The organism is uncultured Mediterranea sp., from assembly GCF_902493215.1.
In the GTDB taxonomy this organism is placed as follows: domain Bacteria; phylum Bacteroidota; class Bacteroidia; order Bacteroidales; family Bacteroidaceae; genus Bacteroides.
In genome coordinates this window covers 1-57671 of record NZ_CABUOL010000002.1, presented here as the reverse complement: position 1 = coordinate 57671, position 57671 = coordinate 1, and the positions used below count along the sequence as shown (strand labels likewise).

The window sequence follows — 57671 nt, the reverse complement described above, 5'->3', positions numbered from 1 at the left end:
TTCCGCTTGAAGGGGTAAATGTTACTCAGCGAAATGGTCAGGTCGGGCAAGGTAACCGAGATGGAGGAGTCCTTCATGGTCTGCGCAATGTTCGACGTAGCCGAAATGGTCAGCTTCTGGTCGGGGAAGCTACGGGTATAGCTGACACTCGAAGTCTTGGTGTTCTGCGTCATGGCCTGCGAGTTGTAGAGGTTACCGATGTTGGACATCTCATAGCTGCTGGTCGAGAAGTTCACGCTGGCCGAGAAAGTAGAATTTGGATTGGCTTTGGCGTCCTGACGGTGGTTCCACACAATCTTGAAGTCCTTGGACACAGAATAGTCGGGCAATCCCTTGTCGCCCGTCTTCGTCACCTGATAGCTGGCCTGCAAAAGTCCGGAGTAACGGTAACGCTTCACGTAATTGGTCTCGGCATTCAGCGCCCACGAACCTTTTGTAAAGATGTCGCCGCGCACTTTCAGGTCCATCTGGTCACTGATGGCAAAATAATAACCACCATCGGTCAGACCGAATCCTCGGCTGGAGTCGTCCATATAGGTAGGCATCAGGAATCCCGACGAATAGCTGCTGGAGAACGGGAAGAAAAAGAAAGGCACCGCCAGCGGCAGAGGTACATCCTCGACCACCAGATAGGCCGGACCGGTCACCACATTTTTCTTGGGGCGCACCTTGGCATAGGTCATCTGCATGTAGAAGTGGGGATGCTCGTGATTGTCGCAGGTGGTATATTTGCCGTCCTTCAGGTACATCTCATCGCCTGCACCCTTTTTGGCATTGTTTCCCGTCACATATCCTTCACCCTGCTGGCTCACCACGTTGCTGATGATACCCCGCTTGCTCTTGAAGTTGTAGCGGATGGAATTGGTCTCATAGGGAGTTTCGCCGTCCTTGAAGACAGGCGTACCCGTCATCACGCCCAGTGAATCCTCCACACCATGGGCATAGACCGTACTGCTATCCATATTCATGGTGATGACCGCAGCCGTCAACTCGGCCTGCGGATAGGTCACCTTGCCGTTTCCATACAGATGGGCATACCCGTTCTGCGTGAACACAATGGAGTCCGTCGCCTCATACACAACAGGGGCGTCGAGCGCGCTCTTCTTCTGAGCCGGTACAGAATCGGCAGCGATGGAGTCGTTCGGCAACGTGTCTCCCGCCTGCAACGAATCCCGCTGGGCTCTGGGGAACGTCACTCTCCTCCCTCGACGCTGAGATTCGGCTTCAGCAGAAATGATCAGCAAGAGAAACAGCAATAGGAATGATATGATGTTTTTTGGTTTCAATGGTCAAATCAACAAACAAAAATTCGCTTGGTGCGGCAAAAGTACGTAAAATACACGGATTAGCACGTGCTTTTTAAAGAAAATTAGATTGCTACAAGAAGAGTTCGCACCAATGGTCGAACCGCTTCAGCCCCGCTTCGCCGTAACGTTCAAGGCTTTTACGGGCTTTCTCCACGCTTTTTTCCTTGTCGAGCTTGGTCTTGGAAAAGAACTTGTCGGCAAAGCAGACAATCTGCTCCTCGATACTGACGGGAAGCATTTCGCGATGAGGTACCGGCAAGCCTTGCGCCACAATCTGCTCCAGCGAAAGTCCGGCCCCTGTATGACGCTCGCATACCAGAGCATGACGCGGATAGCCTTCGGCCCGCATCAGATCGGCCCCCAGATACCCATGACAGATGTAGGGCTTGTCGCCAAAACAAAAGATACCGTCGGCATCGGTCAGAAAAATACCGATGTCGTGAAGCATGGCTGCCTCGTACAGAAAGGTGCGGTCGGCCTGCAACTCGGGATGACGGTCGGCTATCTGCACGGCCTTGTCGGCCACCGAACGGCTGTGGGTAAGCAGGATGTGACGCAGTTCGGTACCCTCCTGATAATATTTGTCGATGATTTCAATCGGATTCATAATAACTATTTCTTACTGAAATGATAAAGAATGACCTTCGTACGGGTGTCACAACTCCGTTTGTCGGTATAGAAGACTTCTTCCGCCCGATACTGGTTTTCTTCCAGCAAGTCGAGAGCTTCTTCCTTCTTGGACTCCGACACAAGCAGGTATCCTTCGGGCACCTCAGGTATAGCCCGTACAAGATGACGCATACGGTCGCCCAAATAATAGTTTACCCCATAAAAGTTGATATGCGTATGCGAATAGATATATCCTTGGGGCACTATTGTCTCCAACCTTTCAGCCAGCTGTTTGTCCGACTTCACGGCCAGCACGGTAGGCTGGTAGACCCCATCGAGCGACACGAACAGACAAAGCATACAACCGGCCACGGCATAAAGCAGTGCATAAGCACCGGCACGCTTTGCAACCAGCCGTAAGGCACACAATGCCGCAATCACAGGCAAGGCTACCAACAACCATTGGGGAATAGACAAAGACACATCGCGCAAGGCATGCATGAAAGCAATGTTCTCGGCAGCATGCCGCCCTGTCCCCCATACACTTTCGGGGATCAAGTCGGCGCGTACAGCAGCAAAAACGACCGTAAGCAGCAAACCCAAGGAAGCAAAGATGACAGCACACACCTTGAAGACCTGCGCCCCACGACGTACTTGAGCCAACAGATATTCTGCAATGAGCAATGCCATGAACGGATAGATGGGCAACAGGTATACACTGCGCTTGCTCTTGGGAATGCAATAAAATATAAAGATAATCAGAATTGTCAGCCACGTGAAAAGTTGCAACGGAGACTGACTACGGAATGTCTGCCAGGCCTTTTTGAGACGCATGCCCAATGTGTTTCCCGCAGGCAAAATCCGCATGCCCTTCCACTTCAAGCCGAAAAGTGAAACCAACAGCACCAATGTCCAGGGTATCCAGCCCCAGATAATGGTCAGGAAATTATACCAGATAGGATTCTCATGCGATTCATAAGACATCTTATGGAAAAAACGACCGGTATTCTCTTCCAACATCAGATCAACAAAAGGCTGTCCGCCCTGTTTCCAGGCCGCCCAGAACCATACGGCAAGCGGAACCAACGAGAGAAGTCCGATACCTGCCAACGAGAAAAAAGCCTTGCCGAACGAACGTCCCCGCACCAGCTGATAGACTCCCGTAACCAAACAAGGGAAAATGGTACCTACCGGCCCCTTGGTCAACGATGCACAAGCCATCAGCACGACTGCAACCCATGGCACCCTGCGGCATCCCTGCTCGTCCCAACGGAAGAGCAGACACAATGACATTACAATGAACGAAACCTGTACCATATCCAAACGACAGGCCACAGCTGCCCGATGAACCTCGAAAGAAGTCAAAAGCAAAACAGAAGCCAGAAAAGCTGTCTTCACATCCTTCCTACGGCCTACAAAAGCAAAGAAGACCAGCTGCAAGGCCAGAAACATGACCGCAGACGGAAGACGGGAAGTAAACTCACTGACTCCACCTGCGATAGCCGAGAAGGCAGCTATCATCCAATAAAGGAAAGGCGGTTTATAGGCTATGTCAACACCATAATTTACGGGCAATATCCAATTGCCACTCTCCAATATAGCATATCCGACAATGGCCTCACGAGGCTCACCCTTGGAATAGAAAATGCTTTCCCCCAAAAAAGGAACAATGACCAGCACACTCAGCAATGCGATGAACCAGAACGCTTTCTTCGTATTATTGTCCGACATATCCGAATCTTTTTTAATTAGTTTCGGCGCAAAAGTACAAATTATTCTCCAACAATGCCTAACTTTGCCACACAAATCAAAAAAAGATGAAACAAATCAACCAACAGCCTGCATTCATCCGTTTCGTCATCGTAGGCATCGTGGCCACGGCTATACACTACGGACTCTATTATCTGTTGCAATTCCTCATTGAAGTAAACATAGCCTATACAACCGGCTACCTCATCAGTTTCATCGCCAACTTTTACCTCACGGCCTATTTTACCTTCCACACCCGTCCCTCATGGGGGAAAGCATTCGGATTCGGTGGAGCTCATCTGTGCAACTACCTGCTTCACATGGGATTACTGAACTTGTTCCTTTATGTGGGAGTGTCCAAGCCATTGGCTCCTATACCGGTCTTTGCCATCGCCATTCCCATAAACTTCCTGATGGTAAAATTCGTATTCAAAAGGAAAAAAGCGCCAAGTAACCCCTGATATCCGAAAAAGAACTATATTTGTTCTGGATTTTACTGAAAGCCCATGAAAAAAGTAACTTTATTGATTCCTGTATATAACGAAGAAGAAAATCTTCCGACTCTTTACCAACGCCTCACCGAACTAATCGGACGAAACGGAAACTATGAATGGGAGATTCTGTTTGTCAACGACGGAAGCAGTGACCACACATTGGATGCTATCCGTTCTTTAAGGCAAAAGAATCCCCAAGTCAACTATGTCAATCTTTCGCGTAACTTCGGTAAAGAGATAGCTATGCTGGCCGGATTCGATTTTACCACGGGGGACTGTTGCGTCATCATGGACGCCGACCTGCAAGATCCGCCCGAACTGGTAGACCAAATGCTGGCCTACTGGGAAGAAGGTTACGATGACATCTATGCCAAACGACGCAGCCGCGGAGAAGAAAGCTGGATGAGAAGCAAATTGTCGCTTACTTTCTATAAACTGCTGCAAAAGATGAGCCGCATCGACATTCTGCCCAATGTAGGTGATTTCCGTCTGCTGGACAGGCGGTGCGTACTGACCCTCCGCCGCCTGCGCGAACACGAACGCTATACAAAAGGCCTCTTCTGCTGGATAGGCTATCGAAAGAAAGGCATCGAATTTGACAGGGGCGACCGCGTGGCCGGCCAATCTTCATGGAGTTTCCTGAAATTGCTGAATCTGGCAATCGAAGGAATCACCTCCTCTTCGACAGCCCCGCTGCGCATAGCTACCGTATGCGGCATCTTGTGCTCTATCTCCAGTTTTATCTATGCCATCTATTTTCTGATAAAGACATTAATCTTCGGAGACCAGACAACAGGCTTCCCCACCCTAATCGTCACCATCCTGTTTCTGGGCGGCATCCAACTGTTCTCTTTGGGAGTAATCGGCGAATACATCGGACGCATCTTCAAGGAGACCAAGGGACGACCAACCTATATCGCCTCGGAATATAATGAAAAGAAACTGGGATACAGCGAAGAAACTTTTCCTTCCCTGCACTAACGGTCGAGCAACCGCTTCCACTGCAACCGAAAAGTGTAGCCAATCATCAGCCACGGATGGAAGAAGGCTTCACGCGGAGCTATATAACCCCACCTGACACAACGACCGACGGAACCGGTAAACGTATACCACTTTCCCCTCCAATACCCCTGGGGACGTTCCCGGCGTTCCGGAGCATGCCTTCCGAAGTTCCCGCCTGACCAGACGGCATCAAAGACGCGTTCCGCTCCTTTCCGGTCACTTTCACGGGGAGGGATGGGAAGGCAGTCGGGAGGAAGTCCCAACTGCTCCACCAGTATAAGGCCGAACAGCCGGGCCGTTTTTTCCAGACCAAACGCCTTCAGCAGGCGGGCGGCTTCGGCACGCTCTTCCGGCCCGGACAGGGAGCGAAGTTGGCAGGCCCAGTCACACACATGCCGCAAGCCGATACCCGCATCCAGAAAATGAATGAGTAGATGGGCCAGCAGATAGGCCGCGTTGAAAGCAGAAGGCAACACGCTAACCAGTGCCTCTCCAATCGGCAAGGTCGGATAAGGAAGGGGTTCCATACAAGCCACCTCGCACTTCAACGCCAAAACAGATCGCGGATCGGCAAAACTGACCAGCATTCGGTGATTCTCCACTTCCATCCCCTTCCACCAGAAGGAAGCATGCTTGTAGTTTTCCTCCATTTCCGTCACCCTCTCTTTCCGCAAGATGCGGTTGGCAGTCTCATAAAAAGCTGGTCCTACATACAAGTCGATGTCGCCACACTGACGACGCAAAGGGTTTCGGTAACATTGAGCAATGCCCTGTCCCTTCAGCAGAACCGGCTCTACACCATAGGAACGGTACATCGCATAGATTTCTCCCAATGCCATATTCAATTTCCGGTTGGCTTCTTCAATACGGTCCAATGCGCCGCACCACTTCAGATAGAGCATACGCGGAGGCCGTTTATCCTTGGGCAGGGTCTGCATCCCATCGAATACGAGACCCGTAACCGCCTGCTGCACGGCCTGCCTATATATGGTTTCCCAATCGGTTTGCCCGTCAAAAAGGGCGAGGTTACATGGAGTTCCCCACAAACCGCTTTTCAAGAGTTCAAAAAACTGTTCTTTCATTTGGTTCATACTTCAATATTCAATACATTTGTACCTCATTCATTAATCTAAAAAAACAATACATTATGAAAATCAAGGATGCATACAAACTGAGACAGATTGCCGGCGAGCATCTGATTGTCAAACAAGGAAAAACCCACGACGACATGACCCAGGTCATCTCCCTGAACGACACGGCTGTTCTCCTCTGGAACGAGCTAAAAGGGAAAGACTTCACATTGGAACAGGCCTCCAGCATACTGACCGACCGCTTCGGAATTACCCAAGAACAAGCTGAAGCGGATACTCGGAAGTGGATGGAAGCTCTTTCCGGATGCGGCATCATCGACTGAGCGCCCCCTTTGCCTTCAGCCAAATCCAGCCCAAGCCCGCTACGACAAACAGCAGGAAGCCGCCCACCATCCACTTCATCTTCGAAGGCGAAACGGGATGTAGCGGCACTGTGGCGGGCTGGATGACCGCAAATACTGGACGTACTTTCTGTACCCGCGTCCTGGCGGCCTGCACCTGTAACGCCATATCCGCATACTCCTTATAGGCCTGCGCTTTCTTAATTTGCAAGTTAATCAGATTCCGTTGGTTCATCTTCCTCACCATATCCTGATTGCGGTCAGCCTCACAAGCATATTCCTCTTGAGCATGATAATAATTTTCCCTCGCCCGATCATACAACTTTTCTGCCTGTAACAGATTATCCATTTCTTTCCGGATACGGTAATCAGTTACAAAAGCCTGTAAGCGACTCCGCACACTATCGGCTACGACACAGGCCACAACGGGATCTTGCATGCGAACCACGACAGCCACCGTGCGCCGCTCCTTATCCACCTCCAAACGTATACGTCCACTGATAGCACCTGCCACGGCCGCCTCCCTTTTGGTCAGTCGGTAGACATAACGAAAGTCTCGGCCTCCAAGCGAATCCGAAGCAAGCCGAACCACCTCTTCTGACTCCTCCTCTCCGCCCACCAGAGCAGACAAAAAACCTATGCCGCTCCCCAAAGCGCTACTGACTGCACTCCACCAAGGGATACGCTGATGATTGGCCAGATAATCAGACAACGACAACGTACTGTCCGGAGAACAAAATGAAGGACTGACCGGAACATCGAAAAGCCCAAGCAAGAATCCTGGCGACCGGACGATATCGGGATACAGGCTGGGATAAATGGCATCCTGAATCTTGCTGCCTCCAACCAGTGCCCCTGCAGCTTCATCTATCGCCCCTTCATCCAATGAAAGAGACGTGCTCTCTGGGGCCGTAAAAACGCGAGACTCGTATTCCTTAGGCAGACTGAAAGCAATTACTGCACCAACTAGCAGCCCCACACCACCTGCCTTCAACAGAAAACGGCGGCGAGACCACGCCAAACAGAGCATTTCATTCCATCCACCTTCAGAAGAAGACCCACTACCACGCAAACAACCATCCATATTCAAATTAGTCAAGTAATATAAACAAATAAAGGAGGACGTATCAGGAAGTATATTTACTTTCGACACGCCCTCCACGAATTCAAAGCCGGGTATGAGATAAACTCAATTACTTACACTTGATACTATAATTTGTCCTATTTAAACTGGACTGCCTTGAATTCGATACCACCGTTGACACCCTTCAAGAACAGATGAGAGTCATCGTAATTACTAACTGGTTGAGAAGGATTAATGAATAATGTAACAGAAGTTGTATTTGAGCCGAATGTAGTGGCGCCATAAGTAGTGTAATTCACATCAAACACTTCGTCAAACTGAACTTGAATCAGAGTAGCGCCGGTGTTGGCCAAAATATCCTTACCAAACGTAGTAGCCTGCAAGAATTCGATATGCTGCAGTGACGTACAACCATCAAAAGCACCTTCACCGATATGCTTACCGCCTACGTAGAGTACCTTCTTCGTTCCGTCTACCACTTCACCATACAGAGCTGTACAACCCTTGAAAGCCTGTTGGCCGAGATCGCCTGTCACATTACGCAGATCCAATTCTTCCAATGCAGTACAACCTGCAAAAGCCTTGGTTTCTACCGTAGTAGGAGCTACCTGAGCACCGTCGAACAGAATTTCCTCCAACGAAGTACAATTTTCGAATGCGCTTGCCTTCATGTCTGTATTGACAACGTTGATCGTAACCAAATTGGAACATCCTTTGAATACGGCAGCACCACCAATTTCAACCTTACCATTTACGGTAGCCAGATCAGTACATCCGTTGAACGAGTTAGCACCCAGCTTCACACCATCCTGAACGGTTACTTCAGCCAGTTTAGTATAATTTGTCAAAGTGAAACCGGTAGAGGGGAATCCTACGTTCATGGCTGATACACCGCTCATGTCCAACGTCTTCAGTGAAGAATCTTTCAGAATCTCCTTAGCAATCACTTCATCTTCAAATCCGTAAGCGGGCAGCTTCACATTTTCCAATTCTACACTTGCGCCGAATGCACCCTTAGCAATAACGGTTACTTTCGGGAAGTCGATATCCTTCAGTATAGTCTGAGTGAAGGTTCCGGCAGGAATTTCAGTATTCTCGGCCAGCTTGATGGACTTCAGGGCAGTGAACTTCTTCAACAGAGCCAGTTCAGCCTTACTCAATTCCACACCTTCGTTCACGATAATGGTGTTGAATGCTGTAACAGCAGGATTCGATCCTTCATTCCATTCAATCTGACCATTGTTAGAACCTTCCAAGAAGATATCATTAAACTTACCACTGTTTACAATCAGCACGCGTTCGTTTGTTCCTCTGTCTTTGGTTACCAAATACGGATAGTCGGCAATCTTCAAGACAGGAGCACCTACGAAGTTGTTGTTACCCTTTACAGAAGGCCAGTTGGCAGCTGTAGCAATAGGATTAGCGTTCGGTAAAGTAATGTATTCGAAATCATAGGTGATTTCTACACTCTCTTTGGCACCAGCCTCTACAAAGGCTTCACGATCTACATTGTTCATAGCCATGTAAGCGGCATCGGCATCTGTCCAATCCAAACCGGTAGTTCCACCGTTAATATTCAGTGTAATAGTGCTTCCAGCACCCGTTACGTCACTAGCCCAATTTGTGATGTCACCACCATCACTCTTCACCAATTTAGATTTTTCCGGATTCTTTGTATCTACCAAGTAAGAAACGCCGCTCTGACCATAGTCAATGATAGAAGGTTTGATATCACCTTCATCATTTGTATCGCCATCCGCATTCTTATCGAAGCCTTTCATTTCCATCTTGATAGTCTTCAATTTGCCGAAGTATTCCTTATAAGCATCCACACCTTCGCTCTTGAATACCATAGCTGTAAACGGACGAACAAATTTCAAGTCGATTTTTTCACCTACTGCATCATAGCTGTTTTCAGCCACAGCCTCAGTCAACGAATACATCATCAGTTTGGAAGTAACGTCACTACCGTTCTTTGCCGTCTGGTCCTGAGCATTCAATGCAGGCAGCGTACCGATACGGAACTTACCGTCTGTAATATCCTCCACAGTCGACGTGGTAGGATATACTGCGAAGAACTGAGACTTCTTAGCTTCTACATCATCCGGATCCGTCATATCAATATCATCTGGACCGTACTGGAAATCCAAAATATTATCATCCTGATAACCGGTAAACACACCACGGGCAGCTGATTGGGTAGCCTTGTACTGCGCCTTGTTATCCTTACTCCAAGAAGTTCCACTCGTTGCCACATTGCTTCCTGTGGCAGTCGTATTGGTACTCCAGATGTTAATTTTATCCTTCTCCGCATACCAGAAGAAGTCATACGCTTTGGTATCCTCATTGTAAGCCAAGTCACCACGTGTAGCGGGAGCTTGAGCCAATTCAGCCCCGAAGGAAATACCCTTCAATTGATTTTGGGGAACTTGTACCGACTCAAACTGGTCTTCAGCACAGCTGGCTGCCAGAGCCAAAATCCCCGCACAGAATAAAACTCTTTTCATCGCAAAATGTTTTGATTAAACACAAATAAATTAATACATTAATACTATTAACAAAGCAATCCATTCGTTAGAACGGATCTACGCCACCACCGGGAACATCAGTACCTGATGCAGCAAAACCCTTTTCCACTTCTACTTCTACAATCTCCACCTCGGGAGCTACGTAATTCATTTTTTCTTCCATTTTCTTTCGATTTTAATTGTTAGTACACTGTTAATTTATAAATATTTTCTATCTTTGCACAGTTCAATTCACATACCTTTTCTCATGCTTCAATGAAAATCTGGTGCAAATATGATTAATTTAATTTGAACCACAAAGAAAAAAATACTTTTTTTTTGCCTTTATATCCATAAATCCCTTTTCCAGGTACCATAAACCCCTCCTAACATTACCTATCTGTTTCAGAGAGTAAACGTCTGCAGGGTTTCAAGACTTGGTATGATATACTTATATTACATATGAGAAAAAACTTTTATCATCACATCCGGCAACTGTTGCCACCCAAATTGCGTAAACGGATGCATCGCGTTTTATTAGCTTCCATCCTACGAGCGTTGTTGGACTTTATGGGCATAGCTGTTTTATTTCCTGCGCTATGGGTCATTTTGAAGCCCGGAGAGCATTCACCCTCACCATTGCTGCTATGTGGTGTCGCTTTCCTATTCGTTTCTTTAAAGAACTTGTTGGCAATGTGGTTGATCCGCATACAAATTCGTTTCCAATTGGACTCGTACCGTGCAGTAAGCCTCCAACTGTTTGTCAACCATTTCCGCCGAGGAATTCTCCACTTGAAAAACCAAGGAAGCAACCGGTTGACCCACGAAGTAAATTATACCTGTTATCTGTTTGGCCAAGGCATTCTGGCATCTTTCTTCCGATTCTGTAGCGAAGGTATCCTATCCCTGTTGTTATTAACCGTACTGCTAGTCCAGGAGCCAATAGCAGGCTTACTGTTAGCTACCCTATTCGCCAGTCTGTCTGTAGCCTATAGCCACCTATCCCGCAAGCACTTACACAAATATGGGAGAGAAGAACTGGAGGCACGCCGCAAGCAGACACGAATTGTATCCGAAACTTTCCGCGGATATCCCGAAATAGAAATTTCACAAACGTTCGCTCAATCCCTCCACTCTTTTGAACAAGGGGCTGAGACCATCGCATACAATCGGTTACGCGCCGACATGTACCAGCAATTTCCCCTATTCATTTCTGAAACAGCCCTCATCTTAGGTATGGCCACATTGACCTTAGCCGGACGGGGAGACTTAAGCCTCTCCGGCGGTATATTTGCCTTAGTCTCTTTCCGACTGATTCCCGCCATCCGAATGTTACTGGGAGCCTACGCCACTCTGCAAAATACCGCACATATACTAGACACGATCCACAAAGGCTTGACCTTCCAATCACCCGATCCAACCACCCCCGCTCCGCTCGACTTCCGACAGCAGATAAAGATACGCAACCTATCCTACGCCTTCCCCGACGGGCATTTACTATTCCGGCGAATCAACTGGACCATTACCCCCGGAGAACGAGTCGGCATACGCGGAACAAACGGCTCGGGCAAAACGACGCTATTCAACCTACTACTAGGTTTTTTGGAGCCCACCGAAGGTGAAATCCGCATCGACGGCCAAAAACTGACTTTGAGTAACCGTGCTGACTGGCACCGGATAGTGGGTTACGTACCGCAGGAAATTTTTATAGCCGACGAAACGCTACTTTACAACATCGCCTTCGGTCTCCCTAACCCCGACCGGGAAAAGGCACGAAATGTCCTGAAAGAGGTAGACTTGGCCGACTGGCTGGACGCATTACCCGCCGGATTAGACACTCCGATGCTGGAAACCGGAAACCGCCTGTCTGGAGGACAGAAGCAACGTATAGGCATTGCCCGCGCACTGTATAAAGAACCCCGAGTGTTACTACTGGACGAAGCCAGTTCAGCTCTCGACCCGCATACTGAACAAGAAATAAACCGCAGTCTTCTCCATCTGTGCGAACAGCACAGGGAACTGACACTGCTGATCATTTCACATCACGAGGCTCCGTTTGCCCTCTGTAATCGGATTCTAGACCTGGATAATTACCGCCCTTGACAGAAAATCATTCATAACATTATATTTTTATGGAAAAAACTTATTCAATAGCCGGACATATCGTCCGTTTTCATGGAAAAGAACTGACTGAAGCCTTGGCCTCACTAAATGGCTTCACACCCTTCTTGTACGTAAACCAAAGCAAGATTACAGGAGAGTTTCACCTGACAGCAGAAGAAGCCCCGCAAATCAAAACACCGTTTTACGAAGCAGACATAGAAGGCGTACACCAAAGCCTTAGCCGATATGAGAAGGGATTCGTGCTCCATATAGCCTCCTCTCAGGACAAACAGCTGGCACTTTGGACGGACAAAGACCAAGTATACCTGCACGGCTCCCTGGACGGACAACTACTCCGCTTCGCCTGCTGGATTGGATTCGGTCTCATTGCTCTCCCCTATCAAACAGTAGCCATACATACCAGTGCCATCATCTACCACGATACAGCTGTCCTCTTCTTAGGAGAAAGCGGTACCGGAAAAAGCACACATACCCGCCTATGGTGCGAACACATACCGGGTTCAGCGCTGCTGAACGACGACAGTCCTATCTTGCGTATCACCCATGGGAAACCCTACCTGTATGGCAGTCCTTGGAGTGGAAAGACACCCTGCTATAAAAACGAATGCTATCCAGTGGCCGCCTGCGTCCGCCTCTCCCAGGCTCCGCACAACCGTATAACTCGGTTGCCCGCCCTGCAAGCCTACGCATCCCTGCACCCTTCTTGCCCACCAGCCTTCGCTTACGACGAGAACCTGTATGAAGGAATCTGTAGCATTTTGGACCCTCTTCTGTTGCAAGTACCTTCCTTCCATCTGGAATGCCTGCCCGACGCCGCAGCTGCCCGGCTTTCCTGTAAAACAATCTTCGGCCTATGAAAAAGATAACCTTGTCAAACAGTTTCCTGGCCGAAGCGGAAACAATCCTGAAAGAAGGACGGAACGTTACCCTGCACATCGGAGGAAATAGCATGTATCCCTTCATCATCGGAGGTAAGGATAACGTAGTGATAGCTCCTTGCCCCTTAGGCCAAGAACTTCGCCTGTGGACTTGCCTGTTCTATCGCTGGAAGGGACAGTACATGATACACCGCTATGTAGGACGTGAGGGTAACCACCTGCTGATGATGGGCGACGGTAATCTGGGACGCATCGAACGAATTCGTCGGGAAGACGTTTTGGGAATCCTGCTCTCTATCCGCCATCCGGATGGCAGCCTCCAAGATTGCCTGGATGAAAAATGGCTGCGGCGCGGCAAACAATGGTTCAAGCTCCGCCTGCTACGACGATGGCTCATCCCCTTATACAGGCTTTTGATTACGCCAACCTCCTAGTTTCCCCATCTTTTTCATTCAGAGTGAAACCCTTTCCCTTTAAAGGAGAAAGGTCTTCCCTTTTAAAGGGAAAGGGTTTCCCCTCCTGAGGGAAAGGCTTTCCCCGTTTTCCAGAAAGGGGTAGAAAGTCTTTTCACTGAAAATCAGCCACTTTTACTTTCCCTGCAATATGTTTTTATTTCAATTACCTATATGAGTAGATATTTTGATAATACCCTGCCGTACCGGATCTTCTTTACTCCCGTTTACGCTTCTTCCACAACTGCCAGGAGTTTATGATATTCTGCCACAGGACATAAGAGCCGGGACCAACTGATGACAAAGGGTTCAAATAGGTATAAGCCATCCAAATGGCCAATACCGTATTTTTCTGGCCGAGAGCCTGACCTCCACTGATACGTTCCTTGTAATGCCCGCCAATGCGTTTTCCCAAGTAGAACTGCAGGCAGCAAGTAACCAGACCGGCCAAAGCAATCAGCACCTCTACATAGCCGGGCGCCGTACTGTTGACCAACGAACGGACCGTCTGCCCTGAAACTATAGCCAAAGCCACTCCCCATAAATAGAACGCGGCATCATGACGCTCCAGTAACCAGCGGTGCACACCAGGCATCCAAACACGCAACAACCATGCCAGAAAGAAGGGACACAACAACAACGGGAACACTTTGCTGAGAATTTTCAAAAAGGCCAGCCAGAAAGTTACATCGGCATGAGGTTCTACCAAAGGAAATACCAGCGGAACCGCAACGGCTGCCAACAGATTGGAAGCCAACGTATAGGTAGTCAGACTGGCAGCGCTGCCTCCAAGCTTGCCCGTAATGACCGCAGCAGCGGTAGCCGTAGGACAAATCAGGCAAACCATAGCCCCCTCGAATACCTCCCGATACAGCTCGTTCATCGGACAAAACACAAGCAAGCCAGCCAGCACCAGGCAGGATACCGTCTGAAACAACAACAACCAGCCGTGCCATGCCTTAGGCTTCAAGTCACAGACCTCGACCTTGCAGAAAGTAAGCAGGAGCTGGGCAAAAATCAGTAAAGGGGTCAGTACAGCCACCAGCCCGTTGACCAAAGGCTTGGCCAGTGCAAGAAACTCCACTTTGGCAAACAGGAAATAAGCCAACGTACCGGCAATCATCGCAACCGGCAAAGTCCAGTTCTTCAAAAAACGTATCAATGAATCAAACCACATATTCTTTTTTGACAAGAAATTCATTATCAGTGGAAGTCCTGTGCCTTACAGGACTCCCTAATAAAAAACGGCTGCAAAATTAATTCCTATTGACGAAAGATGTTCTCCACAAGCCAAAAAACTGCCTCAAAAAAAGTGGAAAAAGAATAAAACCTAAAGCAATCCGCCAGTTTTCGGCAAAATTACACTACATTTGCACACACATTTATATATATGCGATTAAACAGACTTCACATACTATCATGGACCATCAGCCTTTTGGTGCTGATCCTTCCTTTCTGTTCCGCCGAAGCCCAATCCCACAAATTCGTGGTGGTCATCGACGCCGGACATGGAGGACATGATCCCGGAGCCATCGGAAAAATATCCAAAGAAAAGAACATCAATCTGGGAGTAGCTCTCCAACTGGGCAACCTGATCAAAGAAAACTGTCCGGATACCAAAGTCGTTTATACACGCGACAGAGATGTCTTTATTCCACTGGCGCGCAGAGCTGAAATAGCCAACAATGTCAAGGCCGACCTGTTCATCTCCATCCACACCAATTCTGTAGGAGGAAGCAAAAGCGTACAGGGTGCCTCTACGTGGACACTCGGTCTTGCCAAGTCGGACGCCAACCTGGAAGTAGCCAAACGCGAGAATGCGGTTATCCTGTATGAGGACGATTACAAAACCCGCTATGCGGGCTTCAACCCCAATTCATCCGAATCGTACATCATATTCGAATTCATGCAAGACAAATACATGTCCCAAAGTGTCCATTTGGCTTCTCTGGTACAGAAAGAATTCAAGCAGACAGGAAAAAGAATCGACCGCGGTGTACATCAGGCCGGTTTCCTTGTATTGAAGGCCAGTGCCATGCCCAGTATCCTGGTTGAATTGGGATTCATCTCCAATCCGCAGGAAGAACGCTACCTCAACAGCGACAACGGAAGAAAGACATTGGCCAACAGTATCTTCCGCGCTTTTCTCACCTATAAGAAGGAGCAGGAAATACGTCTGAAAGGCCAGGCAGCCACCGACTTGCCGGCACCTGAAGCAGCACCAACTGCAGATGCACCTGTACAGGAAAAAGTCCCCGCTCCGAAACCTACGGTACCGAAAGCAAAGCCGGCAACTTCTCCGACACCTCAAGTGCCTGTATTCAAGATACAAATCCTGACATCTACCAAACCTCTTTCCGCAAACGACAGACAGTTCAAAGGCCTGAAGGGTGTGAAGCATTATAAGGAAAACGGTATGTATAAATACACCTATGGAGAATCAACCGACTACAATGAGATACTCCGGCTCAAGAAAACGGTTTCATCCAAAATAAAGGATGCGTTCATCATCGCGTTCAAAAACGGGAAGAAGATGGACACCGCAACAGCCATTCGCGAATTTAAAAAGAACAAAAAATAAAAACCCTATAAAAAAGACAAATCATCATGAAGTATATTACGAAAGAAGTTAAAATAGGTATTGCAGGTATCATAGCACTGTGTCTATTGGTTTATGGCATCAATTACCTGAAAGGAATCCACATGTTCAAGCCAGCCAGCTACTTCTACGTCAAGTTCAACAATGTAAACGGACTGACCAAATCGAGTCCCGTGTATGCTGACGGCTTTCGTGTAGGCATTGTCCGAGAATTATACTACGACTACGACAATCCGGGAAATGTATTGGCTGAAATCGATGTGGAACCCGATTTACGGATTCCCAAAGGCAGCAGCGCCGAACTGGCAGCCGAAATGCTGGGAGGAGTGCGCATGAACCTGCTGCTGGCCAACAATCCACGGGAACGCTATGAAATAGGTGACACCATTCCTGGCAATCTGAACAATGGCATGATGGAGAAAGTGGCCAATATGGTTCCACAAATAGAAAAAATGATGCCCAAGCTGGATTCTATCCTGACTTCACTCAACGCGGTACTTGCCAGCCCTGCCATTCCGGCTACCTTGCAGAATGTACAGAACCTGACGGCCAGTCTGGCTTCTACCAGTAAACAACTGCAAACGCTTATGAGCAACGACATACCACAACTGACAGGTAAATTGAACACCTTAGGAGACAACTTCATCGTTATGTCCAATAATCTGAAACAGATTGATTATGCTGCTGCCATGGAGAAAGTCGACTCCACACTGGCCAATGTAAGAAGTATTACAGAAAAATTGACAAGTAAAGACAATACCATAGGCCTGCTGTTGAACGATCCGGGACTTTATAACAACCTGAATGCAACCACAGCCAATGCGGCAAGTCTGCTTCAGGACTTACAGGCACATCCCAAGCGATACGTTCATTTCTCCCTCTTTGGCAAAAAGGACAAATAATCGACTATATAGAAATTGTCTAAATAACAAAGCTTGTTCTTTATCAGCCAAAGATGCCCGAAAAGATAGGTATTCAAAGCATTAAAAGACATTTCCCATGAGCTGGAATAAAAACAGAATACCTATCCAAGAGCTAGCATAATACACTAGTAATCAAGAGCTTCAAGAAATCCAAATTGCTTTCTCCAGGTATCATTTACCTGCATATATATAAAGAGCTGAAAGTAAAGGGATTATTCACACATTGAAAAAAGCAAGAAAAAACGCATTTGTTTTTTCCAAATAAGATTGCCAATTTTGCAAGCGTAGAAGTTTTGCTTAATTAATAAATGTATTAGTAACCGTTATGAGTAACAACAATCATGTCGGAAAATGGAACGCGTGCCTCGACATCATCCGGGACAACGTTCCTGAACAGACATACAAGACTTGGTTCTGCCCGATTGTCCCCTTAAAATTTGAGGACAATACGTTGTACCTTCAGGTGCCGAGCCAGTTCTTCTATGAGTTTCTGGAAGAGAAATTCCTGGATCTGTTACGACAAACAATTCATAAAGTGTTTGGTGAAGGTGCCAAACTGATGTATAGTGTGATGGTTGTAAAGAACCCTCCCACAGCTGTACCTTTGCCCACTCATGCCGGTGCAACCTCTTCAGCTCTTCCTACACGAAAAGTTGTTACGAAGAATATACCTCAAACTCCTCAAATAGCAGAACTTGACCCTCATTTGAACAGGGACTACAACTTTGATACATTTATAGAAGGAGAAAGCAACAAATTATCACGCAGTGTAGCCGAAGCTGTAGCACTCAATCCGGCAAAAACAATCTTTAATCCATTGTTCTTTTACGGAGCTTCAGGCGTAGGCAAAACCCACTTGGCCAATGCCATCGGTACCAAAATCAAGGAACTATACCCGGAAAAGAGAGTGTTGTATGTTTCAGCCCATCTCTTTCAGGTGCAATATACTGACTCGGTACGCAACAATACGACCAACGACTTCATCAACTTCTACCAAACCATTGATGTACTTATCATTGATGACATTCAGGAATTTGCAGGAGTCACCAAGACACAGAACACCTTTTTCCATATCTTCAACCACCTGCATCAGAACGGCAAGCAGCTCATCCTGACTTCCGATCGTGCCCCTGTGCTCCTGCAAGGTATGGAAGAGCGACTCATTACCCGTTTCAAATGGGGTATGGTAGCCGAATTGGAAAAACCGACCATCGAGCTGCGCAAAGACATCCTGCGCAACAAGATACGCCGTGACGGTCTGCAGTTCCCTCCCGAGGTAATCAACTACATTGCTGAAAATGTAAGCGACAGCGTCCGCGATCTGGAAGGCATCATTATTTCCATTATGGCCCATTCGACCATATACAACAGAGAAGTGGATTTGGAGTTGGCCCAAAGAATCGTACGCAAAGTTTCGCATACGGAAAACAAGGCCATAACGGTAGACAACATTATCCAGGCAGTGTGCAGCCATTTCGGACTCGACACCAATGCCATTCATTCCAAGTCGAGAAAGAGAGATGTGGTACAGGCCCGCCAGATAGCCATGTATCTGGCAAAAAACTATACAGACTTTTCAACGTCCAAGATAGGTTCTCTGATTGGCGGTAAGGACCATGCCACCGTACTTCATGCTTGCAAGACAATCAGCGAGCTAAGAGAAGTCAACAAGCCCTTCTCTGCAGAACTTGAAGAAATTCAGAAATCTCTGAAACAATAGTTTTCATAAAAAAGCAGGGCTCAAAAACCCTGCTTTTTCATTGTCTGCCAAAGCAATTCGGACATTGCTTCTGCATCTTTTTTCGTATACCGCACATCGGTAAAGACTTGTGCCAATGTTTCTTTATGGTTCTCCTCCACAAATTTACGGTTTTCAGGCAAAGATTCTTTGTAAGCATACAGCTTGTCAATATCTTCGGCCGAATAGTCGTGGTACACTTCCTCGTGCACAATAGCTTCCAGCGGCAACCGGTCCACTTGGTTCGGATTTTCAGCCGGCCACCCCACGGTAACAGTCGTTATAGGAAAAACCAGTTCCGGCAACTCCAATATTTCAATAATCTGATGCGGGTTATAGGTTGTCGTACCAAGGTAACAGATTCCCAGTCCCTTTTCCTCGGCTGCCACACAAAAGGTCTGTGCCGCCAAAAGAGCGTCTACCGCTCCGGTTACAAACCATTCGAAATTATCATACCCAGGCTCGGCAGCCCTCTGCCGGCACCATTTGCTGAAACGGTTCAAGTCTATACAAAAAGTCAGCACTACAGGAGCTTCCGTCACCATTGGCTGATTAAAATGAGCCGGTGCCAACTTAGCCTTACGCCCGGCATCACGTGTCACAACCACACTGTAGGTCTGCATGTTCCCAACGGTTGAAGCCCGGAAGGCCGTTTCCAACAAATCATTTAACAAATCGGCAGGAATATCTTTCTGCTGATACTTTCGGATTGTTCTTCTCTGTTTCAAGGTTTCCATACTATCTTTTTTCTGGCAAATATATAAAAGATTCATCAAAAACGCACTCTTTAGAGCTGCAAACCTTCAGTTCGATCTTCTCCAAACAGACATTCCGCAATATTTGAAAATCAACAAGAATTTTCCTTTTAGACAAACTTAAAGCAAATACATTTTTAATAAAACACTATAAAACAGACAGATACTCATATCAAATCAGAAACTTCACTTCCTGTAAAAAAAAGGCCTCCATTTATTTTGCCGAATAAAAAAACATTCATAGATTTGCAAAATCATTTGTTATCCTTAAGCAAAACCTCTACTCCATTTACTAATAAGAACAATTAATACTAATAAGGACATAATATCGTGGAAAGAAGAACTTACACTTACCAAGAAGCCTTCGAAGCATCTTTACAATACTTCCAAGGTGACGAACTGGCCGCCAGAGTTTGGGTAAACAAATATGCGGTCAAGGATTCTTTTGGGAACATTTACGAAAAGTCCCCCGAAGACATGCATTGGCGTATTGCCAACGAAATTGCCCGCATTGAAGCCAAATACCCCAATGGACTCAACGCAGAAGAGCTGTTCAACCTGTTGGACCACTTCAAGTACATTGTACCTCAAGGAAGCCCAATGACCGGTATCGGGAACGACTATCAGGTAGCTTCTCTGTCCAACTGCTTTGTGATTGGGGTAGACGGTAAAGCCGATTCGTACGGAGCCATTTTCAAAATAGACGAAGAACAGGTACAGCTGATGAAAAGACGCGGAGGAGTCGGACATGATCTTTCACACATCCGCCCCAAAGGTTCTCCAGTAAAAAATTCGGCTCTCACGTCCACCGGATTGGTACCTTTCATGGAACGTTATTCCAACTCGACCCGCGAAGTAGCGCAAGATGGCCGTCGCGGTGCCCTGATGCTGAGCGTATCTATCAAGCATCCGGACTCGGAAGCATTTATCGATGCCAAGATGACCGAAGGCAAGGTGACCGGCGCCAACGTATCGGTCAAGATTGACGACGCCTTCATGCAGGCTGCTATCGACGGTACCACTTATGTCCAACAATACCCTATCGATTCGAGCGATCCCCTGGTCAAAAAAGAAATCGACGCCAGTACTCTCTGGAAAAAGATAGTGCATAACGCATGGAAATCTGCCGAACCGGGAGTACTGTTCTGGGACACCATCATCCGTGAATCGGTACCCGACTGTTATGCCGATCTGGGGTACCGTACAGTTTCCACCAATCCTTGTGGTGAAATACCTCTCTGTCCTTACGATTCATGCCGCCTGTTGGCCATCAACCTATATTCCTATGTAGTGAATCCCTTCAAGGCCGATGCCTATTTCGATTTCGATCTGTTCCAGAAACATGTCAGCCTGGCCCAACGCATCATGGACGACATCATCGATCTGGAATTGGAAAAGATTGAACGGATTATGGAAAAGATTGATTCGGACCCGGAAAGCGATTCAGTCAAAGAGACTGAGCGCACGTTGTGGCAAAAGATCTACAAGAAAAGTGGTCAGGGCCGACGTACCGGTGTAGGTATCACAGCAGAAGGCGACATGCTGGCAGCTCTGAATCTGCGCTACGGAACCGAAGAAGCAACCGAATTCTCAGAAAAGGTACACAAGACCATTGCTCTCAGCGCATACCGTTCGTCTGTAGAAATGGCCAAGGAAAGAGGTGCTTTTGAGATTTATGATGCCGAACGCGAAAAGAACAATCCCTTTATCGCACGTCTGCGCGAAGCCGACCCCAAACTATACGAAGACATGGTTCAATACGGCCGTCGAAATATCGCCTGCCTGACCATCGCTCCAACCGGTACAACCAGTCTGATGACCCAAACGACTTCAGGTATCGAACCTGTCTTCCTGCCTGTATACAAACGTCGCCGTAAAGTAAACCCCAACGACACCAATGTACGTATCGACTTTGTCGACGAGACTGGCGATGCTTTCGAAGAATATATTGTGTTCCATCCCAAATTTGTTACCTGGATGGAAGCACAAGGCCTCAACCCGGCCAAACGTTATACCCAGGAAGAAATCGACGAACTGGTAGCCCGCTCTCCTTACTACAAAGCGACGTCCAATGACGTTGACTGGCTGATGAAAGTCAAGATGCAGGGCCGTATCCAGAAATGGGTCGACCATTCCATCAGCGTTACCATCAACCTTCCCAACAACGTAGACGAAGATCTGGTCAACCGCCTCTATGTAGAAGCCTGGCGTTCGGGATGCAAGGGCTGTACAGTCTATCGCGACGGTTCGCGTTCCGGAGTACTCATCTCCACCAAGAGCGACAAGAAAGAAGATTTACCTCCCTGCAAGCCGCCTACGATTGTCGAGACCCGTCCGAAAGTACTGGATGCCGATGTCGTTCGTTTCCAGAACAACAAAGAGAAATGGGTAGCCTTTGTCGGACTGCTCAACGGACATCCTTACGAAATCTTCACCGGTGTGCTGGACGACGACGAAGGTATCATCCTTCCAAAGAATGTTACGACAGGCCATATCATCAAGAACGTGGACGAAAACGGCGTCAAGCGCTACGACTTCCAGTTCGAAAACAAGCGCGGCTACAAGGTAACCATCGAAGGACTGTCCGAAAAGTTCAACAAAGAATACTGGAACTACGCCAAACTGATTTCAGGTGTATTGCGCTACCGGATGCCTATCGAGCAAGTTATCAAGCTGGTAGGCTCCCTGCAACTCGACAGCGAGAACATCAATACCTGGAAAAACGGAGTAGAACGCGCACTGAAGAAATATGTCCTTGACGGAACCGAAGCCAAAGGCCAGAAATGCCCCAATTGCGGAAACGAGACACTGGTTTACCAGGAAGGCTGTCTCATCTGCAAGACTTGCGGCGCTTCACGTTGCGGATAAGGATGTGGCAAACACAAACGTTTGCATAGGAATTTGAAACACTTGCATAAATATAGCTGCATGACTATGAAGATAATTGTCTATACTTGCATAGTCATTGCAGCTATTTTTATAAATCTAATAATATGATACTATCGTTTAATATCGAGTACCGTACCAACTGGGGAGAAGAAATCAGAGTATCAGGTTCCATCCCCGAACTTGGAAATAACGAGGCAGGCCGGATGCTTGCCTTGCACACGGTGGACGGCATCCACTGGACATCGGAAGTTGAAATCCAACTGCCCGAAACCGGTATCGTCCGCTACAGTTATCATGTATGCCGTAACGGAGAGGTTGTCCGCAACGAGTGGAACGGTTTGCCACGTACCCTCTATCTGGCCGGCCATTCCTCAAAAACGTATCGGCTGGAAGATAGTTGGAAGCTCCTTCCGGAACAACAGTATTTCTATACCTCAGCCTTTACAGAATCGTTGCTGGCCCATCCCGACCGGACCGAAGCTCCCAAAAGCCACAAGCAGGGATTGCTGATCAAGGCATACGCTCCCTGTATAGACAACGACCATTGTCTGGCCATTTGCGGAAGCGTCAAGGCGTTAGGCAACTGGAATCCGGACAAGGCTGTCCTTATGAGCGATGCCAACTTTCCCGAATGGCAGGTGGAGATAGATGCCTCCAGACTGACCTTCCCGCTGGAATATAAATTTGTGCTTTACAACAAGAAAGAAAAACGTGTTGTAGCATGGGAAAACAATCCGAACCGCTATATGGCCGACCCGAAACTGGGAGCCGACGAGACACTGGCCATCGGTGACCGTTATGTGTTCTTCAACCTGCCGGCCTGGAAAGGTGCCGGTACGGCTATCCCCGTATTCTCGCTCCGTTCTGAAGGAAGCTGCGGCGTAGGCGACTTCGGTGACCTGACCCGCATGATTGACTGGGCCGTATTAACCCGCCAGAAAGTCGTACAGATACTGCCCATCAACGACACGACCATGACCCATACCTGGACAGATTCTTATCCCTACAACAGCATCTCCATCTACGCCTTCCACCCCATGTATACCGACTTGCGCCAATTGGGGCAATTGAAGGATGCGGATCAGATGGCGCGTTTCGAACAACGCCGTAAGGAACTGAATGCCCTTCCAAGTATCGACTACGAAGCCGTAAACCAGGTCAAGTGGGAATACTTCCGGCTGATTTTTGCCCAAGAAGGCGAAAAAGTATTGCAGTCGGACGACTTCCGGACTTTCTTCGAAGCCAACAAAGAGTGGTTGCAACCCTATGCAGCATTCAGCTATCTGCGCGACATTTACCACACTCCCAACTTCCGTGAGTGGCCCCAATACTCAACTTACTGCGCTGAAGACATAGCCAAGCTATGCCAGCCGGAAGCAGCCGAATATCCGAATATCGCCATCTACTATTACATACAGTATCAGCTCCACTGCCAGCTGCTGGCTGCTACACGACATGCCCGCACCAATGGAGTCGTACTCAAAGGTGATATTCCCATCGGCATCAGCCGCAACAGTGTGGAAGCATGGAAAGAGCCCCACTACTTCAACCTGAACGGACAGGCCGGTGCACCGCCTGATGATTTCTCGGTCAACGGCCAGAACTGGGGTTTCCCCACCTACAATTGGGATGTCATGGAAAAAGACGGCTATGCCTGGTGGATGAAGCGTTTCCGTAAGATGTCCGAATACTTCGATGCCTACCGCATCGACCATATTCTTGGCTTCTTCCGCATCTGGGAAATACCGATGGACGCCGTTCACGGCCTGCTGGGACAATTTGTACCGGCCCTGCCCATGACACGCGAAGAAATCGAGAGCTACGGTCTGCATTTCCGGCGCGACTTCTTCCTGAAGCCTTATATACACGAATATTTCCTGGGACAGATGTTCGGCCCCCATACCGACTACGTGAAGCAAACCTTCATCGAGCCGACCGACACCTGGGAAGTATACCGCATGCGCCCCGAGTTCGATACCCAACGCAAGGTCGAAGCCTATTTTGCCGGCAAGACCGATGCCGACAGCATCTGGATACGCGACGGACTTTATGCCCTCATCAGCGATGTCCTGTTTGTCCCCGACCGTCATGATCCCAACAAGTATCACCCCCGTATCGGCGTACAGCACGACTACATCTACCGTGCACTGAACGATTGGGAAAAGGCAGCCTTCAACCGTCTTTACGACCAGTACTACTACCACCGTCACAACGATTTCTGGGGGCAGCAGGCCATGAAGAAACTGCCTCAGCTCACCCAATCCACGCGCATGCTGGTTTGTGGCGAAGACCTCGGCATGATACCCGCCTGTGTAGCCTGGGTCATGAACGAACTCCGCATTCTATCGCTCGAGATACAGCGCATGCCCAAAGACCCTTCACAGGAATTCGGCCATCCCGAATGGTACCCCTACCGTTCGGTGTGCACCATCTCCACGCACGACATGTCCACCCTGCGCGGCTGGTGGGAAGAAGACCATCAGCAGACCCAACGCTATTACAACCATGCATTGGGACACTACGGCACCGCACCAAGTCCGGCCAGTCCGGAAATCTGTGAAGAAGTGGTGCGCAACCATCTTGCCAGCAACTCCATGCTCTGCATCCTTTCTTTTCAGGACTGGATGTCCATCAGCGGGCAGCTGCGCAATCCCAATGCTGCCGAGGAGCGCATCAACGTTCCGGCCAACCCACGTCACTATTGGCGCTACCGCATGCACCTCACGTTGGAACAATTGCTGGAAGCCGATGAACTGAACAACAAACTCAAACAAATGATAACCGAAAGCGGACGGTAAGGCTCAACCTTTCCAGTCGCTGAATTCAAAACTGAGCTGTTCCCATACACCGTGCCGGTCCGCCTCCTCTTCGCGCGGATTGGACACCGACAGGCCGATGAGCCGTATGGGATGTTCTTCATAATCCACTTCGCGGAGCAACCGCTTGGCCAGGGGCAGGATGACGGACAATTCCGTCAGTTCCTGCCCCTGCTGCGTCAGGCTGCGGGTTATCTGCCGGAAGTCGTGGAACTTGATTTTCAGTGTCAGCGTGTTGCCGTGGAAGTCCTTGCGTTTCAGGCGGTCCACCAGCTCCACCGCCACATGATACAACTCGATGATGACCGAAGACGTGCGGCTGATGTCCCGCTCCAACGTATGCTCGCACCCGATGGACTTGCGCACGCGTACCGCCTCGACCGGCCGCAGGTCAATGCCCCGGGCAAAGTCGTAGTACACCGCCCCCACCTTGCCGAACTCCCTTGTCAGCATCTCCAGCGAGCGTGCCCGGAGCTGCGCCCCGTTGTGTATACCCAGCAGATGCATCCGTTTGGCCGTGACAGGGCCCACGCCCCAGAAGCTCTCGACGGGCAGGCGGGCAATGAAGTCCAGTGCCTGGTCGGGATGGATGGTGCAGAGTCCGTCGGGCTTGCGGTAGTCCGAAGCAATCTTGGCCAGGAACTTGTTGTAGGACACGCCGGCCGATGCCACCAGGTTCAGTTCGCTACGTATCTTCCGCTTGATTTCGCGGGCGATGTCCACCGCCAGCGGGATGCCCGGCTTGTTGACGGTCACGTCGAGGAAAGCCTCGTCGAGTGAAATCGGCTCGATGAGGTCCGTATATTCGTGGAAGATTTCATGTATCTGTCGGGACACCTCTTTATATACCTCCATCCGCCCGGGGATGAAGATGAGCGACGGGCACAGCCTCCGCGCCTTCTGCGACGACATGGCCGAACGCACCCCATAGCGGCGTGCCTCGTAGCTGGCGGCAGCCACCACGCCCCGCTCCTCCGCATGTCCCACGGCGATGGGCTTGCCGCGCAGTTCGGGGTTGTCGCGCTGTTCCACGGACGCATAGAAGGCATCCATGTCGATGTGAATGATTTTGCGCTCGGTCATTGTTCCGTTCTCCTCCTTCCGGAGGACAAAGATAGTGCAAACTGAGTGAAGTACAAAAGACGGAAACCACGTTTTCAGGCTTGACCTCTGGAGTACAACCTGTCATATCCAAACATCCTACAAATACTTTTCCTTCAAATAACGCAAAGGCTCCAGCAACCGTGCCGTCACACTCCGCTCGTCGGCCAGAATCTGTGCCGTCCCCGCCAATTCACCTCCGAAGTCCAGCCGTTTGCCGTAGGACGTGCGCAAATCCTGCGGCAAGCTTACAGTCACCGTGTACATTCCTTCCTCATCGGCCAACAGCGACACCGTCTGCACACACCCCGTCAGGAAACCGAATTCCATATACGGATACCCCGCCACACTGATATTCACCCGCTGCCCCGGCCTCACTTTCCCCGAACCCGATTCCGGCAACTTGATTTTCCCGATGACAGCCCCCATATCTTCGGCTACGACCGAAAACACCTTGTCACCGCTGTTCACATTCTGGTTCTTCTGCCATACGTTATTATAGGACAAGATACCTTCCGCCGGACTGACGAACAGGAAGGCCAGTTCCCAGTCATCTATCTGTGTTTTCAGTTCACCCAACGCCGCTTTCAGGGCGGTCAGCTGCGTGTTCTCTTCCCGCTCCCGTTCCATTTCCGTCTCTATCAGGCTTTGTTCCAGCTGGGCTTCCTGAATGCGTGCCGTAGCCAGCGAAGTCATCAGTTGCTCTGTTCCCTGCCATTTGGACAATAGTTCCTGTTGCGCCTTCTCATATTCAGCTTTAGCTATGAGACCTCCTTCGTACAGGCCTTTCTCCCGGGCGTGCACAGTCTCTGCAATAGCACTCTGCTGCTTGTCCAGCTCCACCTGCCGTTGCAGGTGCCCGATGTAGGTACGGTATTCCTTCAGTTCCCGCGCCGTCGCCTCCAGTTTCTGCCGGTACAGGTCCAATGCCAGAAAGTTGCGATAGTCCGTCAAGCTTCTCAAAAACGAGGCATAAGCCGTCTGTATGCTTCCCAGTGCCCGTTTTTCGGGGAAACGTACAGCCCGTACGCAGCTGTCTGTCACGGTGAATGCCGCCAGTTCCTCTTTCAGTGCCAGTACGTCGGCCGTCACTGCCGGATTGTCGAGTACGGCAATGATGTCGCCTGCCCTCACCGAATCCCGATCGTGCCGATACAGTTCTTTCAGCTTGCCGCTTCCCTTGGCCACAATCCACACCGGCGGATGTTCGGTGGTCACCGTCACGGTAGCGTCCACCGTGTCGGGATACTTGAAGAAGCATCCGCCCACAAAAATAAGGGCCAGCACTCCGAAGAACACCGTGATGCCCCATTGCACCAGCGCATGCGGAGGCCGTGTCAAAATCTCCTGCACTTCCTCGCTCCTCAGTTCTATCTCTTTCTGTTCCATCGCCAATCACCAACCGTTCGTTTCATATTTCCAACTGGTTCTTCACCAGCCTGTAGTACTGCCCTCCCCTTGCTATCAGTTCCTCGTGCGTACCCTGTTCGCTGATGCGTCCACGATCTATCACCACTATCTTGTCGGCATGGCGCACGGTACTCAGGCGGTGGGCCACCACCACCGAAGTCCTTCCTTCAAAGAAGCGTTGCAGGTTCTCCATGATACGCCGTTCGTTGTTGGCGTCCAGCGCATTGGTCGCCTCGTCGAAGAAGATGAATTCCGGATCCTTATACACCGCCCTCGCTATCAGGATACGCTGCTTCTGCCCTTGGCTCAGTCCATGCCCCTCACTGCCGATGCGGGTATTGTATCCCAGCGGCAGGCCGTCAACAAAGTCATCGATGCAGGCCATCTGCGCCGCCCGGCGAAGCCGTTCCTTGTCGATGTGTTCCACTCCCGGAGCAATATTTCCCGCAATGGTGTCCGAAAAGATGAACCCGTCCTGCATCACCACCCCGCACCGTTTCCGCCATTCCCTCACGCTGTAGGCCTCCAGCGGCACATCGCCCAGCATGATGCTGCCCGACGCAGGCGGATAGAAACCCAACAGCAGTTTCACCAGCGTTGTCTTCCCGCTGCCGCTCATGCCTACGATGGCCGTCTGTTTTCCTGCCTCCACCCGCAGTCCGATACGGTCCAGCGTAGACGTCTCGGCCAGCGGGTCGTACTTGAAGCACAGGTTCTCCATCCGCAGGTCCTGCCCGCGGGGTATGTCTTGCACGGTTTCCCGTCCGGCCGGTTCCTCGTCCGGTTTGTCGCGCACCTCGCTCAGGCGGTTCATGCTCAGGCGGGCGTCCTGCATATCCCTCGCAAAACCTATCAGTTCGTTCACCGGGCTGTTCAGCTGCCCGATGATGTATTGCACCGACATCATCATGCCCAGCGTCATGTCGCCCTGCACCACGAAGCTGGCCACCAGCCCCGTGATGATTACGTTCTTTGTCTGGTTGATAAGCACCGCGCCCGAATCCTGATACTGCCGCAGGGCCAGGCTTCGGATGTTCACCCGGAACAGGCGTGCCTGTATCCGTTCCCACTCCCACCGTTTCTGTCGCTCGCACGCGCTCAGTTTGATTTCCTGCATACCCGTCACCAGCTGTACCACGCTGCTTTGGTTGGCGCTCTGCTGGGCAAAGCGTTTGTGATCCAGCTCCGCCCGCTTCTTCATGAACAGCCACACGTAGGCCACGTAGAGCGCACTGCCCCCCATGAAGATGAAGAACACCAGCGGGCTGTAGAGCAGCAGCACCGCCCCGAACACCACGATGTTGAACGTGGAGAACACCACGCTCAGGCTACTGCCCGTCAGGAAGTTCTGGATGCGGGTGTGGTCATTGATGCGTTGCAGGATGTCGCCCGTCATCTTCGTGTCGAAGTAGCCCATGGGCAGGCGCATCAGTTTGGCCAGAAAGTCGGAGATGAGGGCAATGTTGATGCGTGTGCCCAAATGGAGCAGAATCCATCCACGGATAAACTCCACCGCCGCGCTGCTGAAGGTCAGCGTCAGCTGTGCCACCAGCACCAGCCAGATGAAACCCAGATTCTGGTTGTTGATGCCGAAGTCCACCACGCTCTGTGTCAGGAAAGGCAGCATCAGCTGTATCCCGCTGCCCAGCAGCAGCCCCAGCAGCAGTTGCCCCACCAGTTGTTTGTAAGGCCGCAGGTACGAATACATGAAGGCGAATCCCTTCCGGTCCATCTCCCCCTCGTCGCCGTCGTCTTCCTGTGTATAGAATTCCGGCGCAGGTTCCAGCAGCAACGCTACGCCCGTATCCAGCCCGTCCTTCTTCGCACTGAGCCAGCAGCGGCAGAACTCCTCCCGTGTATATTTCAACTTCCCCGCCGCCGGATCGGCCACCCACACGTGCCGCCCGTCCATGCGATACACCACCACGAAGTGCTGCTGGTTCCAATGCACGATGCACGGCAGGGGCGCTTCCCTCAACCGTTCGTAGTCCACCTGCACGCACAGGCTCCGTAGCCCGATGCGTTCCGCCGCCTCGCTGATACCCAGCATCGACACTCCCTCGCGGGTCAGGAAACTCTTTTCGCGCAGTCCTTCCAGCGAGTAGCGTTTGCCGTAGTGGGCCGCCACCATACGCAGGCAGGTGGGGCCGCAGTCCATTTGGTCGTGTTGGATGTAATGGGAAAAGGATTTCATTCTATTTCATCCATTCATACAGTTTGTCAAGCAACGCCTTTTTGTGCAAGTCGGTTGCGACAATCCGATGTTGGCTGTCAAGTAATACATTGTACGGAATGGCATCTATCCCCAATGCCTGCACTCCTTCATTCATTTTACCGGACTCGTCATAAACGTTCAGATTGATAAATGCATCCAACTTTTGTTTCTTGATATTCTCTTTCCACGTATTCAGATTCTTGTCCATAGAAATCATACAAACCGTCAGTTTGTCTCCACAGATTTCTTTGGCCTGTCTGATATAAGGCAATCCCTCCAGACAAGGTATGCACCAGCTTGCCCAAAAATCTATCAACACATATTCACCTTTCAATTCACCCACAACTATCTGTTTGCCATTATCCGACTTCAATGAAATTTTTCCAATATCTTTCACCTTAGTCTGTTGCGAAGGAACTGAAGGTTCACCGCTCATCAATTCCTCATTCAACCGCCGTTGTTTTATCTTATTCATACGGGCTGCCAACGCTTTGCTTTGCTCACTTTCCGGAGAAGCAACCGTTCTTTGATTATGCAACAAACGTTCAATCTTCTTGTCGGCAGGGAAACGTTTTTGTGCTATCCGACAAAGGGTTACCAATGAATCGCGGGAAATCTTGCTTTTCAATTTCATCAAACTGCCATACGTATTATAGGTAGAAGGAGAATGAAGTACGGTTTCCAAAGAAATCGCATCCAATTGCTGCCCGAGGGATTCAATCGCATGTTGAATGCTGTCCTTTTTATTCGCTGAAAGAGCAGGAACACTCAGCTGGGCAGCAAGGTCGCGCATCTGCGAGTTCAGTTCATATTTTCGTTGCACATTACACAAATTTTCATTGTGTGCTGATGCCCCTTCTATTTTTTTTGAAGGATTTATAGCGGAATCCGTAATCGACAATGCTACGGTTGCAACCGTATTGGGTCCCAGAATAGTATACCAGTCTATGGGACCTTTTTTTGAAAACAAAAAATTGAACCATCTTTCTTCATCGGCATGGGCGTAAAGGGTTATTTCCTTTTGTCCCTTCTTTACAAACGTAGAGTCGTCGACCGTAAAATCATTTCCTTCATAATGCCACATGTACACCCATTGCTCATAGGAAGCAAGAGCACTGTCAAGCGATATTGTAAAACTGATATTCTTATTGGAAGGCATCTGTGCCCTCAGACTGCAACCTGCAAAGGTCAACATCAAGAGAAGAAGTGGATGATAAACTTTCATTCTAAAAGAAAATTATAAGTAAAAAAAATTCGCTTTATATAATAGGATTAGGTATCTACCAGTTACCATAGGCACCATAGATACCCAATCCTTAAAACCTAATAATCAGATGATTAAATATCTCATCCACATTCATTTTATGGACAATTAACTATCACATTTTCACCACCATACAAATCATCATACTTGTCGTGAAGTCCTTGTGCCAACTCATCATTGGTCATATCAGGATTGGAAGCGTCAATTGTCAGAAAATCACCACCACCCAACAAGATATGCGCACTACACTTTGCTCCGCCAGCAATCGCATTCATTTGAGCCTTGCCCAATTCAAACGCCTTAAAAGAATTTAAATTTTTCATGATTCTCAAAATTTAATGTCATACACGATTTATTTTCGGACTTTATTTCAGGCTGAAATCCAAGAACAGCCGTTGTTTTCGCGAAAAACAATATCTTTATGCCAACACATATTTCAAGTCCTGTATCTCATACGCCTCCGGCATCGGACGGTTGCCCACCACAGCCCAAGGGGTACGATTCCATCCTTGCTCCACACAATAGAGTTGCTGACGCTTCCATTGTTCCACATCTTCTGCTGTAGGCGGTACGGTATCCGGCGGTAACTGCCCCATCCTGAACCAAGCGCCCAACACATCCAACGCCTGCCTCCATCCGCCAACCCGACCGGTAGCCATCACCGTCTGCGCTACCCGCTGCCCCATCGCATCGTGAGGGAACGTCAACAGAAGCAACGACACCGGTACACTTGCCGCCAATGCCTCCAATTGCGGATGGACACGGGCACAATTCCGGCAAGTGGGGTTAGTCACAAGCAGCAGCCGATCCGTCCCCTCCACTCCGTTGCACAAGCACAAGCCATCGGGAGGCGGGTTGCCTACCACAGGCTCCAACGCCTGCAATGCCCGAAACGCCTGCGGACTGAGCAGACTCGCCCAACGGGCCTGATATCTCCGATACAATCCCTCGACATGTAACCATGCTCCGACCTGCCGCCAAAGGCTCCAACTGATGCCTGCCGACAAGACCAACACAAACACAGCACTCCACGAAGGAAACGAACTGGCATCGGCCTGCCACAACCGGTACAAAGGTAGCGTACCCAGCCATATCACCCCATCCACAACCAAGCAAAGCATACAACCCTTTCGGACGACAAACACCTGATACGCCAACGAATAGAAAGTGAAAGCCAATGCACCAACCCCACACACCGCCACAACCGTCCACCCTCCCGCAGGCGAAACCAACACAAACAGCAGCAACGTCAGAAAATAGAACAACGACCATTCGCCTAACCCCACGCCCGCCAAACGACTACCCTTGGACTGCAACACCGCGTTGCAATCCACCGCCTTGCCGATGTGGCAGAAACGGTGCAGGAAATTACGGTCGGCCGTTTCCTTATAGAGGATAGCGGAGGAAACCAATACACCCGCACACAACGTGAACCTATAGAAGGCCTCCATCGGTGAAGATGCCCAACCGACCACAAGCACCGTGGCCAGCATCCACGCAACCAACAGGCAGTAGCGACGAATCCAATAGGCTACATTCCAAATGCGGAAGTACCTGTCCTGCCTGGTATTTGCCGTCACTTCACCCACCAATACGCCGCCCGTCCAAATACGGAGAAACGCTTCGCGTTCTACTCTTAACCGCCTGCCACGTGTGTACACCGTCAACGAGGTCCCATTTATTCGCTCCACCAAGCAGAAAGGCGCTTCCGCCTGTCGGGTCACTGCAATAAACGGCACCTCCAGTTGGTCGAAGTATTCCGGCGGAAGCTGATAAACGGCATTCCGCACTCCCAACCCGTCCAACGCGTCGCTCAGCCCCCGCATGCTGTTGCCCAACGGATGGGCAAGCAGGCGGGCGACTGTACCACGGTCTACCCGTACGGAAAGCATCCGCAGGTAGTGGTAGAGTAAAGAAGCGGTATGGGTATCAACGGACATATAAATGGATAGTTAAAGCCTGGTTATAACGTAAACTCTCCTTGCAGCCACTCATCCTCCGACACAATGTCGAGCTGATAAGTACCGCCAGCACAAGAATTCAAGTCAATTTCCACAAACCCACAAACCGTCTGCGAAGCGATTTCTTCTCCTGTAGACAGGCTTGTGACACGAACGGCAAAAGTACCGGGCAGTTCGCTAAGGTCTACACTGACCACCTTATTATATAAATAGGCATAGGCGGTAGAAGATGATAGAGAGTAAACTGCTGCATCATCCATGGTTTTATGAATTAATGGAATCTTCTTTTTCTCCGTTTTTTCCGTATCCGTCGTCGTAGTAGTCGAAGAAGTGGTGTCCCCCTCCTTGGCATAGAAGGGAAGCGTGCCCATCCATAAAGAAATAAAAAATAGAATCAATGCTTTCATCTTGCTAATTATGTTTTTGGTTTTGATACCCCAAAATTAGTCCATTGAAAGCACCGGATTTGTGGAATTTTTGTGGAATTTTCGGGTTTCCACAAACTTTTTTAGGTGGAAAAGGTGTGGAACGGGGCTATTTGATGCTCTTCAACACCTTTTCCAGCTTTTCGCCGCCCGCTTCGGGAAAACAATGATGCAGGATACGTTTCTGCCGCTTGTACACACCGGACCGGTCTTTTTCCAGCAGGACGGCAATCTCCTGAGTGGACCATCCCAACAGATGGAGTCCGCAGAAACGGAGGTCGCCCTCCGAAAGCGAAACCTTCTTCTTCAGGCGGGCGATGAATCCATCGGTATAAAGGTCGATGCAATGAAGCAGCTGGTCCTGATCTTCCACGGTGAAGTGTTCCTCATAGTCCGCATACGATTTATAATGAGCCAGGATACGTTTGGCTTTGGCGTATGGTTCCGTCTCCTGCAGACAAGCCGACAGGTTGTCGAAGTTGAACGCCAGCTGTTCCTCCAGCTCCACAGGAGGAGGCAGAAGCCGCACTTCCGGTTCGGCCGCCGACGGTTCTGCGGACAACAGTACCTGATATTCCTGCCACCAGTACTTCATCAGTACATCCATCTGCCTGCGACGGCGTTTCCGCTCCCTGATCCGCCATCCCAACAACAGTACAATGCAAACAGCCAATACACCAATCGCCGCCAAACAAATCAGAACCAACCGTTTCATCTGCGCCTGCTCTTGCCGATGTACCTGCGACTGCTCTGTCAAACGGATTTCAGTCACCTGCTGTGCCCGCCCGGCTAAATCATGTTCTGCCTGCTGATATTTTTTCTGATACATCAATGCTTTTTCCACTTCTCCCAGTTCTTCAGCAATATCAGCCAAACGCATATAAGCCGACAAACTGACAGGCAAGGAAGCACCTCCTGTTATCGTCTTTTCCAGCCAAACCATAGCCGAATCATAACGATTTAACTGATAATAGGCTTCGCCTGTCAGAAGGGCAGACATGTACTTTCTTGTAGTATCCGGTTCCTGTATCCAAGCCTCTTGAGCAAATCGCAAAGCGTGTTCACCATCCTGCATATAGCTGTATAGCTGACTCAAAGTCTCCATACAACTAATCCTATTTTTTAGAAACTTTTTATGATGAGCCAATTTATAAGCCTTCAGCAACTGTATTTCCGCTTCTTGATAACAATCTTCACCTTTGGCCATCAGATGAACACTCCGTCGGTCCAAAATTTCCAGCCACAATGCTGTATCGGCCACTTGCACAGCTACCTGTTCCGCTTGCCTATAGAGGGAATCGGCCTGCGAATACATCCCCTGACTGTGATAGATATAAGCCATGCGGCCATACGTCCGCCCCAGCCACCAGGTATTTCCACATTGTTCCATCAGTGTCTTTACCCGCTGGAAGATGTTCAACGCCTGCCCCGCCTGCCGATGATTCTGATAAAGGATGCAGCCGCGGTTGTACTCGCCCCGTGCCTCCCAAAAGGCATCGCCCGCCCGATGGAAATAGCCGATGACCGGCCACAGCAATGAGTCGCTGGCCGGCATCTGTCCGTTACGGCACTCCGCCTCCACCGTCAGCAACCGGTGACGCATGCGGTCGCCCTCCTCCAGGTCCGAGGGGGAGATATCCTGCAACAGGCGGAGGGCACTGTCGGGGTACAGGTCCATCACACGGTCGGCTTCGGCCATCCGTCGGGAATAGTCGGCATGGGTGCAGGCGGTCCACAACAAGACTGCCAGCACGCACAAGGGATAGAGGGGCTTTATTACACGGTCATGTATCATACGCGTGCAAACATACAAAAAAATCAGAACTTTCCATTCCAAACGCAATTATTTCCAACCCAAGTCCATAGTTGGCGCGCTGAAGTCCATAGTTAGCCGCCTGAAGTCCATAGTTAGCACGGAAAACATGCCTTGTCAGGAGGCAAAACATTGCTTGTTTGGGGGCAAAAGGTCGTATGTTTTGAAGGAAAAGATTGCCGGAAAAGCGGAAGCAGTCGGCATGCCCGGCCCCAAGCGCCGCTTTGCCCGGCTTAAAGCATTGCTTTACCCAGCTTAAACAAATGGTTTACCCAGCTTAAACAAACGGTTTACCCAGCTTAAACGAATGGTTTGCCCAGCTTAAACGGACACTCCGAACCAGCAACGGACAGGAAACGGTGAAAACAAAAACACCTTCTGCCTGCCGGTTGTGAAGGCAGATATCCAACAAAGGCATCTCTCACACCCCGAAAAACAAAACTCCTCACAGAAACGTTTCACGCTTTCACAAGTCAAAAAAAACATCTGATACAAAACAAGATACGGTGAAAGATATGGTTTCACAAGAGTGAAAGAGGGAAAAACGACTCACAGAACTTACGAATTTCAAGGTATCTCACTAACTTTGTATTTGCAAGGAACAACGAGCCTATGAATATCGAATTTTAAAATGAATTCTTGGCAAAACCTTATCATAAGGAAGAATTGGAATGCAGAGGCATCAAGCAAAAGGAGTTTGCCCCAAAATTCAATCTGCCCTATTCTGCATTGAATGAAATTTTGAACGGCAAGCGGCCGATAACAACTGAATTTGCCCTCCTACTGGAAGCTGCATTGGGAGTCAATGCCGATTTGCTCGTCCGAATGCAAACGGACTATAACATGCAGATGGCACGCAAGAATGCCTCTCTCATTGAAAAGCTGAACAACATAAAGAAAATTGCAGCTGTTCTATAGCTACGGGATGTAGGCTCCACCGTCAGGATACAGCCGTGAAGACCGTCCGCTTCATCCGCCGGTAAACGTAGACAAAGGCGGGAATGAGGAAGGCGTCGGCAAAAATCCAGGCAGTGGGATCACCGAAGCAGACGGCCAGATAGCCCCACGCAGGTACTGCAATGACGCTGACCAGGATGCGGGCAATCATCTCGGACACGCCCGAAAGCATGGCCAGGTTGGTAAAGCCGGAACCCTGGATGGTATAGCGCAGAATGCAGAGCACGCCCAGCACGGGGAAGAAGCAGACAGCCGTATGGAGGAACAGCACGGCGTCTGCCAGAATCTCGACCTCGGAGGCATCGACAAACAGCCGGACAAACATGCGCGAACCAGGCATGAGGACACAGAAGGTGAAGACCCAATAGACCATCATCATCAGCGCACTGGACTTCACGCCCTGCCAGATGCGCTGGGGCTTGCCCGCCCCGTAGTTCTGCCCGGCAAAAGTGGCCATAGCGATGCCCAGGCTCTCGAAGGGACACATGAAGAACATCTTGATGCGGATGGCAGCCGAATAGGCGGCCACGCAGGCGGTACCCAATGCATTGTTGGCACTCTGGAGCATGATGCTGCCGATGGCGGTGATGGAGAACTGGAGTCCCATGGGCACACCGATGGAAAGCATCGTGCGGGCCAGGCGACTGTCAAAGCGGCGTTCGGCCGGCGTGGTGCGGAGAATGTCGAAATGGCTCATCATGTAGAAGTAGCACAGGACGGCAGACACGCCCTGGGCCACCAGCGTGGCAATGGCGGCACCGGCCACCCCCCAGCCCAGCACGAGGATGCAGAAGAGGTCGAGCACGATGTTGAGCACGGTGGAGAAGAGCAGGAACCAGAAAGGCGTCTTGCTGTCGCCCAGCGCACGGATAATGCTGGACAGGAGGTTGTAGAAGAAGGTGCAGGGGATGCCGATAAACGTGACCAGCAGATAGGCATAGGCGTCGCCGAAGATGTTTTCCGGCGTGCGAATGAGGCGCAAAATCCAACCGCAGAGCAGGGCGGTAACCACTGCCAGCGACAGGGACATGACCGCCGCCAGCTTGAGGCTGACCGCCACATAACGGCGCATGGTGACGTAGTCGCGCGCGCCGAACTTCTGGGCCACAGGAATGCCGAAACCTCCGCAACAGCCGTTGCAGAAACCCAGAATCAGGAAAACCACCGATGTGCTGGCACCCACCGCCGCCAGCGGATTGATGCCCAGAAACTTTCCGACGATGGCAGCGTCGACCATCGAATAGGTCTGCTGCAACAGGTTGCCCATCAGCAAAGGCAATGCAAAATAAAAGATTTGCGGCAGGGTGCGTCCCTCCGTCATTTCCACCGACTTGGCCATGTAAATATCCTCCTGAAAATCGGGCACAAAATTAGCAAAAAAAGAGACGAGGGCGAATTGATTTATGTCAAAATAGCATAAGCCGCCTCCCATCGGAACGAGACGAAGCGGCTTGGCCAGACAGAACTCCGGCCACTATTCGATGACCACCACAAGAGCCTGTTCCACAGGAGCCCAGTCGAACACAAACTTGGAGTGGGACGTAGCGTTGCGCACACACATGTGCGAACGAGGCGTAGTGCCCAGCGACCAGCTGTATTCTACCATCAGCGTATCGGGCACATTGACCGGCACTCCGTGGATGTAGGCACCGTTGGTGAAGCGGCTGGCATAGGGAGCATAGCCGCCCGTAGCCGTGGATCCGTCTTTCAGAAACACCATGCGCGTCTTCTTCTGCTGTACAAGGTACATGCCGAGGGGAGTCTCCTGTGCATAGGGAGGTGCATGGCGGCCCGTCGTGGCAGGATTCATGCTGCGTATCTTCCATGCACCACGTCCAGTCCGTTCCAATGTAGCGATATTCTGGTCGCGCCGGTCAACAAAGATGACGTGGTGAAAGACGGTTGTGTCGGCCAGGGATTTCAGGTAGCGTTCGGGCACCAGCCACTCTTCCTCGAACGTAGCCGGAAGAATGCGGCAGAAACTGCCTTCGCGCCCCAACAGATAGGCGATGGTACCGTCGCGCCCGTAGCGTTCGGGGGTCAACGTGTCGGACAAGAGGTAAAGGGGAACAGACTGGTAACGCTCCACCCCCAGCGTATCGGCCACGCGGCGATAAGCATTGCGCACGTAGCGGCGCACCAGCGGGGCTTCGCTGTTCAGGTTGCGGTAGTTCTGCAACACCACCCAGCGCACCGAGTCCTGCTGCATGTTCTCGATATAGGCCAGGCACTTGCGCACCACTTCCCACTTGAAGGAACGGACCGTATCTTTATAAGGATAGACGTCGTCCAGAGTATATTGGTCGTACAGAAATTCCTTGGTCAGCACAACGTCGGAAACCTTCAAGAGAGGCTCATCGGGCAACAATGGCTCCGCATCGGGCGCCGGCACCGTATCGGGCAACGCCTCCGACTCCTGGGACACCAAGTTGCTCCTGCCGACGGCCTGTACCTCCCGCCGTCCACCGCAGGACACCAGCAGGAAAAACATCCAAACGATACAGATAAAACGATTCATGACAAATATGCATGGTTTGACGAAACAAATATACGGATAAGAAACCATACAAACAACGTTTCCCGCCTTTTCCGTTGCCCAAAGACAAACGGAAAAGACGGGAAAGATCAGGCTTCTGCCTCATGGCTCCGCCCCTGTTCAATAACGGCAACTCCGTATGGCTTCAACCAGCCTTCTGAAGTCATCGGGATATACGTCACCGATATTTCCGATACGGAAGGTATCGGCCTGCGAGATTTTTCCGGGATAGATAACGAAACCTTTTTCCTTGAGCTGCGCATAAAAGCCCTTGAAATCGAAACCGGCATGCGGATACAGGAAAGAGGTGATGACCGGCGACTGTATCTCGTCGGGCAACAATGTCTTGAAACCCAGCGAACGCATGCCGTCTACCAGTACATCGTGGTTTTCGCAATAACGGCGGTAACGGGCCTCCACCCCTCCCTCGGCCTTCAACTCGTCCATGGCCTGCTTGAAGGCACGTACCACATGAGTAGGAGAAGTGAAGCGCCACTTGCCATGGCCTTTCTCCATCGTTTCCCACTGGTCGTAGATGTCGAGCGACAACGACCGCGACACCCCTTTGCAGTGCATCAGCTCCGACTGGCGGGCAATGATGAAACCGAATCCGGGCACACCCTGTATGCACTTGTTGGCACTGCTGATGAGGAAGTCGATGCCCAGCTCCTGTACATCCAGCGGCACACCGCCAAAACTGCTCATTGCGTCGACTATCAGTTTCTTGCCATACATCTTGACCAGGTGTGCAATCTCTTTCAAGGGATTCAATACCCCGGTAGTGGTTTCGCAATGCACAACGGCCACATGGGTAATGTCGGCATTGTGGGCCAGGTAATCGTCCACATAAGTTACCGAAACCTGCTCCGTCTCGTCAAATGCCAACATATCGTAACGGATGCCATGGTATTCGGCAATGTTACCCATGCGGTCGCCATAGGCTCCGTTGCTCAGAATCAACAGTTTGTCATTGGGTTTGATTACACTGCCGATGACCGACTCCACACAATAGGTACCACTTCCCTGCATCAGGATGGCTGTGTACTCGTCGGTATGTGCCGTAGCCAGTTCTACCAGCGACTTGCGTATCTCTTGCACAATGTGGACATTGTAATCTTCATCCCATGTACACCAGTCGGTCATCATGGCTTGTTTCACTGTTTCGGTCGTAGTAAGAGGACCGGGAGTCAAAAGAATATAAGGTTTCATGATTCGTTCAATATTTTATTGTAACCAATAGAGTTGTCATTTACTATTTTTCATTCATCTGCCGGTTGATTTCCGCAATAACGGTATCCAGTTCATCCATGCTGTCGATGACATAATGGGCTCCGGCTTCCAGCATCCGTCTGCGTACATCGGCTTTCCGTTTGTCCAACTCTGCCTCCGGCATAGCTTCCACTTCGGCACGCGTCAACGCCAGTTCATTGCTGCCGAGTACAACACCTACCGTCCAGACCTTCGCATGGACACCTTCGCCGATATCGGCCAACGTATCACCAACCTTCACTACACAATCGGCCGAAGGAACTGCCAGACGAATCATGTTCTGATAAATCATGTAGGGAGCAGGACGTCCTCCCGGAAGTCCGTCGGAGGTCACACAACAATCCACCCGATATCCCTGAGCCTGTGCCGCGGGGATTACCAGTTCCATCATCTGGCCCGTATATCCGGTGGTAGAACCAATTTTGATACCCTGAGCACGCAAACGGCCCACCGCTTCAACCACACCGGGAATAGGAGTGGCATACCGGCTGAGTGTATCGAACAATATCTGCTGGAAAGCCGCATAACGTCCCTGTACATCCTCCTCATTGTAATCGCGACCAAACTTCTGACGGAAAGCGGCTGACACATGTTCCAGCGCGAACAAGGCACGTATCTCTTCGATTTTGGTCAATCCCATATAACGACGGGTATCTGCAGCACTGACAGGTACCCCGATTTCGTTAAAACTCTCTACAAAGGCTGCCACCGGAGCAAAGCAACCGTAATCTACGGCCGTACCGGCCCAATCAAAAATCACACATTCTATTTTCTTCATAAATCAAAACTATAATTATATTCCTATTTTTCAACAAGACGGCCACACATCTTTTCCAAAGAAACGGCCTATCATATTTTTCCGGCAACAAAGATAAAGCAGACAAACGATGTAAAAAATGAATTTTCATTATTAATAAGGCGTCTAGACACCCGATTTATTATGTAATATTAATTTGATATTAATGCAACAGCTTTATCACAGATTATTCCCGGGAACTATGCGATTTTGTTTTTCCCGAATACATGCCACACCTTTGCAACCCAGTTGCATCCCATAAACCATACCTTTGCAGTAAAAAACGATAAAAAGAGTCCAAAAGATGAGTTGCCAATGTTGTTCGCACAACCATGTGCAGACTGCCTGCTGCAGACAAAAGGGATTAATTGCAGAGTATGGCCGGATGATACTGTCGGGCCTGTTACTGGCCGGAGGTATGATTCTACAAGCTACCGAAATCAGCTGGTTCCGGCAGAACGGGTTGGAAGCTTTCTGGTATCTGGCAGCCTACCTGCCCGTAGCACTGCCTGTGTTGAAGGAAGCCTGGGAAGGTCTGTCCCGACGGGAATATTTCAACGAGTTCACCCTGATGTTTATTGCCACCGTAGGTGCCTTTGCCATCGGTGAGTATCCCGAGGGAGTAGCGGTAATGCTTTTCTACTCGTTGGGAGAACATTTCCAGGACCTGGCTGTCAATAAAGCCCGGCGGAGCATTAGTGACTTGCTCGACATCCGCCCCGAAAAGGCATCCGTCATCCGTAACGGTCAGACGGTAGAGGTACCGCCCGAAGACGTGCACCCGGATGAAGTGATTGAAATAAAGGCAGGTGGACGGGTACCGCTCGACGGAATCCTGTGTAACGAAAACGCCGCCTTCAACACGGCAGCTCTGACCGGCGAAAGCCTGCCCCGCGACATCAGAAAAGGTGAAGAAGTGCTGGCTGGCATGATTTCGACCGGACGGACAGTGCAAATCCGCGTCACACGTCCCTTTGCCGACAGTGCCCTGTCACGTATCCTACGCCTGGTGCAAGACGCATCGGAACGGAAAGCACCGGCCGAACTGTTCATCCGCAAGTTTGCCCGTATCTATACACCCGTCGTCACCGGGCTTGCCGTCCTCATCGTACTGTTGCCCTGGCTATGGTCACTGTGCAGCGGGACGTTCACCTATCTCTTCAGCGACTGGCTCTATCGTGCACTGGTCTTTCTGGTTGTCTCGTGTCCCTGTGCATTGGTTGTCAGCATTCCGCTGAGCTATTTCGGAGGAATAGGAGCTGCATCCCGTCAAGGTATCCTGTTCAAGGGAGGCAACTATTTGGACGCCATCAGCCACATCAATGCCGTTGTCTTCGACAAAACAGGTACCCTGACCCGAGGCACATTCGACGTACAGACCTGCACTCCCTTACCCGGTATCGACGAGACACGCCTCATCCGGTGGATTGCCTCAGCCGAACAATACAGTACCCATCCGCTTGCCGCAGGACTGATCCGCTACGCACAAGCCCGGCAAATAGAATTATTACCGGTTACAGAAGTCGAAGAACTGGCCGGCTGTGGCATACGGGCCACTGTCGGAGGACAAACAATATTGGTGGGAAATACCCGCCTGCTGGAGCATGAAAACATCATGTATCCGCCTGCCCTGCGGGAAGTATCCGAAACCGTCGTGGCATGTGCTGCCGGAGGCAGATATGTCGGTCATCTCACTTTGGCCGACACCTTGAAACCGGATGCCAAACAGGCCATCGACGAACTGAAAGCTTTAAATATCAAAAATATTCAGATGCTATCGGGCGACAAACAATCCATAGTCACTACCTTTGCACAGCAACTGGGCATTGAGCAGGCATACGGAGAACTGCTGCCCGAAGACAAGGTGAAACATCTGGAAGACTTGCAGCTGGACAAAACCTGTCGTGCAGCCTTTGTGGGCGACGGCCTCAATGATGCCCCGGCACTGGCTCTGAGCCATGTAGGCATTGCCATGGGGCAATGGGGAAGCGATGCCGCCATTGAGACAGCCGACGTCGTGATACAAACCGACCAACCTTCGCGCATAGCCATTGCCATCCGGGCAGGACGACAGACACGGCACATCGTCTGGCAGAACATCCTGTTGGCATTGGGAGTAAAGATGGCAGTGCTGGCATTGGGGGCAGCAGGGATGGCCACCTTGTGGGAAGCAGTGTTTGCCGACGTAGGGGTAGCACTGCTTGCCGTGCTCAACGCCATGCGGATACAGAAACTGATAAAATAGACACTGAATGGAAGAAAAAAAATATTTGGAATTACTGTTCCAAAGAGAAATACAGCCTACAGCTATCCGGCTGCTGGTGCTGAAGACCATGATGCAGGCCGGACAATCCGTTTCGTTGGCCGACCTGGAAGACCGGCTCGACACGGTGGACCGCTCAAGCATTTTCCGAACCTTGACCCTCTTCCTGTCGCACCATCTCATCCATAGTATAGACGACGGAACTGGTTCGTTCAAATATGCCGTATGCAGTTCGTCGTGTTCATGCGAAGTGAACGATCTCCACACCCATTTCCATTGTGAAAAGTGCAACCGAACTTTCTGCTTCACCAACATCCCCACCCCAATGGTAAAACTGCCCGAAGGTTTCAGCCTGCACAGCATCAACTATGTATTAAAAGGCATCTGTCCGGACTGTGCAGCAAAGGAGAAAGCCCGCAAAGACCGTTCCTGAAAACGACACACGTCCGGACAGACGAACAAACAAATGAACAAAGGTACGCTTACCAACGGTTCTTCACCGTGCGGCAACCGTAAAATACAATCACCACAAAGCAGACGAACGGCAGGATGAAAGACAGATTGACAGCCGGGAAACCGGCAATTTCCTTCATATCAATGATAAGCGCCTGCAAAGGGGGCAATACGGAACCACCCAAAATAGCCATAATCAGACCGGCCGCACCAAACTTGGCATCTTCACCCAACCCCTTCAACGCAATACCGTAAATGGTAGGGAACATCAAAGACATACAGGCAGAAACGGCTACCAGTGAATACAAGCCGTAGATGTTTTGCAAGAAGATGGTACCCAGCGTGAAAACACCTCCCAATACAGCCAGAATCATCAGCAAACGACCGGCATTCAGATAACGGAGAATGAATGTACAGACAAAACGGCTGATACAGAAAATGACCATCGCTACAATATTATACTGCTGGGAAAGAACTTCGGCAGCTTTCTCTTCCATACCCTGGGACATGAAGAGACGGGTACCATACTGGATGATAAAAGTCCAGCACATAATCTGCGCACCGACATAAAAGAATTGGGCGATAACACCTTCACGATAACGGGGCTGGGTGAAAATACGCTTCAGAGTCGGTACGAAATTGATATCGTGGTTCTCTTCGCCGTTCTTGGGCATCTTGACCAGACGGATGACAATCAGCATAAACAAGATGACCAAACCGATAGCCAAATAAGGAGCTATCAGCACGCTGAGGTCGCTTTCCTTGATAGCCTCAAACTCCTGCTCGTTGAGCAAGGCACGGTCAGCCGTATCCAAAGGATGAAGTCGGGCCTGAATGAAATTCATGGCCACAAACATACCCAGTAACGATCCCATCGGATTGAACGACTGGGCCAGATTCAAACGACGCGTAGCCGTCTCTTCGGTACCCATGGAAAGGATGTAGGGATTGCAACTGGTCTCCAAAAAAGACAAACCGCAAGTCAGAATGAAATAGGCAATCAGGAACGGATAATATTCCCCCGTCATCTTGGCCGGGAAAAACAGGAAGGCACCGAAAGCATACATTCCCAATCCCAACAGGACACCTGCCTTATAAGAATATCGCCGGATAAACATTGCGGCCGGAAAAGCCATGGCAAAATAACCGCCATAGAAAGCAACCTGAACCAAAGCTCCGTCGGTAGCGCTCATACGGAATATTTTGGAAAAAGCCTTCACCATCGGGTTGGTTATGTCGTTGGCAAACCCCCATAGAGCAAAACAAGAGGTAATCAGGATAAAAGGAACAAGATAGCTGACGCCATCTTTACTCAAAATAGATTCTTTTTTGTGTTTCATGGTTTCATGAAGTAGTTTAATCAACAAATTCTTTTCTGCGGACACAAATATATCACAAAAGCTGCAAATATCGTACTTTTCAACTTTTTTTCACTTATTTCGAGGATAATACATCTCCGAACTGAAACTCCGCATAACAATCTCGCGCAATTCCTGAAGTCCGTTTACCTCTCCTTTGGCCATAGCCTGCGTAAGAATATTACCAATGGCTGTTGCCTCAACGGGGCCCGTCTGAACGGGGATACCAAGCGCATCGGCTGTCAGCTGATTGAGAAGCCGGTTCTGCGAGCCTCCTCCAATAATATTCAACTGGCTGACCGGAGCAGACAGAAAGCCGTTCAAATGGCTGACTGCATCCTTATATTTCAAAGCCAATGACTGTAGCACACACTTCATCATTTCCGCTTTATCGCGCGGTTGCTGTAAAGCTTGTTCCCGGCAATAATCAAGAATAGCCGCCTCCATATTCTCCGGATTCATAAAACGGGCGTCATCCACCGGAATACAGGTCGTGATAACAGCAGATTCGGCTTGCGGGATAATCACATCGTAAGTCTGCTCTTCACCACGTTGTTTCCACTCGGCCATCAGACGCTGTACAATCCACAGACCTGTAATGTTCTGCAGGAAACAGATACGTCCTCCCACACCGCCTTCATTGGTAAACTGAGCCACCCGGGCCTCTTCCGTCAAAATCGGTTCATCCAGCTCTACACCCAGCAACGACCAGGTACCCGAACTCAGGAATGCCACCCTTCCGTCTGTTACAGGAACAGCAGCCACCGCACTTGCCGTATCGTGTGAACCTACGGCTATAACGTCCACCGGACCCAAACCTGTTTCACGTGCGATATCCTCGGACAAGGTACCCCGTACACTTCCGGGAAGCACCACTTCGGCAAACAGTTTTTCCGGTAACCCCAAGGCACGGACTGTATCCATCGACCAACAGCGTCGGCTGGCATCCAGCAATTCAGACGTAGAAGCGATACTGTATTCCGTATTCGCCACTCCCGTCAGAAAATAACTGAACAGATCGGGCATAAACAATAATTTCTCAGCAGCCTCCAGTTGTGGATCACCAGTCTCTTTCATGCTATACAGCTGGAAAAGTGTATTGATAGGCATCACCTGTATACCCGTATCGAGATAATGCTTGTGGACATCCAACAGGCTGAAAACCTTTTCGGGCATTCCTTCCGTGCGATTGTCACGATAACAGACCGGGTTACCCAACAAGTTTCCATTCTTGTCGATCAAGCCAAAATCGACACCCCAGGTATCAATACCGATTCCCTTGACCGTATAACCACGATTGGCAGCCTCCTTCAGGCCGTTCTTCATTTCAGCAAAAAGAGCCGGGAAATCCCAATAGACATGTTTCCCCAGCTTCACCTGACGGTTGGGGAAACGATAAACTTCCTCCAACTCCAGTTTCCCTTGACAAAGGGAGCCGGCGATTACACGCCCGCTCCCTCCACCAAAGTCTACTGCCAGATAAGTATTCTTAACGACAGAATCTTTCATGGTTTCAAAAACAACTGTTTATTTGGTTTTCTTGCCCAGCACATAAACTTCCAAATCTTCTATTTCAGCAGGTGTCAGCACATCGTAATTGCCACCCGAACGGATGATGATCTGACAAGCCATCTCGAAGAACATGGCACGCTCGAAAGCCTCATCAAAATCCTTGCCGCACACTACCTGTCCATGCTTGGCCAACAGAACAGAATTATGGTCGCGCAAAGCTTCCACTACACCGGCAGCCAGTTCCTTGGAACCGGGACGGTAATAAGGAACTACCGGAATCTCGGAACCAACATGGCAAGGAATTTCGGCCGTCACATTGAAATTGGTCGGACGATTCTTCATACAAGCTACAGCCGTTGCATATTCCGACTGGAAGTGCAGAACAACATTTACATCGGGACGTTCGCGAAGCACACCCAGATGAAAACCGCTTTCCATCGAAGGTTTCACACCGTTTACAGAGGTTCCGTCGGCTATATTGCAGATAGCCACATTCTCTCTTTTCAGAGAAGGTACCCATGAACCGGTACCCGAAATCAAAGCCTGATCACCGATTCTCCATGAAATGTTTCCACTGCTGCAGATGGTAAGCCGCACATCACCACAACGATGAGCCTGGGCAATAAATTCCTGAATTTGTTCTTCTGTTATCATTGTTTTTCTGTTTATTTGATTATTAAATTATTACTTATAAATAGGACCATAGGTAGCACAAGCACGATAATCGGCACCTTCCTTATCCATACCAAAGGCATTCCAGGCAGCCGGACGGAAAATCTTGTCTTCTTCAACATTGTGCATGCAGACAGGGATACGGAGCATAGAAGCCAATGTAATCAGATCCTGACCGATATGACCGTAGCTGATAGCGCCGTGGTTGGCTCCCCAGTTGTTCATTACAGAATACACATCCTTGAAAGCGGGCTTGTCGCACAGACGGGGTACGAACCAGGTAGTAGGCCATGTCGGATCGGTACGCATATTCAGTTTCTGGTGAATTTCAGGATCGATATCTACTGTCCAGCCTTCAGCTATCTGAAGAACGGGACCGAGACCTTTCACCAGATTCAGTCGCATCATCGTGACAGGCATGCCACCTTTGGAAAGGAAGTTGGACGAGAAACCACCTCCACGGAAGTAATCACGGTCGGCAGGATACCAGGTTGTAGCCTTCAGGCAGTTGTCTACATCGGCTTCGGTCAGGTTCCAAGGCTCTTTCATCACAGGATTTCCGTTCTCATCAACCGACTGACCGGAACCGTCGAGTGTCGTAGCTCCAGAGTTGATGAGGTGAATAATACCATTGGCTGCAAGACCGGTCAGTTCCTTACCCGTAACACGCTTCACAGCTTCAGGGCTCCAGTAAGTACGCACGTCAGAGAATATCTGAGCGCGGTTAGTCAACAAATGGCCGAACAGCATGGCAATGCCGTTGCAGGCATCATTTTCTGTAGCCACCACAAAAGCCTCACGGATACCGTTCCAGTCAAAAGAAGTATTAAGCAATGCTTCGGGATAGTCACCGTTAGGATAGAAGTCTGTCCACTGACGCTGTCCCTGGAAACCGGCAGCAATTGCATTGTGTCCCAAAGCCTCTTCCTTGAAGCCCAGTTCTCTGAGTTTCGGATTTCCTGTCATCAGGTCGCGCATGATAATCATCATCTTTACTACAAACTCCCAGTCGGCTTCCTTCTGCTCGCGGGTCTTGCGCTTTTCAGGACGATTCTTGAAATCTTCACCTTCATTGACCTTACAATACTTTTCTGTCCAGGCCATTGCCTTGGCATATTCTTCCGGATCATAGATTCCTTCTGTCATACGGCGGATGATTTCGGTCAAGTCAACCGACTCGTTACGCATACCCAAGTATTCCTGGAAGAAATCCGGATTGACAATGGAACCGGCGATACCCATGGATACACTTCCCATTGACAAATAGGACTTTCCGCGCATGGTAGCTACGGCCTGGGCAGCACGGGCGAAACGCAAGATTTTTTCTGCCACATCGGCCGGAATAGTATTGTCGTCCAAATCCTGTACATCATGTCCGTAAATACCGAAAGCAGGCAGTCCCTTTTGGGCATGTCCGGCCAACACGGCTGCCAGATATACAGCTCCCGGACGTTCTGTTCCGTTGAAGCCCCATACGGCTTTCGGATAATAAGGATTCATGTCCATGGTCTCGGCACCATAGCACCAGCAAGAAGTTACAGTAATGGTAGAACCGACGCCTTCGCGTTCGAATTTTTCAGCACAGGCAGCACTTTCAGCCACACGACCGATAGTACCATCGGCAATCACACACTCTACAGGGCTTCCATCGCCGTTCTTCAGATTACTGCTGATCAGTTCGGCCACAGCTTTAGCCAAATTCATAGTCTTTTCTTCGAGACTTTCACGAACACCGCCCTGACGACCGTCGATGGTGGGGCGGATACCGATTTTAGGATACTTTTTCATAATTCCAAAATAATTGGTTTGACATATATATTTTTCTTCAAAACTACATCTGTACTGGCTTATACTGATTTAGCTAAACATAAATCAAAGTGAATTCCTCAATCTGATCTCTGTTGGCAAATACGTCTGCACCGGGTTTCCATTAAGGACAAAACGGGCAGCTTCATCTCCCATCTTCTGCCAGTCGATGGTCAAGGCAGTAATACCTTCATCGATGACTTCATAAGAAGGAATATCGTTATAGGCCAACAGGCCATAATCTTTTCCACACACCAAACCTTGCATCCGTCCCTGCTTCACAACCTTCACCACATCCTGCTGCTTAATGGCCAGATAGGCTGTTCCTTCCTTAACCTGCAACTGTTCCACATCTTCTTCCACAGCACATTCCAGATGAGTATCCTGACAATAACGAACAAAATATTCCACACTACTCTTCGGATGCTTCAAAGTACGGGGAAAGAGGAAAACGAACTTATGATATTTTTTCAGTTGACCGTTCAATACTTCTAAAGCCTGATAAAAAGCCCGATCAAAATCCTGACATACATACGAATAACGTTCTTTATCAAACTTACCGAAATCCAACAATAGCAAGCGGGCCGGATTGATCTTATTTAATGAAGTACTGAACTTCTCATTATCAAAATTCATCACGACATATTTGCTGTATTTTCCAACCGACTCGCGGACAATCGTATTGAACAGTCGTTCATTGTACTGGTGAAATAGCAAATCCACCTTATAATGAAGTGGCAGATGGCTCACAAAACTATTGTAAAGTGTCTCTTTAAAAGGAGTATACTGATCGAGCAGCAGCAAAACATTGGTCAACTGTCCGGTTACATAATACCCTTTTCGCGGAGTAGAATCAATCAGCCCACGTTCCTTCAAATCCTGAAAAGCTTTGAAAACCGTATCACGGGATACCCCATACCGTCGGCTCAGTTCATTGATAGAGGGCAGAGAATCGCCTTCCATGAATTCCTTCATGGAAATGGACTGGCTCAGCCGGTCTGCCAGCTGGGTCACCTTACTCGACTGTTGTCCGAACGTATCGTTTCTCATGGTGTTTTCTTTTTTTCAAGTTCAGGAATAAACTGTGCTGAACTATACTGATGCAAAGAAACACTTTTTAGAAATAAGGTGTATCATCGAAAGTGATGTTTTACAACATATCCATATATAAAAGACAAGGATTCTTGAGTTATTACCCTTCATAATAGAAAGACTACCTTCCATTAATAAGATAAGGGCATGACGATTTCCATTCATCGCCGCCCAATGGTATACAGCAAAAACGCCCGTTCATAAACAAAATGAACGGACGTTCCATATTTTCCTCCTTATAAATCACTGGATTTATGTTTCCCGTTATATTTCATTAATATTAAAAACTACCGGTAACAAAAGGAATCCAATTATACAATCCACTTTTTAATAATTCTTTAAAGTCGTGAAGCATTGCCCCACCCCATTTCCATTGAATGCGGTAATTGAAAAATAATAATCCCGATTTGCATCCAAACTACTGAGATCCACATGTGTGGAGTCACATGCAACCTGAATGCTATTATATAATTTGTCCGGAGATATGCCATAACGGATGATATAACCATCGGCTGCATCAACTGAATTCCAAGTCAGACGACATTTACAAGCATCCATAACATTCCGTTCTACCTGCAATGTCCGTATAGCCTCCGGTTTATCCCCATATCCCTTACCGAAAACCCGTATCTCACGTAATGATACATTTGAAGAAACCGTATAAGCCTTATTTTCCCATTTAATATAACGGGCATCGAAAGGTATTTCAAACTCAATATAATCATGGGGAGTATCTGTTTTCTTCTCACTTCTATCGACAATGACATACCAGTCTTTGCCATTTCTTGATGCACTGAGTACATATCCTTGATAAATATCAGGTACAAGGCCTTTCTGAGTGGCACCATATTCATCATAATTTATTTGTATTGCATGTATCCGGCAAGAATTCAACAAATCCACCTGTACCCACTCATTCTGATTGGAATCAGCAACCCAAGAGGTACGGGCATCCTCATCAACTAAGTTCTCAACCCGATAGTCTTCCTTCACAGAAGAAGCGCTGACTGGCTTACGAAATGACAATAACATCCAATCCGGCCGCCCTTTTCCCTTTCCATCAGTAGGCAAATACATGGGATAATCTCCAAAAGAGGTTTCTGAATACAGAAAACCATCCGAATCAAAATAAGTAGGGAAAAGAGAGAGACGCCTTTCAAACATATGCCGTACCGAAATGGAGTTTGTGGCAGCCTTCCAATAGTTGTTCCCGACTTGGAAAATACACCCGTGTCCCGCACCTCCGATAAAACCTCCCGGTTTATAAGAAACCGGATTATTAGCTACATAAGTAAATGGTCCTACCGGTGAATCAGCTACATAGGCTCCGTCTGCATACGTTTTCCATTCAGTCCCGGGTGCAGCATATTGCAAATAATACTTACCGTCATGCTCTGTCATCCAGGCACCTTCTATGTATGGTCTTCTGGACAATTCGTTATGTTCACCGGGACGTTCCCATCCATGTATCTGCATATCGCTATTTAAACAAGGTTGGGGTTTCCCTTCCTCTTCCAATGTTTCCAGATTCAGAACCGATACATAAATCGGGGCTATGGGAGAACAGCCATAATACAGATACAATCTGGCTCCTTCCACATAAAATGCCGGATCCCAATAAGACCATATTTCCTTAACCTTCTCCCATTGTCCCTGCTCCGGCTTATTTGAACGATAAAGCATACCCTTCCCATGGGTAGAACCTACATAATATACAAAATCGTTGTGGACAAAAACACCCGGGGCATAATCCTCTATAGGCAGTACAGAATCTGGAATGATAACATGTTCCCAGGAACAAAAATCAGAAGAATACCAGTATCCCGAAGACTTGGATGCAAATAAAAAATAAGAGTCCTTATATCGCACTACAACCGGATCGGCCGCTTCCCGAATCCCTTCGCCACCGTCAATCTTCATAAAACGATAATCCAAATTCAAGGGATTACAAAATGTAGTAGGGTGCATCTTTATCCGAGTCTTGATAGACTGTTCCATGCAGCTAGAGTACCATGACATAAGGAATATTACTGACAACCAATTAATTATGTTAAACTGTTTCATATATATATGTATTAATCAAGTTGAAACACATCACTATCTATAAATTACCTTCCTTGATTCATTTCATAATTTTATACGTCACCGTTTTCCCAGCCTTCACCTTTATCTTCTCATTCCAGTTCAAAAAAGCATTATCTCCCAATGGTTTGGCTGCCTGTTCACGATTCTCCGCCAATACAGTAACGACAGCATCATAAACTGTCGGATTAGAAACTCTTAATATAATCTCCCTATTGTTCTGCTTGACTATTTCAGCAATGACATGATCAAAAACATATAGTTCCGACAAATCTGTCCGTATATAAATTCCTGGAATTTCCATAGCCATCATAGCTCCATTGGTTTCATTCCATCCTGTCTTTCCACCATCACCTCGGGAGCCACGGCTGTCTGCATCACAATAAGTCAAACGTTCCGTAATCTTTCCGTTCGGTTGTACTCCTTCCGCGTGGGCATGTATCACATCGCGCAACAAATCAGCATACATAACTTTTCCTGTTGCACGATAAATTTTAAACAAAGCATCACCCGACTGCGTACAAAAACCGGGAGCACCATGCTTGTTTTGTGTACTAGCCCATACAGCACCTGTCAAGTTTGCTCCTAACTTAGCCAATGGAGCATCATCAGGTAATCGATAGGCAAAAGATACAATCCAGGTTGAACACAAATTTGCCAGATCCTGCGCCTGTTTCAAATAAACATTTCTTCCTGTTACTTCATACAAAGTAACCAAAGATGTAGTCAGTGCAATCGCGGTTTCCGAATCAGCATTCTGAAGGATGTCCCCACATCCTCCCGAAGTAAATCCTATCAATGCAAAGTCTTCATAATAGTCTGCTGCTGCCTCCTGTGCAATTTGTAAATAGATTGGACAATCAAAATACCCTGCAGCCAATGCCAAACCAGCTACAGCCATAGCTCCACCAGTCGTATTATATACTGCTATATCACCAGACTCAACATTCACATAATTCCCCCAAGTGTGATGTTTCTTCCAAGTACGAACAAAAGCATCAGCCAACAATCGCACCTGTTTTTCCCATTCCGGACGTATTACCGCTTCTTTCCCTTGAGACTTCAGCAACATAAATTGTTTAACCATCCAATACAAGACATCTGCATTTTTACGTGTCAACCCGATACCTTTCTGACGAGCCGCAGCGTCACGTGCAATGACATTTCCATCTGAGCCAAGTACATCGTAATAATATCCACTTTTCCCTTTTGCACGAGACAAGGCAAAATCGAATGTATTCATGACTTTACGTTCATGTTCAGAATCTCCCAATCCTAACATAGGATAAGTATTCATCAATCCTCCAATCCAACCATATGATATCCAATCGGCATTTTCCGGACAATAATACTCCCACTGATTACCTTTGTAGTAACGTTCATCTATATTCTTAACCATTCTGTCCAAAACCTCACTCATTGGCATCAGATTGCGAGGGGCTTCCGTCTGTGTATGTATTTTGCGATTTTTCATGAAGTTTGCCAATAGCGTAGGTACATCTTCACAATAAAAATCAATTTTTGTCACTTTTATAGTGATACGTTCTCCTTCTTTCACAGTAATGCCCTTATCCGGACTCTTGCTGAAACCTATAAATTCAGGTTTCTTTTCACGTACTCCCGGAGCACTGATAATGAACGAAGCATGAGCACGGTCACGACTTTCTTCCACAATCAATCCATAATCCAACACCTGACCATTCCATTCAAACCCTTGGTCGGTCAACAATATTGTCCCCTGTCGCTGTGCTCTTTTTAAATACGCTATAGCGGGAGTAGCCGCATTGTTTACCAATACTTCCAATCTAGATTTGGCACCGAATTCCGGAGATAACTGAGGAATCGGATTGGAAGTTAAAGCCAGTTCCTTCCGATAATAATCAGTCTTATCCAGTCCTGTCGCATATTCACGATTAACAATTCGCTGACGATTACCGTTATAAACAGAAGCTGGAATCATCACATAATTATCACTGCTCCACTGATCCTCATCAAAAGCAATTGCTACTCCTGCATTTTTCAAGTCATGACGAGCGGTAAAAGTGAATGTATACACTTTACCAAATTCCTTCTCTGCAGCCCACTGCTCAACAGCCCAATCATTCCCATTATCTTCACATTTCACCAATTGCGAACCAGTATAGGTACATTCCAATAATCGATATGATGAGCAAAGATCACGAGCATCAGGTAACCAATTTTGGGCTTCACACAGTAAATTAACCCACAACAATCCTGCTAGTATTCCAAACCTATTCATATACTTATTATTTTTCATTTATTATTCTTAATCTCTTTTATTCCTCTATCAAGAACCATAATGTACCCTGAGCCTTTACTGAAACTGGTAACAACAAATTTCCATCCTGATCCAAAACAACATTTTTTCTTTCACCAAACTCAGAAATGAGAGTCGCTTTCCTCTTTAACCCCGTATAATATAACGGCAAGCGCATTTGTTTCGATATATCACGATCTGTCGGATTAAATAGGACAACCATACCTTTATGCTTTATAAAAGGATTCACATGTAACATGCAATCCAGATCACGCCCAGTCGGACGTCCCACATGAATAATATCAGAAGTCAGGATATCACGATACTCCTTAAACCATGAAATCCATTTTGCTACCATCCGCTTTGTTTCTGGAGTATCATACAAACGTTTTCCACGGATAGTCAACTTACATCCGCTGGACAAATATTGAATCAATTGCTGTTCGTATCGGTCAATGTTCTTACACAAAGGTTCCAGGCCAACCCGAGAATCGTTCGTATAAAATCCGACTAACTGTAATGTCATCCATCCCATTGGAGGAATTTTATGCCAAGTCCCGTCATAAATGTATTGCCGCCCCAAAAGCAATTGTTGTTGCGGAGTCAAGTTAGCACTAGCTTCCCGATACCCCATTCCCGTAGCACATTGTCCATTCAAAAAATACCAGTCTGGAATAGGAATATACATACCACGACGTTGTAATTCATGAATAACCTCCACCTGGGTTTTCCATTGTTCCCACTGAGAATCTTCCAATCCACGATGATGAGGATGTTTTGTCGATGCACAAGGATCACCATGATATGGTCCGTCCATATTATAGGTCATAAATCCCGTCTTGTTAAAAAACTCCCACATTTTGGGATAATAAACATCTTTCCACTCGCTGGCAATACATACACTCTGACCAAACAGGCTACCAGGTTTTCCGGTTTCCGGATGAATGCAATCTACATCTTTCCCACGTCCTCTGGAAGCAACCTGCAGTTCATACCCCCCCATAACAATACCACGTTCTTTCGCATAATCTGCAATTTTTTTCCAATGTCGCACATAAGAAGAGTCCAAATTATCGTGACTAATTCCAGGCCATGCCATGATATCCAATTGCTCAAGCCCCAATTCAGCCATTTGATCAATAAAAGCCTTCAATTCTTTCTCGTCATGCGAAGTTATACCTCCACTTATCAGCGATTCGGTAACTTGGGGAGCCAATTTTTTGTACATTCTTCGATGTCCCAATGACTGCCTTTCTTTATCATCGCTATCATGAAGTAATTCAAACGTGGCATATGACTTAAAAGGAGTATCCGTACCTATTAAAACATTCGGCCCCATCGGTAACGTACTGACCAGCAGATTATGATGAGGAAACCCTAAGAATCTATCCTCTGCTTGATTGTGACTGGCCCACGTATTATACTCTTCATCCACTCTCCATTTAGTTGTGGATTCTCCCACATGATATTTCTTGGGAATACCATTATAATGCATCAATGCACTACCCCGCAAATCTGCATTCACCAAAGCAAACGAATAATCACTTTCTACATGCAGTCGATTCAATTGGTCCTGATTCACAGCCAGTACTTCTGTTTCTATTGCATTCAACATGACCTGTTTGTCCCCCTCATTAATAACTTCCACCCATTTGGCCATAACAGGAATACCTTGATAAATTTCATAATTAACCTTAACTACCAGATCTTTAACTGCAGGCATTAATTCAGTCGGTTTAAATGTCATAATAACCCTCAGTCCTTTCGGAGGCCATTCGGCAGCAACAGCATTAAATTTATGTTTCCAAGGATAACGTTTCACAGGCATACCAGTCTCCACCTCTACTAAAGTAAAAGCTTGTGAAGAAGCCTCTAACAACGGATACCACGATTCCAGCAAATACGAATACTCCGGTTGTTTTTTCAAACCTCCCACTTCATACCATACACTATCCACTTGGATACGAGCTTCAGGTTTGACAGCCCGTAAATATTCAGCCTCATCCGACAAGTTCTTATAACCCACACAAGCCAAATTATCTCCTACATAGAAAGTACGGGAAACCAATCCATTAGTAATGCGGAACATAACACTTTCTTTTTCTTTGGAATTCAATACTTGGAAGCGGCAACTATCCGCCACTTCATGTATCAACCAATCTTCCGATCGTCTTTCATCCATCCACGAATCCATCAGTTCCTTACCCCAACCTTCTTGTTTGATTTGAGTGATTAAACTTTTTTTCTTTTCATTCCAAACCTTATTCTGTTTCCTTATTTCTTTATTATCCAACAAAAAATCAGCATCCGGATTAAAGGAAGCATTCTGAAAAGTACTATATCGAACCTCATAGATTTCTCCATAAAACGAATCCGTTTCCTTATCAGATACTGCTAAAGAAAAATTTTCTACAAACTCTTTGGTTGGAACAAATCCTGCAGTTTTTTTCCCGTTAATCCATACAGAGCCTTTTCCGCCATCCAAAACCATAGCCAGATGCGTCCACACATCTTTGGCCAGTTCTCCTATTTCAGTTACTCCTCTTCCCCCCGAAACAAAATACCAATGATTATCTTTCTGTACTATCTGATAACCTTTTTCCCCATTTCCATTAGCTATCACAACCTGCATACGGCCAGAAGTATCCGTAGTACGTGCCTTCACCCAGATTTCCATAATCTGATTCCAAGAAGGATTCCCTAATGCATTTTCCTGCCGATATCCGTCATTTTGACCATTAAATAAAATACAACCTTCACCTTTCATTATTTTATCTCCAGGAGCATCGGCATAGAATACCGGTTTTCCTATAGCAGTCAACATACCTGCACCGTCCAAAGGCTTCAATTTCTCTGGAGCAACTGCATATGTCACATTCCCCGATTTACCAAAATTATAATGAACAATAGTTTTCACTTTAGCATTTAATATCTGATAAGTCCCAATTAAAACCAATACTAATAATATCTGCTTCATTTTTATAATAATTCAACAATAAATCGATAAGTTATCGAACCTTCCCACCACATACTAAAATTTGTATTCCACA

General features: G+C 48.5%; 42 protein-coding genes (1 of these 42 running past the window's edge). 14 read left to right on the top strand and 28 right to left on the bottom strand.

What is annotated here, in order from left to right:
• The 3 genes from RDO88_RS01465 to RDO88_RS01455 all read right to left on the bottom strand — a co-directional run.
• Window positions 1-1286: the 5' end (the start) of a putative LPS assembly protein LptD gene (locus RDO88_RS01465; protein ID WP_307757676.1), read on the bottom strand. The gene continues 1435 nt to the left of window position 1, outside the view; 1286 of the gene's 2721 nt are visible here — the first part of the coding sequence; the start codon lies at window positions 1284-1286; its stop codon lies beyond the left edge, outside the window.
• A gap of 91 nt (window positions 1287-1377) precedes the next feature.
• Entirely contained in the window at window positions 1378-1914 is a 537-nt protein-coding gene (locus tag RDO88_RS01460; RefSeq protein ID WP_307757675.1) for an HD domain-containing protein, read from the bottom strand.
• A gap of 5 nt (window positions 1915-1919) precedes the next feature.
• Window positions 1920-3647 carry a glycosyltransferase family 39 protein gene (locus tag RDO88_RS01455; RefSeq protein ID WP_307757674.1) on the bottom strand — a complete coding sequence of 576 codons (1728 nt, stop codon included), beginning with the start codon at window positions 3645-3647 and terminating at the stop codon, window positions 1920-1922.
• A gap of 86 nt (window positions 3648-3733) precedes the next feature.
• Here RDO88_RS01455 and RDO88_RS01450 point away from each other — a divergent pair, with 86 nt between their 5' ends.
• Together RDO88_RS01450 and RDO88_RS01445 are read left to right on the top strand one after the other, a co-directional pair.
• Complete coding sequence (locus tag RDO88_RS01450) at window positions 3734-4126, top strand: GtrA family protein (protein WP_307757673.1); 393 nt, start codon at window positions 3734-3736, stop codon at window positions 4124-4126.
• Between the two features lie 45 nt (window positions 4127-4171).
• Complete coding sequence (locus RDO88_RS01445) at window positions 4172-5140, top strand: glycosyltransferase (protein WP_307757672.1); 969 nt, start codon at window positions 4172-4174, stop codon at window positions 5138-5140.
• On the opposite strand, the gene RDO88_RS01440 is transcribed toward RDO88_RS01445, so the two are convergent.
• Entirely contained in the window at window positions 5137-6243 is a 1107-nt protein-coding gene (locus RDO88_RS01440; RefSeq protein WP_307757671.1) for a nucleotidyltransferase family protein, read from the bottom strand. The two genes, RDO88_RS01445 and RDO88_RS01440, sit on opposite strands and share 4 nt — an antisense overlap.
• A gap of 65 nt (window positions 6244-6308) precedes the next feature.
• On the opposite strand from RDO88_RS01440, the gene RDO88_RS01435 reads away from it, so the two are divergent.
• Complete coding sequence (locus tag RDO88_RS01435; RefSeq protein WP_307757670.1) at window positions 6309-6575, top strand: PqqD family peptide modification chaperone; 267 nt, start codon at window positions 6309-6311, stop codon at window positions 6573-6575.
• Here RDO88_RS01435 and RDO88_RS01430 read toward each other — a convergent pair.
• Both RDO88_RS01430 and RDO88_RS01425 read right to left on the bottom strand, forming a co-directional pair.
• Complete coding sequence (locus RDO88_RS01430; protein WP_307757669.1) at window positions 6565-7746, bottom strand: hypothetical protein; 1182 nt, start codon at window positions 7744-7746, stop codon at window positions 6565-6567. The genes RDO88_RS01435 and RDO88_RS01430 overlap by 11 nt on opposite strands.
• Window positions 7747-7814: 68 nt before the next feature.
• Window positions 7815-10184: a leucine-rich repeat protein gene (locus RDO88_RS01425; protein WP_307757668.1), complete on the bottom strand. Its 2370-nt coding sequence runs from the start codon at window positions 10182-10184 to the stop codon at window positions 7815-7817.
• Window positions 10185-11579: 1395 nt separating this feature from the next.
• On the opposite strand from RDO88_RS01425, the gene RDO88_RS01420 reads away from it, so the two are divergent.
• The 3 genes from RDO88_RS01420 to RDO88_RS01410 are packed head-to-tail and all read left to right on the top strand — an operon-like array spanning window position 11580 to window position 13620.
• On the top strand, window positions 11580-12287 hold the full coding sequence (locus RDO88_RS01420) for an ATP-binding cassette domain-containing protein (protein ID WP_307757667.1): 708 nt from the start codon (window positions 11580-11582) through the stop codon (window positions 12285-12287).
• A 29-nt stretch (window positions 12288-12316) separates the two neighbouring features.
• A complete protein-coding gene (locus tag RDO88_RS01415; protein WP_307757666.1) occupies window positions 12317-13165 on the top strand; it encodes a hypothetical protein in 849 nt (282 codons plus the stop codon).
• Window positions 13162-13620: a hypothetical protein gene (locus tag RDO88_RS01410; RefSeq protein ID WP_307757665.1), complete on the top strand. Its 459-nt coding sequence runs from the start codon at window positions 13162-13164 to the stop codon at window positions 13618-13620. The genes RDO88_RS01415 and RDO88_RS01410 overlap by 4 nt, the downstream gene beginning before the upstream one ends.
• A 235-nt stretch (window positions 13621-13855) precedes the next feature.
• Here RDO88_RS01410 and RDO88_RS01405 read toward each other — a convergent pair whose 3' ends face one another.
• A complete protein-coding gene (locus RDO88_RS01405) occupies window positions 13856-14815 on the bottom strand; it encodes a transporter (RefSeq protein ID WP_307757664.1) in 960 nt (319 codons plus the stop codon).
• Window positions 14816-15028: 213 nt separating this feature from the next.
• Here RDO88_RS01405 and RDO88_RS01400 point away from each other — a divergent pair, with 213 nt between their 5' ends.
• The 3 genes from RDO88_RS01400 (at window position 15029) to dnaA (ending at window position 18880) form a co-directional block, all read left to right on the top strand.
• Window positions 15029-16219: an N-acetylmuramoyl-L-alanine amidase gene (locus RDO88_RS01400; RefSeq protein ID WP_307757663.1), complete on the top strand. Its 1191-nt coding sequence runs from the start codon at window positions 15029-15031 to the stop codon at window positions 16217-16219.
• A 26-nt stretch (window positions 16220-16245) separates the two neighbouring features.
• On the top strand, window positions 16246-17139 hold the full coding sequence (locus tag RDO88_RS01395) for an MlaD family protein (protein WP_307757662.1): 894 nt from the start codon (window positions 16246-16248) through the stop codon (window positions 17137-17139).
• A gap of 346 nt (window positions 17140-17485) precedes the next feature.
• Entirely contained in the window at window positions 17486-18880 is a 1395-nt protein-coding gene (gene dnaA, locus RDO88_RS01390) for a chromosomal replication initiator protein DnaA (protein WP_307757661.1), read from the top strand.
• Window positions 18881-18900: 20 nt separating this feature from the next.
• Here dnaA and RDO88_RS01385 read toward each other — a convergent pair whose 3' ends face one another.
• The gene (locus RDO88_RS01385; RefSeq protein ID WP_307757660.1) at window positions 18901-19635 is read right to left on the bottom strand and encodes a nitroreductase family protein; all 735 of its coding nucleotides are present in this window, start codon (window positions 19633-19635) and stop codon (window positions 18901-18903) included.
• A gap of 348 nt (window positions 19636-19983) precedes the next feature.
• Here RDO88_RS01385 and RDO88_RS01380 point away from each other — a divergent pair, with 348 nt between their 5' ends.
• The gene (locus RDO88_RS01380; RefSeq protein ID WP_307757659.1) at window positions 19984-22521 is read left to right on the top strand and encodes an adenosylcobalamin-dependent ribonucleoside-diphosphate reductase; all 2538 of its coding nucleotides are present in this window, start codon (window positions 19984-19986) and stop codon (window positions 22519-22521) included.
• Between the two features lie 125 nt (window positions 22522-22646).
• Complete coding sequence (locus tag RDO88_RS01375) at window positions 22647-25340, top strand: 4-alpha-glucanotransferase (protein ID WP_307757658.1); 2694 nt, start codon at window positions 22647-22649, stop codon at window positions 25338-25340.
• Between the two features lie 3 nt (window positions 25341-25343).
• Here the strand turns inward: RDO88_RS01375 and dinB are convergent, their stop codons facing one another.
• The 8 genes from dinB to RDO88_RS01335 form a co-directional block, all read right to left on the bottom strand.
• Window positions 25344-26441, bottom strand: coding sequence for a DNA polymerase IV (gene dinB / locus RDO88_RS01370; RefSeq protein WP_307757657.1), 1098 nt, complete (start codon window positions 26439-26441; stop codon window positions 25344-25346).
• A 117-nt stretch (window positions 26442-26558) separates the two neighbouring features.
• A complete protein-coding gene (locus tag RDO88_RS01365) occupies window positions 26559-27848 on the bottom strand; it encodes an HlyD family efflux transporter periplasmic adaptor subunit (RefSeq protein ID WP_307757656.1) in 1290 nt (429 codons plus the stop codon).
• A 22-nt stretch (window positions 27849-27870) separates the two neighbouring features.
• Window positions 27871-30063 carry a cysteine peptidase family C39 domain-containing protein gene (locus tag RDO88_RS01360; protein ID WP_307757655.1) on the bottom strand — a complete coding sequence of 731 codons (2193 nt, stop codon included), beginning with the start codon at window positions 30061-30063 and terminating at the stop codon, window positions 27871-27873.
• A gap of 1 nt (window position 30064) precedes the next feature.
• A complete protein-coding gene (locus tag RDO88_RS01355; RefSeq protein WP_307757654.1) occupies window positions 30065-31309 on the bottom strand; it encodes a thioredoxin-like domain-containing protein in 1245 nt (414 codons plus the stop codon).
• 137 nt (window positions 31310-31446) lie between these two features.
• Window positions 31447-31671 carry a hypothetical protein gene (locus RDO88_RS01350; protein WP_307757653.1) on the bottom strand — a complete coding sequence of 75 codons (225 nt, stop codon included), beginning with the start codon at window positions 31669-31671 and terminating at the stop codon, window positions 31447-31449.
• Between the two features lie 96 nt (window positions 31672-31767).
• Window positions 31768-33288 (bottom strand): vitamin K epoxide reductase family protein, encoded by a 1521-nt coding sequence (locus RDO88_RS01345; RefSeq protein ID WP_307757652.1) that lies wholly within the window; start codon window positions 33286-33288, stop codon window positions 31768-31770.
• Window positions 33289-33311: 23 nt separating this feature from the next.
• The gene (locus RDO88_RS01340; protein WP_307757651.1) at window positions 33312-33716 is read right to left on the bottom strand and encodes a DUF3244 domain-containing protein; all 405 of its coding nucleotides are present in this window, start codon (window positions 33714-33716) and stop codon (window positions 33312-33314) included.
• 127 nt (window positions 33717-33843) lie between these two features.
• Complete coding sequence (locus RDO88_RS01335; RefSeq protein WP_307757650.1) at window positions 33844-35529, bottom strand: hypothetical protein; 1686 nt, start codon at window positions 35527-35529, stop codon at window positions 33844-33846.
• 657 nt (window positions 35530-36186) lie between these two features.
• On the opposite strand from RDO88_RS01335, the gene RDO88_RS01330 reads away from it, so the two are divergent.
• Window positions 36187-36465 (top strand): HigA family addiction module antitoxin, encoded by a 279-nt coding sequence (locus RDO88_RS01330; RefSeq protein ID WP_307757649.1) that lies wholly within the window; start codon window positions 36187-36189, stop codon window positions 36463-36465.
• Window positions 36466-36487: 22 nt separating this feature from the next.
• On the opposite strand, the gene RDO88_RS01325 is transcribed toward RDO88_RS01330, so the two are convergent.
• The 4 genes from RDO88_RS01325 to phnX form a co-directional block, all read right to left on the bottom strand.
• Window positions 36488-37843, bottom strand: a complete 1356-nt coding sequence (locus RDO88_RS01325) for an MATE family efflux transporter (protein WP_307757841.1) — start codon at window positions 37841-37843, stop codon at window positions 36488-36490.
• A gap of 135 nt (window positions 37844-37978) precedes the next feature.
• Window positions 37979-39022, bottom strand: a complete 1044-nt coding sequence (locus RDO88_RS01320; protein WP_307757648.1) for a L,D-transpeptidase family protein — start codon at window positions 39020-39022, stop codon at window positions 37979-37981.
• Between the two features lie 138 nt (window positions 39023-39160).
• Window positions 39161-40249, bottom strand: coding sequence for a 2-aminoethylphosphonate--pyruvate transaminase (locus RDO88_RS01315; protein WP_307757647.1), 1089 nt, complete (start codon window positions 40247-40249; stop codon window positions 39161-39163).
• Window positions 40250-40292: 43 nt separating this feature from the next.
• Window positions 40293-41087 (bottom strand): phosphonoacetaldehyde hydrolase, encoded by a 795-nt coding sequence (gene phnX / locus RDO88_RS01310; protein WP_307757646.1) that lies wholly within the window; start codon window positions 41085-41087, stop codon window positions 40293-40295.
• Window positions 41088-41409: 322 nt separating this feature from the next.
• On the opposite strand from phnX, the gene RDO88_RS01305 reads away from it, so the two are divergent.
• A complete protein-coding gene (locus RDO88_RS01305; protein ID WP_307757645.1) occupies window positions 41410-43350 on the top strand; it encodes a heavy metal translocating P-type ATPase in 1941 nt (646 codons plus the stop codon).
• 7 nt (window positions 43351-43357) lie between these two features.
• The gene (locus RDO88_RS01300) at window positions 43358-43801 is read left to right on the top strand and encodes a transcriptional repressor (protein ID WP_307757644.1); all 444 of its coding nucleotides are present in this window, start codon (window positions 43358-43360) and stop codon (window positions 43799-43801) included.
• Between the two features lie 49 nt (window positions 43802-43850).
• On the opposite strand, the gene fucP is transcribed toward RDO88_RS01300, so the two are convergent.
• The 8 genes from fucP to RDO88_RS01260 form a co-directional block, all read right to left on the bottom strand.
• Complete coding sequence (fucP, locus tag RDO88_RS01295; RefSeq protein WP_307757643.1) at window positions 43851-45161, bottom strand: L-fucose:H+ symporter permease; 1311 nt, start codon at window positions 45159-45161, stop codon at window positions 43851-43853.
• A 90-nt stretch (window positions 45162-45251) separates the two neighbouring features.
• Complete coding sequence (locus tag RDO88_RS01290) at window positions 45252-46688, bottom strand: FGGY-family carbohydrate kinase (protein WP_307757642.1); 1437 nt, start codon at window positions 46686-46688, stop codon at window positions 45252-45254.
• Between the two features lie 18 nt (window positions 46689-46706).
• Window positions 46707-47345 carry a class II aldolase/adducin family protein gene (locus RDO88_RS01285; protein ID WP_307757641.1) on the bottom strand — a complete coding sequence of 213 codons (639 nt, stop codon included), beginning with the start codon at window positions 47343-47345 and terminating at the stop codon, window positions 46707-46709.
• 30 nt (window positions 47346-47375) lie between these two features.
• Complete coding sequence (gene fucI / locus RDO88_RS01280) at window positions 47376-49151, bottom strand: L-fucose isomerase (protein WP_307757640.1); 1776 nt, start codon at window positions 49149-49151, stop codon at window positions 47376-47378.
• 84 nt (window positions 49152-49235) lie between these two features.
• Window positions 49236-50219, bottom strand: coding sequence for a GntR family transcriptional regulator (locus tag RDO88_RS01275; RefSeq protein WP_307757639.1), 984 nt, complete (start codon window positions 50217-50219; stop codon window positions 49236-49238).
• Between the two features lie 369 nt (window positions 50220-50588).
• Window positions 50589-52259 (bottom strand): family 43 glycosylhydrolase, encoded by a 1671-nt coding sequence (locus tag RDO88_RS01270; protein WP_307757638.1) that lies wholly within the window; start codon window positions 52257-52259, stop codon window positions 50589-50591.
• A 124-nt stretch (window positions 52260-52383) separates the two neighbouring features.
• Entirely contained in the window at window positions 52384-54603 is a 2220-nt protein-coding gene (locus RDO88_RS01265) for a hypothetical protein (RefSeq protein ID WP_307757637.1), read from the bottom strand.
• 37 nt (window positions 54604-54640) lie between these two features.
• Window positions 54641-57598 (bottom strand): LamG-like jellyroll fold domain-containing protein, encoded by a 2958-nt coding sequence (locus RDO88_RS01260; protein WP_307757636.1) that lies wholly within the window; start codon window positions 57596-57598, stop codon window positions 54641-54643.
• Between the last annotated feature and the right edge of the window lie 73 nt (window positions 57599-57671).

Excerpts from the sequence above, each read along its gene's own strand:
- RDO88_RS01305 (WP_307757645.1), top strand. The coding sequence starts at position 41,410 with ATGAGTTGCCAATGTTGTTCGCACAACCATGTGCAGACTGCCTGCTGC.
- RDO88_RS01445 (WP_307757672.1), top strand. The coding sequence starts at position 4,172 with ATGAAAAAAGTAACTTTATTGATTCCTGTATATAACGAAGAAGAAAAT.
- RDO88_RS01455 (WP_307757674.1), bottom strand. The coding sequence starts at position 3,647 with ATGTCGGACAATAATACGAAGAAAGCGTTCTGGTTCATCGCATTGCTG.
- RDO88_RS01395 (WP_307757662.1), top strand. The coding sequence starts at position 16,246 with ATGAAGTATATTACGAAAGAAGTTAAAATAGGTATTGCAGGTATCATA.
- RDO88_RS01300 (WP_307757644.1), top strand. The coding sequence starts at position 43,358 with ATGGAAGAAAAAAAATATTTGGAATTACTGTTCCAAAGAGAAATACAG.
- RDO88_RS01350 (WP_307757653.1), bottom strand. The coding sequence starts at position 31,671 with ATGAAAAATTTAAATTCTTTTAAGGCGTTTGAATTGGGCAAGGCTCAA.
- RDO88_RS01450 (WP_307757673.1), top strand. The coding sequence starts at position 3,734 with ATGAAACAAATCAACCAACAGCCTGCATTCATCCGTTTCGTCATCGTA.
- RDO88_RS01360 (WP_307757655.1), bottom strand. The coding sequence starts at position 30,063 with ATGAAATCCTTTTCCCATTACATCCAACACGACCAAATGGACTGCGGC.
- RDO88_RS01275 (WP_307757639.1), bottom strand. The coding sequence starts at position 50,219 with ATGAGAAACGATACGTTCGGACAACAGTCGAGTAAGGTGACCCAGCTG.
- RDO88_RS01385 (WP_307757660.1), bottom strand. The coding sequence starts at position 19,635 with ATGGAAACCTTGAAACAGAGAAGAACAATCCGAAAGTATCAGCAGAAA.
- RDO88_RS01270 (WP_307757638.1), bottom strand. The coding sequence starts at position 52,259 with ATGGAACAGTCTATCAAGACTCGGATAAAGATGCACCCTACTACATTT.
- RDO88_RS01375 (WP_307757658.1), top strand. The coding sequence starts at position 22,647 with ATGATACTATCGTTTAATATCGAGTACCGTACCAACTGGGGAGAAGAA.
- RDO88_RS01400 (WP_307757663.1), top strand. The coding sequence starts at position 15,029 with ATGCGATTAAACAGACTTCACATACTATCATGGACCATCAGCCTTTTG.
- RDO88_RS01410 (WP_307757665.1), top strand. The coding sequence starts at position 13,162 with ATGAAAAAGATAACCTTGTCAAACAGTTTCCTGGCCGAAGCGGAAACA.
- RDO88_RS01345 (WP_307757652.1), bottom strand. The coding sequence starts at position 33,288 with ATGTCCGTTGATACCCATACCGCTTCTTTACTCTACCACTACCTGCGG.
- RDO88_RS01440 (WP_307757671.1), bottom strand. The coding sequence starts at position 6,243 with ATGAAAGAACAGTTTTTTGAACTCTTGAAAAGCGGTTTGTGGGGAACT.
- phnX (WP_307757646.1), bottom strand. The coding sequence starts at position 41,087 with ATGAAGAAAATAGAATGTGTGATTTTTGATTGGGCCGGTACGGCCGTA.
- RDO88_RS01325 (WP_307757841.1), bottom strand. The coding sequence starts at position 37,843 with ATGGCCAAGTCGGTGGAAATGACGGAGGGACGCACCCTGCCGCAAATC.
- RDO88_RS01340 (WP_307757651.1), bottom strand. The coding sequence starts at position 33,716 with ATGAAAGCATTGATTCTATTTTTTATTTCTTTATGGATGGGCACGCTT.
- RDO88_RS01290 (WP_307757642.1), bottom strand. The coding sequence starts at position 46,688 with ATGAAAGATTCTGTCGTTAAGAATACTTATCTGGCAGTAGACTTTGGT.
- fucI (WP_307757640.1), bottom strand. The coding sequence starts at position 49,151 with ATGAAAAAGTATCCTAAAATCGGTATCCGCCCCACCATCGACGGTCGT.
- fucP (WP_307757643.1), bottom strand. The coding sequence starts at position 45,161 with ATGAAACACAAAAAAGAATCTATTTTGAGTAAAGATGGCGTCAGCTAT.
- RDO88_RS01335 (WP_307757650.1), bottom strand. The coding sequence starts at position 35,529 with ATGATACATGACCGTGTAATAAAGCCCCTCTATCCCTTGTGCGTGCTG.
- RDO88_RS01405 (WP_307757664.1), bottom strand. The coding sequence starts at position 14,815 with ATGTGGTTTGATTCATTGATACGTTTTTTGAAGAACTGGACTTTGCCG.
- RDO88_RS01355 (WP_307757654.1), bottom strand. The coding sequence starts at position 31,309 with ATGAAAGTTTATCATCCACTTCTTCTCTTGATGTTGACCTTTGCAGGT.
- RDO88_RS01365 (WP_307757656.1), bottom strand. The coding sequence starts at position 27,848 with ATGGAACAGAAAGAGATAGAACTGAGGAGCGAGGAAGTGCAGGAGATT.
- RDO88_RS01435 (WP_307757670.1), top strand. The coding sequence starts at position 6,309 with ATGAAAATCAAGGATGCATACAAACTGAGACAGATTGCCGGCGAGCAT.
- dinB (WP_307757657.1), bottom strand. The coding sequence starts at position 26,441 with ATGACCGAGCGCAAAATCATTCACATCGACATGGATGCCTTCTATGCG.
- RDO88_RS01415 (WP_307757666.1), top strand. The coding sequence starts at position 12,317 with ATGGAAAAAACTTATTCAATAGCCGGACATATCGTCCGTTTTCATGGA.
- RDO88_RS01320 (WP_307757648.1), bottom strand. The coding sequence starts at position 39,022 with ATGAATCGTTTTATCTGTATCGTTTGGATGTTTTTCCTGCTGGTGTCC.
- RDO88_RS01265 (WP_307757637.1), bottom strand. The coding sequence starts at position 54,603 with ATGAATAGGTTTGGAATACTAGCAGGATTGTTGTGGGTTAATTTACTG.
- dnaA (WP_307757661.1), top strand. The coding sequence starts at position 17,486 with ATGAGTAACAACAATCATGTCGGAAAATGGAACGCGTGCCTCGACATC.
- RDO88_RS01425 (WP_307757668.1), bottom strand. The coding sequence starts at position 10,184 with ATGAAAAGAGTTTTATTCTGTGCGGGGATTTTGGCTCTGGCAGCCAGC.
- RDO88_RS01315 (WP_307757647.1), bottom strand. The coding sequence starts at position 40,249 with ATGAAACCTTATATTCTTTTGACTCCCGGTCCTCTTACTACGACCGAA.
- RDO88_RS01285 (WP_307757641.1), bottom strand. The coding sequence starts at position 47,345 with ATGATAACAGAAGAACAAATTCAGGAATTTATTGCCCAGGCTCATCGT.
- RDO88_RS01260 (WP_307757636.1), bottom strand. The coding sequence starts at position 57,598 with ATGAAGCAGATATTATTAGTATTGGTTTTAATTGGGACTTATCAGATA.
- RDO88_RS01460 (WP_307757675.1), bottom strand. The coding sequence starts at position 1,914 with ATGAATCCGATTGAAATCATCGACAAATATTATCAGGAGGGTACCGAA.